Origin of the sequence: Streptomyces fulvorobeus (assembly GCF_013167895.1) — a bacterium.
GTDB classification, from domain to species: domain Bacteria; phylum Actinomycetota; class Actinomycetes; order Streptomycetales; family Streptomycetaceae; genus Streptomyces; species Streptomyces fulvorobeus.
Genome location: NZ_BLWC01000001.1, coordinates 517,626 through 574,391, shown reverse-complemented (window position 1 = coordinate 574,391; position 56,766 = coordinate 517,626). Strand labels below are relative to the sequence as shown.

The 56,766-nt window shown below is 71.9% G+C and carries 48 protein-coding genes and 9 pseudogenes (2 of these 57 running past the window's edge); 28 read left to right on the top strand and 29 right to left on the bottom strand.

From position 1 onward, the window contains the following. The 3 genes from Sfulv_RS02400 to Sfulv_RS02390 form a co-directional block, all read left to right on the top strand. Positions 1–609, top strand: the 3' portion of a protein-coding gene (locus Sfulv_RS02400) for an NADH:flavin oxidoreductase/NADH oxidase (RefSeq protein WP_173310820.1). The gene continues 501 nt to the left of window position 1, outside the view; only the last 609 of its 1,110 coding nucleotides appear in the window; its start codon lies off the left edge, out of view; the stop codon is at positions 607–609. 47 nt (positions 610–656) lie between these two features. Continuing rightward, positions 657–1,397, top strand: coding sequence for a class I SAM-dependent methyltransferase (locus Sfulv_RS02395; RefSeq protein WP_173310818.1), 741 nt, complete (start codon positions 657–659; stop codon positions 1,395–1,397). 88 nt (positions 1,398–1,485) lie between these two features. After that, positions 1,486–1,872 carry an ArsR/SmtB family transcription factor gene (locus tag Sfulv_RS02390; RefSeq protein WP_173310816.1) on the top strand — a complete coding sequence of 129 codons (387 nt, stop codon included), beginning with the start codon at positions 1,486–1,488 and terminating at the stop codon, positions 1,870–1,872. A 224-nt stretch (positions 1,873–2,096) separates the two neighbouring features. Here the strand turns inward: Sfulv_RS02390 and Sfulv_RS02385 are convergent, their stop codons facing one another. Next, on the bottom strand, positions 2,097–2,783 hold the full coding sequence (locus tag Sfulv_RS02385) for a DUF305 domain-containing protein (RefSeq protein WP_173310814.1): 687 nt from the start codon (positions 2,781–2,783) through the stop codon (positions 2,097–2,099). Between the two features lie 159 nt (positions 2,784–2,942). Between Sfulv_RS02385 and Sfulv_RS02380 the strand changes: the two are divergent. Further along, positions 2,943–4,431: pseudogene (locus tag Sfulv_RS02380) on the top strand (LVIVD repeat-containing protein). Between the two features lie 125 nt (positions 4,432–4,556). Here the strand turns inward: Sfulv_RS02380 and Sfulv_RS02375 are convergent. The 5 genes and pseudogenes from Sfulv_RS02375 to Sfulv_RS02355 form a co-directional block, all read right to left on the bottom strand. Then, positions 4,557–5,054, bottom strand: coding sequence for a GNAT family N-acetyltransferase (locus tag Sfulv_RS02375; protein ID WP_173310812.1), 498 nt, complete (start codon positions 5,052–5,054; stop codon positions 4,557–4,559). A gap of 50 nt (positions 5,055–5,104) precedes the next feature. Beyond that, a complete protein-coding gene (locus tag Sfulv_RS02370) occupies positions 5,105–5,284 on the bottom strand; it encodes a hypothetical protein (RefSeq protein WP_173310810.1) in 180 nt (59 codons plus the stop codon). 82 nt (positions 5,285–5,366) lie between these two features. Further along, positions 5,367–6,017 (bottom strand): phosphatase PAP2 family protein, encoded by a 651-nt coding sequence (locus Sfulv_RS02365; RefSeq protein ID WP_371874623.1) that lies wholly within the window; start codon positions 6,015–6,017, stop codon positions 5,367–5,369. Positions 6,018–6,146: 129 nt separating this feature from the next. Beyond that, the gene (locus Sfulv_RS02360) at positions 6,147–7,082 is read right to left on the bottom strand and encodes a M56 family metallopeptidase (RefSeq protein ID WP_173310808.1); all 936 of its coding nucleotides are present in this window, start codon (positions 7,080–7,082) and stop codon (positions 6,147–6,149) included. Between the two features lie 85 nt (positions 7,083–7,167). Continuing rightward, positions 7,168–7,751 (bottom strand): annotated as a pseudogene (locus Sfulv_RS02355) (DUF5134 domain-containing protein). Between the two features lie 179 nt (positions 7,752–7,930). On the opposite strand from Sfulv_RS02355, the gene Sfulv_RS02350 reads away from it, so the two are divergent. After that, entirely contained in the window at positions 7,931–8,536 is a 606-nt protein-coding gene (locus Sfulv_RS02350) for a GNAT family N-acetyltransferase (protein WP_173310805.1), read from the top strand. On the opposite strand, the gene Sfulv_RS02345 is transcribed toward Sfulv_RS02350, so the two are convergent. After that, positions 8,497–9,147, bottom strand: a complete 651-nt coding sequence (locus tag Sfulv_RS02345) for a glycerophosphodiester phosphodiesterase (RefSeq protein WP_173317530.1) — start codon at positions 9,145–9,147, stop codon at positions 8,497–8,499. The two genes, Sfulv_RS02350 and Sfulv_RS02345, sit on opposite strands and share 40 nt — an antisense overlap. Positions 9,148–9,460: 313 nt before the next feature. On the opposite strand from Sfulv_RS02345, the gene Sfulv_RS02340 reads away from it, so the two are divergent. From Sfulv_RS02340 to Sfulv_RS02325, 4 genes are read left to right on the top strand one after another with little or no spacing between them, the layout of a single operon-like run. Further along, positions 9,461–10,858: a DUF6421 family protein gene (locus Sfulv_RS02340; RefSeq protein WP_173310803.1), complete on the top strand. Its 1,398-nt coding sequence runs from the start codon at positions 9,461–9,463 to the stop codon at positions 10,856–10,858. A 26-nt stretch (positions 10,859–10,884) separates the two neighbouring features. Then, positions 10,885–11,652 (top strand): SDR family NAD(P)-dependent oxidoreductase, encoded by a 768-nt coding sequence (locus tag Sfulv_RS02335; RefSeq protein WP_173310801.1) that lies wholly within the window; start codon positions 10,885–10,887, stop codon positions 11,650–11,652. After that, positions 11,631–12,710, top strand: a complete 1,080-nt coding sequence (locus Sfulv_RS02330) for a threonine aldolase family protein (protein ID WP_173310799.1) — start codon at positions 11,631–11,633, stop codon at positions 12,708–12,710. The genes Sfulv_RS02335 and Sfulv_RS02330 overlap by 22 nt, the downstream gene beginning before the upstream one ends. A gap of 20 nt (positions 12,711–12,730) precedes the next feature. Then, positions 12,731–12,856 (top strand): hypothetical protein, encoded by a 126-nt coding sequence (locus Sfulv_RS02325; protein ID WP_256668795.1) that lies wholly within the window; start codon positions 12,731–12,733, stop codon positions 12,854–12,856. Between the two features lie 11 nt (positions 12,857–12,867). Here the strand turns inward: Sfulv_RS02325 and Sfulv_RS02320 are convergent, their stop codons facing one another. Then, positions 12,868–13,590, bottom strand: coding sequence for a lysophospholipid acyltransferase family protein (locus Sfulv_RS02320; RefSeq protein ID WP_173310797.1), 723 nt, complete (start codon positions 13,588–13,590; stop codon positions 12,868–12,870). 218 nt (positions 13,591–13,808) lie between these two features. Here Sfulv_RS02320 and Sfulv_RS02315 point away from each other — a divergent pair, with 218 nt between their 5' ends. From Sfulv_RS02315 to Sfulv_RS02295, 5 genes and pseudogenes are all read left to right on the top strand, one after another. After that, the gene (locus tag Sfulv_RS02315) at positions 13,809–14,135 is read left to right on the top strand and encodes a TlpA family protein disulfide reductase (RefSeq protein ID WP_173310795.1); all 327 of its coding nucleotides are present in this window, start codon (positions 13,809–13,811) and stop codon (positions 14,133–14,135) included. A gap of 220 nt (positions 14,136–14,355) precedes the next feature. Then, the gene (locus Sfulv_RS02310; RefSeq protein WP_256669221.1) at positions 14,356–14,838 is read left to right on the top strand and encodes a flavin reductase family protein; all 483 of its coding nucleotides are present in this window, start codon (positions 14,356–14,358) and stop codon (positions 14,836–14,838) included. 198 nt (positions 14,839–15,036) lie between these two features. Further along, positions 15,037–15,822, top strand: a complete 786-nt coding sequence (locus Sfulv_RS02305) for an electron transfer flavoprotein subunit beta/FixA family protein (protein ID WP_173310791.1) — start codon at positions 15,037–15,039, stop codon at positions 15,820–15,822. Between the two features lie 112 nt (positions 15,823–15,934). Continuing rightward, a pseudogene (locus Sfulv_RS02300) lies at positions 15,935–16,902 on the top strand (electron transfer flavoprotein subunit alpha/FixB family protein). 163 nt (positions 16,903–17,065) lie between these two features. Beyond that, a complete protein-coding gene (locus tag Sfulv_RS02295) occupies positions 17,066–18,364 on the top strand; it encodes a DUF6986 family protein (RefSeq protein WP_173310789.1) in 1,299 nt (432 codons plus the stop codon). 49 nt (positions 18,365–18,413) lie between these two features. Here the strand turns inward: Sfulv_RS02295 and Sfulv_RS02290 are convergent, their stop codons facing one another. Beyond that, entirely contained in the window at positions 18,414–19,442 is a 1,029-nt protein-coding gene (locus Sfulv_RS02290; protein WP_173310787.1) for a LacI family DNA-binding transcriptional regulator, read from the bottom strand. A 187-nt stretch (positions 19,443–19,629) separates the two neighbouring features. Here Sfulv_RS02290 and Sfulv_RS02285 point away from each other — a divergent pair, with 187 nt between their 5' ends. Next, positions 19,630–20,604, top strand: coding sequence for an ROK family protein (locus tag Sfulv_RS02285; protein WP_173310785.1), 975 nt, complete (start codon positions 19,630–19,632; stop codon positions 20,602–20,604). 76 nt (positions 20,605–20,680) lie between these two features. Here Sfulv_RS02285 and Sfulv_RS02280 read toward each other — a convergent pair whose 3' ends face one another. Further along, positions 20,681–20,857 (bottom strand): DUF8839 family protein, encoded by a 177-nt coding sequence (locus Sfulv_RS02280; protein WP_173310783.1) that lies wholly within the window; start codon positions 20,855–20,857, stop codon positions 20,681–20,683. Positions 20,858–21,077: 220 nt separating this feature from the next. Here Sfulv_RS02280 and Sfulv_RS02275 point away from each other — a divergent pair. Beyond that, positions 21,078–22,113, top strand: a pseudogene (locus Sfulv_RS02275) (NUDIX domain-containing protein). On the opposite strand, the pseudogene Sfulv_RS02270 reads toward Sfulv_RS02275, so the two are convergent. Beyond that, a pseudogene (locus Sfulv_RS02270) lies at positions 22,082–22,839 on the bottom strand (MBL fold metallo-hydrolase). The pseudogenes Sfulv_RS02275 and Sfulv_RS02270 overlap by 32 nt on opposite strands. A 154-nt stretch (positions 22,840–22,993) precedes the next feature. Continuing rightward, entirely contained in the window at positions 22,994–24,358 is a 1,365-nt protein-coding gene (locus Sfulv_RS02265; protein WP_173310781.1) for a dipeptidase, read from the bottom strand. A 195-nt stretch (positions 24,359–24,553) separates the two neighbouring features. Between Sfulv_RS02265 and Sfulv_RS02260 the strand changes: the two genes are divergently transcribed. Beyond that, positions 24,554–25,780, top strand: a complete 1,227-nt coding sequence (locus tag Sfulv_RS02260; RefSeq protein ID WP_173317528.1) for a geranylgeranyl reductase family protein — start codon at positions 24,554–24,556, stop codon at positions 25,778–25,780. A 71-nt stretch (positions 25,781–25,851) separates the two neighbouring features. On the opposite strand, the gene Sfulv_RS02255 is transcribed toward Sfulv_RS02260, so the two are convergent. From Sfulv_RS02255 to Sfulv_RS02245, 3 genes are all read right to left on the bottom strand, one after another. Continuing rightward, the gene (locus tag Sfulv_RS02255; RefSeq protein ID WP_173310779.1) at positions 25,852–26,148 is read right to left on the bottom strand and encodes a DUF6332 family protein; all 297 of its coding nucleotides are present in this window, start codon (positions 26,146–26,148) and stop codon (positions 25,852–25,854) included. Between the two features lie 81 nt (positions 26,149–26,229). Next, positions 26,230–26,985, bottom strand: coding sequence for a maleylpyruvate isomerase family mycothiol-dependent enzyme (locus Sfulv_RS02250; protein WP_173310777.1), 756 nt, complete (start codon positions 26,983–26,985; stop codon positions 26,230–26,232). 45 nt (positions 26,986–27,030) lie between these two features. Then, complete coding sequence (locus Sfulv_RS02245; protein ID WP_173310775.1) at positions 27,031–28,257, bottom strand: MFS transporter; 1,227 nt, start codon at positions 28,255–28,257, stop codon at positions 27,031–27,033. Positions 28,258–28,378: 121 nt separating this feature from the next. Between Sfulv_RS02245 and Sfulv_RS02240 the strand changes: the two genes are divergently transcribed. Beyond that, the gene (locus Sfulv_RS02240) at positions 28,379–29,593 is read left to right on the top strand and encodes an ROK family protein (RefSeq protein ID WP_173310773.1); all 1,215 of its coding nucleotides are present in this window, start codon (positions 28,379–28,381) and stop codon (positions 29,591–29,593) included. 56 nt (positions 29,594–29,649) lie between these two features. On the opposite strand, the gene Sfulv_RS02235 is transcribed toward Sfulv_RS02240, so the two are convergent. Continuing rightward, positions 29,650–30,162: an ATP-binding protein gene (locus tag Sfulv_RS02235; protein WP_173310771.1), complete on the bottom strand. Its 513-nt coding sequence runs from the start codon at positions 30,160–30,162 to the stop codon at positions 29,650–29,652. Between the two features lie 190 nt (positions 30,163–30,352). Beyond that, on the bottom strand, positions 30,353–30,676 hold the full coding sequence (locus Sfulv_RS02230; protein ID WP_173310769.1) for a hypothetical protein: 324 nt from the start codon (positions 30,674–30,676) through the stop codon (positions 30,353–30,355). 184 nt (positions 30,677–30,860) lie between these two features. Here Sfulv_RS02230 and cds1 point away from each other — a divergent pair, with 184 nt between their 5' ends. Continuing rightward, a complete protein-coding gene (cds1, locus tag Sfulv_RS02225) occupies positions 30,861–31,994 on the top strand; it encodes an L-cysteine desulfhydrase Cds1 (protein ID WP_173310767.1) in 1,134 nt (377 codons plus the stop codon). Between the two features lie 46 nt (positions 31,995–32,040). Here the strand turns inward: cds1 and Sfulv_RS02220 are convergent. The 3 genes and pseudogenes from Sfulv_RS02220 to Sfulv_RS02210 all read right to left on the bottom strand — a co-directional run bounded on the left by Sfulv_RS02220 (position 32,041) and on the right by Sfulv_RS02210 (position 35,513). After that, positions 32,041–34,073 (bottom strand): annotated as a pseudogene (locus Sfulv_RS02220) (hypothetical protein). Positions 34,074–34,128: 55 nt separating this feature from the next. Further along, positions 34,129–34,605: an SRPBCC family protein gene (locus Sfulv_RS02215; RefSeq protein WP_173310765.1), complete on the bottom strand. Its 477-nt coding sequence runs from the start codon at positions 34,603–34,605 to the stop codon at positions 34,129–34,131. 71 nt (positions 34,606–34,676) lie between these two features. Beyond that, on the bottom strand, positions 34,677–35,513 hold the full coding sequence (locus Sfulv_RS02210; RefSeq protein ID WP_173310763.1) for a DeoR/GlpR family DNA-binding transcription regulator: 837 nt from the start codon (positions 35,511–35,513) through the stop codon (positions 34,677–34,679). A 222-nt stretch (positions 35,514–35,735) separates the two neighbouring features. Between Sfulv_RS02210 and Sfulv_RS02205 the strand changes: the two genes are divergently transcribed. Then, entirely contained in the window at positions 35,736–38,126 is a 2,391-nt protein-coding gene (locus Sfulv_RS02205) for a hypothetical protein (RefSeq protein WP_173310761.1), read from the top strand. On the opposite strand, the gene Sfulv_RS02200 is transcribed toward Sfulv_RS02205, so the two are convergent. The 3 genes and pseudogenes from Sfulv_RS02200 to Sfulv_RS02190 all read right to left on the bottom strand — a co-directional run. Further along, positions 38,096–40,534, bottom strand: a complete 2,439-nt coding sequence (locus Sfulv_RS02200) for a right-handed parallel beta-helix repeat-containing protein (protein ID WP_173310759.1) — start codon at positions 40,532–40,534, stop codon at positions 38,096–38,098. The genes Sfulv_RS02205 and Sfulv_RS02200 overlap by 31 nt on opposite strands. Positions 40,535–40,829: 295 nt before the next feature. Beyond that, complete coding sequence (locus Sfulv_RS02195; protein WP_173310757.1) at positions 40,830–41,678, bottom strand: MOSC domain-containing protein; 849 nt, start codon at positions 41,676–41,678, stop codon at positions 40,830–40,832. Positions 41,679–41,698: 20 nt separating this feature from the next. Then, a pseudogene (locus tag Sfulv_RS02190) lies at positions 41,699–42,151 on the bottom strand (DUF6643 family protein); the annotation flags it as partial. Between the two features lie 267 nt (positions 42,152–42,418). Here Sfulv_RS02190 and Sfulv_RS02185 point away from each other — a divergent pair. Next, entirely contained in the window at positions 42,419–43,714 is a 1,296-nt protein-coding gene (locus tag Sfulv_RS02185) for a TerD family protein (protein WP_173310755.1), read from the top strand. A 15-nt stretch (positions 43,715–43,729) separates the two neighbouring features. On the opposite strand, the pseudogene Sfulv_RS02180 reads toward Sfulv_RS02185, so the two are convergent. Continuing rightward, positions 43,730–44,910: pseudogene (locus Sfulv_RS02180) on the bottom strand (glycosyltransferase). 58 nt (positions 44,911–44,968) lie between these two features. Between Sfulv_RS02180 and Sfulv_RS02175 the strand changes: the two are divergent. The 4 genes from Sfulv_RS02175 (at position 44,969) to Sfulv_RS02160 (ending at position 48,850) form a co-directional block, all read left to right on the top strand. Beyond that, positions 44,969–45,754: a glutamate racemase gene (locus tag Sfulv_RS02175; protein WP_173310753.1), complete on the top strand. Its 786-nt coding sequence runs from the start codon at positions 44,969–44,971 to the stop codon at positions 45,752–45,754. A 70-nt stretch (positions 45,755–45,824) separates the two neighbouring features. Then, positions 45,825–46,391 carry a hypothetical protein gene (locus tag Sfulv_RS02170; RefSeq protein WP_173310751.1) on the top strand — a complete coding sequence of 189 codons (567 nt, stop codon included), beginning with the start codon at positions 45,825–45,827 and terminating at the stop codon, positions 46,389–46,391. Positions 46,392–46,723: 332 nt separating this feature from the next. Then, a complete protein-coding gene (gene lnt / locus Sfulv_RS02165) occupies positions 46,724–48,367 on the top strand; it encodes an apolipoprotein N-acyltransferase (protein WP_173310749.1) in 1,644 nt (547 codons plus the stop codon). A gap of 9 nt (positions 48,368–48,376) precedes the next feature. Beyond that, positions 48,377–48,850 carry an NUDIX hydrolase gene (locus Sfulv_RS02160; protein ID WP_173310747.1) on the top strand — a complete coding sequence of 158 codons (474 nt, stop codon included), beginning with the start codon at positions 48,377–48,379 and terminating at the stop codon, positions 48,848–48,850. A 71-nt stretch (positions 48,851–48,921) separates the two neighbouring features. On the opposite strand, the gene Sfulv_RS02155 is transcribed toward Sfulv_RS02160, so the two are convergent. Then, the gene (locus Sfulv_RS02155; protein ID WP_173310745.1) at positions 48,922–50,310 is read right to left on the bottom strand and encodes an MFS transporter; all 1,389 of its coding nucleotides are present in this window, start codon (positions 50,308–50,310) and stop codon (positions 48,922–48,924) included. A 216-nt stretch (positions 50,311–50,526) separates the two neighbouring features. Between Sfulv_RS02155 and Sfulv_RS02150 the strand changes: the two genes are divergently transcribed. Next, positions 50,527–51,519 carry an aldo/keto reductase gene (locus tag Sfulv_RS02150; RefSeq protein WP_173317526.1) on the top strand — a complete coding sequence of 331 codons (993 nt, stop codon included), beginning with the start codon at positions 50,527–50,529 and terminating at the stop codon, positions 51,517–51,519. Positions 51,520–51,601: 82 nt separating this feature from the next. Beyond that, on the top strand, positions 51,602–51,796 hold the full coding sequence (locus tag Sfulv_RS02145) for a hypothetical protein (protein ID WP_173310743.1): 195 nt from the start codon (positions 51,602–51,604) through the stop codon (positions 51,794–51,796). A 103-nt stretch (positions 51,797–51,899) separates the two neighbouring features. On the opposite strand, the pseudogene Sfulv_RS30060 reads toward Sfulv_RS02145, so the two are convergent. From Sfulv_RS30060 to Sfulv_RS02130, 3 genes and pseudogenes are all read right to left on the bottom strand, one after another. Continuing rightward, a pseudogene (locus tag Sfulv_RS30060) lies at positions 51,900–52,097 on the bottom strand (IS5/IS1182 family transposase); the annotation flags it as partial. Between the two features lie 76 nt (positions 52,098–52,173). After that, positions 52,174–52,731: a TetR/AcrR family transcriptional regulator gene (locus Sfulv_RS02135; RefSeq protein WP_173310742.1), complete on the bottom strand. Its 558-nt coding sequence runs from the start codon at positions 52,729–52,731 to the stop codon at positions 52,174–52,176. A gap of 23 nt (positions 52,732–52,754) precedes the next feature. Continuing rightward, positions 52,755–53,333: a sugar O-acetyltransferase gene (locus tag Sfulv_RS02130; protein ID WP_173310740.1), complete on the bottom strand. Its 579-nt coding sequence runs from the start codon at positions 53,331–53,333 to the stop codon at positions 52,755–52,757. A gap of 86 nt (positions 53,334–53,419) precedes the next feature. On the opposite strand from Sfulv_RS02130, the gene Sfulv_RS02125 reads away from it, so the two are divergent. Then, positions 53,420–54,628, top strand: a complete 1,209-nt coding sequence (locus tag Sfulv_RS02125) for an MFS transporter (protein ID WP_173310738.1) — start codon at positions 53,420–53,422, stop codon at positions 54,626–54,628. Between the two features lie 288 nt (positions 54,629–54,916). Here Sfulv_RS02125 and Sfulv_RS02120 read toward each other — a convergent pair whose 3' ends face one another. Continuing rightward, positions 54,917–56,766, bottom strand: the 3' portion of a protein-coding gene (locus tag Sfulv_RS02120) for a pullulanase X25 domain-containing protein (protein WP_173310736.1). It continues 730 nt past the right edge of the window; 1,850 of the gene's 2,580 nt are visible here — the last part of the coding sequence; its start codon lies off the right edge, out of view; it ends in the stop codon at positions 54,917–54,919.

The following is a 56,766-nucleotide window of genomic DNA, read 5'->3' as shown; positions in this document are numbered from 1 at the left end:
GACGCCGCCCGGCGGGCGCTGGCGGCGGGCTTCGAGGTCGCGGAGATCCACGGTGCGCACGGTTATCTGATCGGCCAGTTCCTCTCCCCGCACAGCAACCGGCGCACCGACGCCTACGGCGGCTCCTTCGAGAACCGCATCCGCTTCGCCCTGCAGGTCGTCGACGCGGTGCGCGCCGTGTGGCCCGACGAGCTCCCGCTGTTCTTCCGCATCTCCGCCACCGACTGGCTCACGGAGAACGCGGACGACGAGCGGGACGGCTGGACGGCCGACGAGACGGTCCGCCTGGCCCATGAGCTGCGGGCGCACGGAGTCGACCTGCTCGACGTCTCGACGGGCGGGTTGGCGCCCCGGGCGAGCATCCCCGTCGGCCCCGGCTACCAGGTGCCGTTCGCCGAGCGTGTCCGCACCGAGGTGGGCCTGCCGGTGGCGGCGGTCGGCCTGATCACCGACCCGGTGCAGGCCGAGAAGATCGTCACCGACCAGCGGGCGGACGCCGTGCTGCTCGGCAGGGAGCTGCTGCGCAACCCCTACTTCGCACGCGACGCCGCACGCGAACTGGGCGGCGCGACGGTGCCGGTGCCCGAGCAGTACGGCTGGGCGGTCTGACCCGGCGCCCCGCCGGGCCGGGGCCTCTGTGGGTACGCTGGTCCGCGATGTCCACCCCACAGGGCCCCACCCTCCGCGAACTGGCCGTTCAGGCGCTCTCGTCCATCGAGCGCGGATACGACCTGCTCGCCCCCAAGTTCGACCTGACGCCCTACCGGACCCCGGACAGGGTGCTCGACGCGGTCACGCGGGCGCTCCGGCCGCTGGGACCGTTCGACTCGGGACTCGACGTCTGCTGCGGCACGGGGGCGGGCGTGAGCGTCCTGCGGCAGGTGTGCGGCGAGCGGGTCACGGGTGTCGACTTCAGCGCGGGCATGCTGGCCGTGGGACGGTCCGCCCTGGCCGGCCAGGACGGGCCGGCAGCCGGGCCAGCGGTGGGCTGGGTCCGCGCCGACGCACTCGCCCTGCCCTTCGCGCGCGCCTTCGACGTGGCCCTCAGCCTCGGTGCGTTCGGCCACTTCCTGCCCCGGGAGCGGCCTGCCCTCTTCGCGCAGGTGTACGCCTCGCTGCGGCCGGGCGGCCGGTTCGTCTTCCCGGTGGGAGCTCCGCCCCCGGTCGGCTCGAAGGCGTACTGGTCCTTCCTGGGCTTCGACGGGGCCATGCGGGTGCGCAACGCGCTGTGGCGGCCCACGTTCGTCATGTACTACCGGACCTTCCCGCTCCGCGACGTGCTCGACGACCTGGCCGGGGCCGGGTTCACCGCGGGGCTGCTGCCGCTGCCGGAGCTGGGCAGCCGCCCCGACGGAAGCCCCCGGGCCCGGCTGGTGGTGGCCGGGCGGGAGAGCTGAGGACCGTTCGGGGAACGGCCTGCCTCCCGTACCCCGAAATACGACGGCTCTCGTACAATGAGGCCCCCTGGACGAAGTGGAGCCCACCGTGACCCCCGCAAGCGCCACCACCGACCCCGCCGCCGGCCCACGCGCGCTTGCCCATCCCGCCCTCGCGGAGATCCGGATCGAAGGCGTCCTGCACGCCCTCGCCGATCCGGTACGGCTGCGTATCGTGCGGCAACTGGCGGACACCACGGACCACCTCGCCTGCTCCACCTTCGACCTGCCGGTCTCCAAGTCCACCACCACGCACCACTTCCGGGTGCTGCGTGAGAGCGGTGTCATCCACCAGACGTACCGGGGCACCGCCAAGGTGAGCGGCCTGCGGACGGAGGACCTGGACGCGCTCTTCCCAGGGCTGCTCGCCACCGTGCTGGCGGCCTCGGACCGCCAGGCGGAACGCCTCGCGGCGGGCCTGCCCACACCGGGCTGACGGCCGCGGGCCCTCTCGGGGTCCGCCGTCCCCGGCGGCTTACCGTCCCGGTCGGGGATCTTCACTTGCCCGCGCCCAAGGGACCGCCCGAGCGCCGCCTCGGCTCGCTCGATCGCCGGCGAGCCGTCCCAGGCGACCGGGGCTGTCTCCAGCATCCCGCCGCCGCGCGGATCGCGGGAGCGGAGCGGGACCGGCTTGCGCCGCCGGGCCCGGCCCCGCGTCCGTCACCTCAGGAGGTCGCGCATGCGGTCGATCTCCACCGTCTGCTGCGCGACGACATCGGTCGCCATCTCCTCCACGGGCACGTTGTTGCCCTCGGAGAGCACCTCGGTCGCCATGGTGACCGCCCCCTGGTGGTGGGTGATCATCAGCTTCAGGAAGCGCTCGTCGAAGTCCCGGCCGCGGGCGGCGCGCAGCTCGTCGAGTTGGGCCTCCGTCGCCATGCCGGGCATCCGCGAGTGGTCGTGGGACCGCTTGCGCTTGTCCCCACCGTTGTTTTTCAGCCAACCTTCCATCGCGGCGATTTCAGGCTTCTGGCCTGATGCGATGCGATCCGCGAACCGCTTGACGGTGGAGGAGCCGGCGCGGTCGGCGACGAGACCTGTCATCACCAGCGCCTGTGAATGGTGCTGGATCATCATCCGCGCGTAGCGGAAGTCGGCGGAGTTGGGGGCCGGCGGCACGGCCTCCTCGCGGGCTTCGTCGGCGGAGAGCTGCCGGGCCGGCTCACCCGGTTTTCCGGGCGCCACGATCGAAGGGCCCTTGTCCGCACCGGAGTTGGCCTTCTCGTCCCCGCCGCCGGAGTCGCAGGCTCCGAGGGCGAACACCGCGGCGGTGACCGCCGTCGCAAGAGCGGCTGCGCGCTTGCGTCTGGTCTGATGGCGAATCAACAAGGCGACCTCCTGTGCCATACGGGTTTGCTGCACACCGTCCTCACACGCTTCCACAGGACGATGATCAAAAACTTTCATTACGTCTCTGTTGCCATCTGTTGATGTGCACATGGAAGGGACGATACTGCCGGGGTCCGTGAACCCGTTCACCCATGAACGGATACTAGGGAGGACACAGTGACTTCGTTGCACACCACCCGCGTGCGGCGCAGACGTCTGGGTGTGGCAGCAGCCGCGGCCGGGCTCTTCGCCACACTGCTGACCGCCGGAACCGCCGTCGCGACGCCCGATCCCGGTGATGCTCCTACCACCCGCAAGGGGGTCTCCGCCGGCCAGGAGGCCGAGGCCGAGGCTGCGATACGCAGCGGCGAGATACCCGGCGTGGACGAGATCGTCCACAGCCCGAACATCAAGCACCTCGCCAACGTGCCGAAGGACGCCCTCCAGGGCACCAACTCCGACCTGGCGTTCCAGGGGAAGTACGCGTTCTCCGGCAACTACGACGGCTTCGTGATCTACGACATCAGCAAGCCGTCGTCCCCGAAGACCGTCGCGCAGGTGCTCTGCCCCGGCGGGCAGAACGACATCACGGTCTCCGGTGACCTGCTCTTCCTGTCCACCGACTCCTCGCGCAGCGACGACTCGTGTGCGAGCACCTCTCAGCCCGCCACGGAGAAGTCCTCCTGGGAGGGCATGAAGATCTTCGACATCAGCGACAAGAAGAACCCGCAGTACGTCGCCGCTGTCGAGACCGCGTGCGGTTCGCACACCCACACGCTCGTCCCGAGCGTTCGAACGTGTACGTGTACGTCTCCTCGTACTCGCCGAACGCGGCGTTCCCCGACTGCCAGCCGCCGCATGACGGGATCTCCGTCATCAAGGTGCCGCGCAACGCCCCGAGAAGGCCCGGATCGTGAACTTCCCGGTGCTCTTCCCGGACGGCGGGAACCCGGGCGGGACGACCAACCCGGGCGTCTTCGAGACGACCGGCTGCCACGACATCACCGTGCTGCCCTCGAAGGACCTCGCCGCCGGAGCCTGCATGGGTGACGGTCTGCTGTTCTCCATCGAGAACCCGGAGAAGCCGAAGATCATCCACCGTGTCCAGGACAACGTGAACTTCGCGTTCTGGCACTCGGCGACCTTCAACCAGGATGCCGACAAGGTCGTCTTCACCGACGAGCTCGGCGGCGGCGGCGCGGCGACCTGCAACGAGGCCATCGGGCCCAAGCGCGGCGCCGACGGCATCTACGACATCGTGGGCCGCGGCGACCACCGCAAGCTGGTCTTCCGCAGCTACTTCAAGATCGACCGCCACCAGGCCGACGCCGAGGTCTGCGTCGCCCACAACGGTTCGATCATCCCGGTCAAGGGCCGCGACCTGATGGTCCAGGCGTGGTACCAGGGCGGCATCTCGGTGTGGGACTTCACCAACTCCGCGGCGCCGAAGGAGATCGCCTTCTTCGAGCGCGGCCCGGTCACCCTGGACAGGGTCACCACGGCCGGTCCGTGGTCCGCGTACTACTACAACGGTCACATCTACAGCAACGACATCGCCAAGGGCTTCGATGTGCTGAGGATCGACGACCGGCGGACCGACCCGGCGAAGAAGGTGCGGATGTCCGAGCTCAACGTGCAGACGCAGCCGGACTACTTCGACCGCTAGGCCGTCGGCTCACCGCCTGACCGACGACCACCCGGGGACGCCACCGTTCCCGCGAGCCGGCCGGACCCGCACGGGTCCGGCCGGCTCGGCGTACGCCTGCCCGAGGTCCGGCGGGGACCACCGGATCAGGCGCGTTCCATGCGGACGAGGCCGTCCCGCGCGTCCCAGGAGCCGACCACTCCGAAGCCGAGCCGTTCGTAGAGCGCGATGGCTTCCGGGCGCCAGTTCCAGACGGAGAGCGCCACCGGAGTCGCGCCGGTCTGCGCCGCGTGGTCCAGCGCGCAGCCGACCAGTGCGGAAGCCACCCCGGCGCCCCGCACCGCGGGCTCCACCCACAGGCGTTTGATCTCGGTCCGCCCGCCCACCGGAGCGGTCACCACAAGGCAGCCGACCGACGCGCCCTCGCTCCTGGCGATCACGACGACATCGTCGGCGAAGGCGCTGCTCGGCGAGAGGATCTCCGCGCGGTAGCGCGCGGGCAGCGCCTCGACCCGGTCGACGGCCCGGCCCTTCCCGGCCTCCGTGCACAGGTGGTACGCGGTCAGCAGCGGGGGGAGCCCATCGGCGGGGGAGAGGTCCCGGCCGGACAGACGGTGGATGAGCACTGCGGGGCGGTCGGTCATGCCGGGAGCATCGCACAGCCCGCCGGGTGCGTTCGGAGCTTTCGCCTCCGTCAGGCTGCGGAACGCACGCTCGTCCCCGCGGCCGTGGCCCACTCCACCAGCAGTCGCTGGTACTCGGCCTCGTCCTCAGGGGACAGGTAGCCGCCCGAGCTCTGCCACAGGTCGCGAATCGCCGCATTGACGACGGAGGCGGAACGCACGGAACCGGACGGGGTCGAAGAGGTGGACATGGGCACAAGGCTACGACCCCCGTCCGACAATCCGACACATTGTGCGACGGGGATATCCCTCACATCTCCACGCCGGCCCGGTTTATGGCTGGTTTCCATTGCTCCCCCGGGGTGCGGCGACCACCCCTCGCTCCCGGTCCTCGGCGCCCGTACGGGTCTGGAACACCGGGTAGCCGACGATCGCGAACGTGGCCACCGCCGCGCCCAGCAGTGTGCCGCCCACCACATCCGTCATCCAGTGGACGCCGAGATAGATCCGTGTGAAGCCGACGCCGACGACCGAGACGACGGCGGCCGTCAGTGCCGCCCGCCACCAGAGCGGCGTGATTCCGTTCAGCCGCAGCAGCCACAGCATGAGGGCGCAGGTCACCACCGTGGTCATCACGTGACCGGACGGGAAGGCGGCGTAGTGCGCGGAGTCCACCGGGTCCGGCCACTGGGGCCTGTCCCGGCCGATGGCGGCTTTGAGCCCCTGCTGCACGAGGGCGGAGAGCACGCTCGTGACGGCCACCCAGGCGGCGAGCGACCGGGCGCCGCGCCACCACAGGGCGAGGACCGTCACCGCGATCAGGGCCCGCATCGTCCAGGGGTCCCACACCCAGTCCGTCAGCACGCGGTTGAGGTGTACGAGTCCCGGTTCCGTCACGGCACTGCGGTGCAGGGTGTCGGCGATGGTGCGGTCCACCGACATGAGCGGCGACCAGCTCGCCGCGACGAGAGCCACGAGCACCACCGCCAGGGCCGTGCAGACGGTGCCCGCCCGTACGAGGCGAGGGTCGGCGCGGTGGTCGTGGGCGGGGGAGAGGTGTGGGGGTTCATCAGGCGCATGGGGGTGATACTCGCCGACGTACGCCGCGACCGGCTATCCCAGTGCGCGGATTCCGGGCGCGAAAGCCACCAGCAGCGGGACGGCGGGCAGCAGGGTGGCCGCCGCGGTCAGTCGCAGCTTGCGGCCGGCGGTGAGCCGCTCCGTGGGCGCCAGCAAGCGGTTCACCCGGAGCGGGACCTGGGCGTCCGGTGAAGGACACGGGCCGAACACGCCCCGGTCCTCGTTGAGCCCGACCAGGGCCAGCGCGGTCGTGAGCCGGCCGAAACGGCGTGATGCCACGTCGTCGGCGGCGAGTTCGACGAGCCGGTGCATCTCCCCACGGAACGCGGCGAAGACCGGTACCCGCGGAAAACCCGAGGCCAGCGCGCCCGAGCAGTGCAGCAGCCAGTCGTGCCTGGCCCGCGCGTGCCCCTGCTCGTGCGCCAGCAGAGCGTCGAGCTGGCGGCCCTTCAGGCGGCCGAGAGCGGCCGTGGTGACGACGAGCCGGGGTGCGGCGCCGGGCAGCCACCAGGCGTCGGGGCGCTCACCCTCCAGCACCACCAACCGCCCGCCACGGGGCTCCTCGCCGGGCATCAGCGGCGCGCGGACCAGCAGTTCCTCGCGGCGCCGCGCACGACGCGACCGCGCCCTGCGGACCTCCCGTACGAGCATGGCCAGCGTCCACGCGCCGCCCAGGGCCAGCAGTACGGCGATCACCGCCGACCAGGGGCCGTACGCCACGAGGGCGTACGCCTCGACCACCGCGTGCGGCGCGGGAGCGAACACCTGCCCGCGAACGGCCTGCCAGGCGGCGGAGGCGCTGAACATCATGGAGAGGCCGAACGACAGCAGCACCCCGGCCACGACGCACTGCCACACCCACAGGGCCACCACCGGCTCGCGCTCCGGCCACCGCGCCCGTGCCATCAGGCCCGGTGTCACGAGGGCGGCCAGCGCACCGAGCAGCAGCAGCACGAGGGAGACCAACATGTGGTCAGCCTATGAGCGCCGTGTGCTCCCTGGTGCGGCTCCGCCCGGCAAGTGACGTACGCCACGGCTTCTCGGGCCTCCTGTCTCACAGGGTGAGCAGCATCGCGAACATGGCTATGCCCATCGTCAGCCGGCAGGCGAGCGCCAGCTCGGGCCGCGCTCCGCCGCCCCCGTCACCACCGTCGACCGCGACGCCCGCGGCGACGGGCACCGGGATCAGCCGGCCCGCCGAGGCCAGGACGTAGAGGGCGTAGTACGCCAGGAGCAGCCCGGTCAGCAGAGGGACCCCGCCGGGCGGCGGCGCACCGTGCCCGGCGTGGCCGCCCGCCCCGCGCCCGGTGCCATGGCCACCGCCATGTAGACCATCGCCAGCGAGCCGACGAGATGATGCGCGTGGTGCGGGAGGTGGTGGCCCCCGCCCCGTATGAACCACAGGGCACGCAGCGCCGCACCGCCGAACAGCACCGTGTACACGGCCCACGCCCAGCCCGGCGGTCTGACCAGTGCGGCGGGCAGCGCCATCGCGGCCATACCGAAGCCCATCGCCGCTTCCGCGCGGCCCGCTCTGCGTACCTCCCCTGTCTCGCCGCGCGTACGCGCCAGGCAGGAGGCGCCCGCCACCGCGCACAACACCATCAGCAGCCAGCCGGACAGCGCAGGTCCGTGCACGGCGCACCTCCCCCTCAGGCGTACGACACCGGTGTCGTCCCATCGATGCCCGGGTTCCGCCCACCCGTACCCGGCGCATTGGGGTGAGAAGGGAGCGCGGACGGGCCTGCGGGGGGCGCTCCCGGCCGGGTTAGTCTCGTGCGGCACCCCCGGCAGCACAGAGAACGGAGAGCCTCACCATGGACACGGCGCCGCCCCGGGACTCCGGACCGCTCACCTTCCGCGACGCGACCGAGGACGACGTGGCCGCCCTCGTGCGGCTCGTCGAATCCGCCTACCGCGGCGACTCCAGCCGGGCCGGGTGGACCACCGAGGCGGACATCCTCCAGGGGCAGCGGACGGACACGGAAGGCGTCCGGGAGATCATGGCGGCGGAGTCGGGCCGCCTGCTGGTGGTCGAGCGCGACGGGACGCCGGTCGCCTGCTGCCAGCTCGAACACCGCGGCGACGCGGCGTACTTCGGGATGTTCGCCGTGCGTCCGGAGCTTCAGGGCGCGGGCCTCGGCAAGGTGGTCATCGCCGAGGCCGAGCGCGCGGTCGTGGAGAGCTGGGGTGTCCGCGAGATGCACATGACGGTGATAACCGCCCGCGCGGAGCTGATCGCCTGGTACGAGCGCCGCGGCTACCGCCGTACGGGACAGCTGACCCCCTTCCCGTACGGCGACGAGCGCTTCGGTGTTCCGCAACGTGCCGACCTGGCGTTCGAGCTGCTGGTCAAGGAGTTGCGCGCCCCCCTGACGCCGGGCTACGCGGTGAAGCGGCCCGCGCGGCGGATCTCCGGGTAGTCAGTCGTCGCTCCGTCGAGGCCGAGCGCGCGTACGAGACGCAGATGGTCCTGTGTGTTCACCACCCAGCCGATCACCTTCAGGCCCTCGGCGTGCGCCTCCTCGACGGTTTCCAGCGTGAGGCGGCGGATGTTCAGCGCGAGCGCCGCCGCGCCCACGGCCCTCGCCCGGGCCACGACGTCGCCGCCCCAGCGGCTGGCGATGAGCACCGTCCGTACGCCCGGGACCAGCCGCGCGATCTCGGCGACCGCCTCGTCGTGGAACGACGACACCTCGACCCGGCCGACGAGGCCGCGCCTGGACATCACCTCGGCGAGGGCACGTGCCGCCGCGGCGTCCTTGATCTCCGCCTGGAGCGGCGCGGCGACCGCGTCGAGCACCTCCTCGAAGACCGGCACCCGCTCGCCCTGCCCGGCATCGAGCTCCCGCAGTTCGGCCAGGGTCTTCCCGGCGATCGGCCCCGTGCCGTCGGTCGTGCGGTCCACCAGGGCGTCGTGCATGACAGCGAGCGCGCCGTCCTTGCTCAGATGGAGGTCGAGTTCGATGGCGTCCATGCCGGCCTGTTCCGCGTGGACGAAGGAGCGCAGGGTGTTCTCCGGTTCGACACCCATGACCCCGCGATGGCCGATGGTGAGAAAAGTCAAGGCGTTCTCGCTTCCGTGGACGACTCCCGCGTGCGGTTCCTACCCAGCGTGCCGCTCCCACCCACGCGGCACCCGGCGCCACGACGGTGTGAAGCCGTACCCTGGAGCTCACGTCAGGCCCGGAAAAGGCCGACGGAACGGGCGTCTTTAGGGCAGAGCACGGGAAAAATAGCGGTGACCACCGGGGGTCGGCAGGACGATTTGCTGAACTCCACTTGTCTGAAGTGACTGCGCACGGATACGGTTGCTTCACGCGAGGTTCTCCCGTGGAGGAAGTGTTATGACGGAAATTCTTTTGCACGACGTCACCGACGGCGCCATAGCGACCGCCCCCCGGGTGATCGAGCACTCTGCCTGGCCCGCGCTCAAGAACGCCGTGGAGGACATCCGTCCCTGGCAGTCGAAGGACGGTTCCATCGACTTCGGCGCCGAGCACGCGCCCTCGCCCGCGACGGCCGCCGAGGCGATCGACCGTGTGGTCACCGCGATCGACGAGCTCTCCCCGCTGCTCCCGCACGACGCCGCGTACCACCGCGCCCTCGTCGCGGACCTGCGCCGCTGGGCCGCGGAAGGGTTCGGTGTCCCCGACTTCCTCGACTCGCTGCTGGCCTTCCAGCCGGCCAAGAGCCGCGCCGACGGCCTCCAGCACCTGGTCGTCTTCGCGATGTACACGCAGAACGGCAACCCGGACCGCAACCTCGAAGCGGTCGTGCTGCGGATGGTCTGGCCCCAGTGGCTCGCCGAGCTCGAAGCGACGCGTTACGACAACCCGCTCTTCTGCGGCATCACCTTCGAGGACTTCACCTCGGGTTACGACACCAACTCCGCGGTCCTCTTCCCGGAGACCATCGCCGTGCGCGAGGCCCCCGAGCGCTTCAGCTGGGGCGGCATCTTCTGCGACCGCGAGGCCGCGCGCTTCCGCCGGGTCACCGAGGCGTCGGTCGACCTCCTGGGCGTCGAGCTGCCCGACGACGTACGCGAGATGATCGGCGACCAGGCCCGCTGCGAGCAGGCGTTCGTCCTCTGGGACATGGTCCACGACCGCACCCACAGCCACGGCGACCTGCCGTTCGACCCCTTCATGATCAAGCAGCGCCAGCCGTTCTGGATGTACGGCCTTGAGGAGCTGCGGTGCGACCTCACCGCCTTCAAGGAGGCCGTGAAACTCGAGGCCGAGGGCAACACCCACGGCCGCGACGTGCAGTTCGCCGTGCTCTTCGACCGGATGTTCCGCTTCCCCGTCACGGGCGAGCGCGTCCGCAACTACGACGGCCTCGGCGGCCAGCTCCTCTTCGCCTACCTGCACAAGCACGATGTGCTGCGCTGGACCGACAACACGCTGAAGATCGACTGGGACCGGGCCCCACAGGTCACCAACCAGCTCTGCGGCGAGATCGAGAAGCTGTACCGGGACGGCATCGACCGCCCCAAGCTCGTCCACTGGTTCGCCGCGTACGACCTGGTGTCGGCCTACCTCTCCCCGCACCCCGGCTCCCGCTGGGCCAAGGGACCCGACGCGCTGGACCTCACCCAGCCGCCGCGCAAGCTCGTGGACGACGTCCTCCCGGACGAGTTTCCCCTGAGCATGTTCTACGAGGCACTCTCCAAGAAGCTCAAGCACGTGATCGCCTCCACCAAGGGGATCACCGCGGCCGACGCCGGGCAGGCAGCCGCGTGAGCGCTCGTCCTGAGGAGGCGGAGTCCATGACAGGAACGACCGGAAACGGCGGCGGTAGCGCGCTCGAAGGCGCGGTCATCGCGGTCGCGGGGGCGGCCGGACCGGCCGGCCGGGCCACCCTGCTGAGGCTTGCCGAGGCCGGCGCCACCGTCGTCGCCTCGGACGCCGATCCCGAGCGGCTGGCCGAGGCCGTCGACGCGGCCCGCTACGCCCACGGCGGCGCGACCGTCACCGGCGACACCGTCGACCTGCTCGACCTGGCGGCGGCCAGGGAGTGGGCGGACAGGACGGAGAAGGAGTTCGGACGGATCGACGGTCTGGTGCACCTCGTCGGAGGCTGGCGCGGCGGCCGTACCTTCGCCGAGACCGACCTCGCCGACTGGGATCTGCTGGAGAAACTGCTGATCCGCACGGTCCAGTCCACCTCGCTCGCCTTCGAGCAGGGGCTCGGTCGCAGCGACCGGGGCCGCTACCTGCTCATCAGCGCGGCCGGAGCGAGCGCGCCCACCGCGGGCAACGCCGCCTACTCCGCCTCCAAGGCGGCGGCCGAGGCGTGGACCCTCGCGCTCGCCGACGCCTTCCGCAAGGCGGGGGGTGACGAAGGCCCGAAGACCGCGGCTGCGATCCTGGTCGTCAAGGCGCTGGTGCACGACGCGATGCGCGCCGAGCGCCCGAACGCGAAGTTCGCGGGCTTCACCGACGTCAAGGAGCTGGCCGAGGCCATCGCCGGCGTCTGGGACATGCCCGCCGGAGAAGTGAACGGAAAACGCCTGTGGCTGACCCCGCAACCGTAAAGACCGACGCGCGTCGTCATCACGATCCGCGGGTACGCGGCTTCGCCAGTGACAACTACGCCGGCGCCCACCCCGAGATCCTCGCCGCCCTCGCCCTCGCCAACGGCGGCCACCAGGTCGCCTACGGCGGGGACGACTACACCGAGCACCTCCAGCGCCTGGTGCACAGCCACTTCGGTTCCAGTTCGGAAGCCTTCCCGGTCTTCAACGGCACCGGTGCCAACGTCCTCGCCCTCCAGGCGCTGACCGACCGCTGGGGTGCCGTCATCTGCGCCGAGTCCGCGCACATCAACGTGGACGAGGGAGGCGCCCCAGAGCGCATGGGCGGCCTCAAGCTGCTCACCGTGCCGACGCCCGACGGCAAGCTGACGCCCGAGCTCATCGACCGCCAGGCGTACGGCTGGGACGACGAGCACCGGGCGATGCCGCAGGTCGTGTCGATCACCCAGAACACCGAGCTGGGTACCGTCTACACCCCCGACGAGATCCGCGCCATCTGCGACCACGCCCACGGGCACGGCATGAAGGTGCACCTCGACGGCGCCCGGATAGCCAACGCCGCCGCCTCGCTGGACGTGCCCATGCGCGCGTTCACCAACGCGGTCGGCGTCGACGTCCTGTCCTTCGGCGGCACGAAGAACGGCGCGATCTTCGGCGAGGCGGTCATCGTCCTCGACCCGGACGCGGTCAGGGCGATGAAGCACCTGCGCAAGCTGTCGATGCAGCTCGCCTCGAAGATGCGCTTCGTGTCGGTCCAGCTGGAGGCGCTGCTGTCGCGTGACCTCTGGCTGCGCAACGCCCGCCACGCCAACGCCATGGCCCAGCGGCTCGCCGAAGGGGTCCGCGGGGTGGACGGCGTGGAGATCCTGCACCCGGTGCAGGCGAACGCGGTGTTCGCGCGCCTGCCGCACGCGGTGAGCGAGCGGCTGCAGAAGCGCTTCCGCTTCTACTTCTGGGACGAGCCTGCCGGAGACGTCCGCTGGATGTGCTCCTTCGACACTGCGGAGGAAGACGTCGACGCCTTCGTGCAGGCCCTCAAGGAGGAGATGGCGAAGTAGTCCCCGCTTCGAGGCACACGGTGGCCGGCGTCCTCGCCTCCCACCGGAATGCGGTCGGCGAGCTCGGCGCCGTGGGCGCCGAGCTCGCCGGATCGCTGGAGAAACTGAGCCCCGGCGCGCGGATCACCGTTCACACCGCCGGCTGACGCCCTGGGGGTCAGCCCTGCTCGCGCACCTCGGCGGGCGTCGGAGCCGTGCCACCTAGGTGGGCCGGGACCCACCACGTGTCACTCGCGTCCTTCGGGCGTACGGGATACGCGCGCTGCGCCGCCTCCAGGAGCTCCTGCACCCGGTCCCGCAGCCGCCGCGTGATCGCACCCGCGTACTGGTCTGTAGGGGCCTCCATCGGCTCGCCCACCCGGATGGTCACCGGGATGTGGCTGCGGCCGAAGTTGCGGGGCCGCCCCTTCGTCCAGATGCGCTGCGTACCCCACAGCGCCATCGGGATCAGCGGTACGCCGGCTTCCTGGGCCAGACGCGCCGCACCCGACTTGAAGCTCTTCAGGGTGAACGACTGCGAGATCGTCGCTTCGGGGAACACCCCGACGATCTCACCGGACCGCAGCGACGCGAGGGCGTGCGCGTACGCGTCCTCGCCCTGGTCGCGGTCGACGGGGATGTGCTTCATTCCCCGCATCAGCGGTCCGGAGACCTTGTGCCGGAAGACCGATTCCTTCGCCATGAAGCGCACGAGCCGCTTCTGCGGCAGCGCGCCCAGGCCGGTGAAGATGAAGTCCAGGTAGCTGATGTGGTTGCTGACCAGAACCGCACCGCCGGTCTTCGGGATGTGCTCCGAACCCTGAGTGTCGATCTTCAGGTCGAGCGCCTTGAACAGGGTGCGAGCGGCGCCGATGACCGGCCGATAGACGAGTTCTGCCATCTGGAGAAGACCCTTCTTTCAATGCCTGGGGAGTTTCTCCCGGCGGAAGTTACGCAGCCGTAGGTATTCGGCATTGGGCCGATCGTGCCCCATGCGCGACGCCGTGGCCAGCCCCGGAGGGTACGGAGCGCGAGATTCTCATCACGTGGTACCTCCGGGAATGTCTCACCGCCGCCCGGTGCTGACCCTTTGCGATGAACTCTGACAGGAGAGCGACAGTGGACGGGCAGACACGTGCCGACAGCCTCGACGCGTCCCAACTCGGCGTGGAACTGGGGGAGCGGGCCACTCTCGTACAGTTCTCCAGCGCCTTCTGCCAGCCCTGCCGCGCCACACGCAGAACCCTCGCCGAGGTCGCCGGCATGGTGGAGGGCGTCACCCACGTCGAAATCGACGCCGAGGCCCATCTCGCCCTGGTGCGCCGGCTGGACATCACCAGGACCCCGACCGTCCTGGTCCTCGACGCGGCCGGCCGGATCGTCCGCCGCGCGGCGGGACAACCGCGTACGGCCGATGTCGTCGCGGCGCTCGGCCAGGCGATGTGACCGACCGTGACGCATCTCCCACATAGCGGAACCTGCTTGACTGCCCCCTCCACGCATCGTCAGTCTGACGTTATGCCGCCTGAACTCCTTTGCCACGGCCCGGCCCGCACCGTCCTGGTCCGCGACACGAGTGCGCGCCGTCCCGGTGTCTGAGCGCCCGCGGTCCGCTGCGCATCCTCAGCGGGAGGACAGTTCCACGACGGCTTCGTCCGGGCTCCCCATCTCCCGGACGGCCTCTCCCGATCTCCTGCGTTCCGTCTTCCGGCAGCACGCCGCGGGCGTGGCCGTGATCACCGCGGCCGTCGGGTCCCCGGTGGGGTTCACCGCCACCTCCCTCAACTCGGTCGCCGCCGAGCCGCCGCTGATCTCCTTCGGCGTGGGGACCTCGTCCTCCAGCTGGCCGGTCATCGCGGAGGCCGGCCACATCGGTGTCCACATACTCGGGGAACACCAGCGTGAGCTGGCCGCCACCTTCGCGCGGAGCGGCGCCGACCGCTTCGGTCCGTCCACCGACTGGCGCAGCGGGCCCGAAGGCGTTCCGGTGCTCGGCGGAGTGCTCGCCTGGCTGGTGTGCCGTGTGGTGGCCCGGGTCCCGGCGGGCGACCACCGCATCGTCATCGCTCAGGCCGTGGCCGGAGACCCGGCAGGAGGCGGTCGGCCGCTCCTCTACCACCAGGGCCGCTTCACAGCCCTCCGTGACTGACCCCGCCCAGGCGCGACAAGGCTCGGCGGCGTCGGACAGATCACAGTCCAAGCGCTTGCTTATGTATCGGCCACTCGGTGTACTGCTTAGTAATATTTGGGTCGGAGCGTCGGTCGCCACGACCGGAAACCGCCCCACCAGGCGCCTATGCTGCGAGCGACAAGGCAGCCCGGAAATGACGAGGCAATAGGAGTCGGCGTGAGTTTGAGGATTGTTGTGTGTGTGAAGTTTGTGCCGGATGCGTCGGGTGATCGGGGGTTTGCTGATGATCTGACGGTGGACCGTGAGGGTGTGGATGGTCTGTTGTCGGAGTTGGATGAGTATGCGGTGGAGCAGGCGTTGCAGATTGCGGGTGGGGTGGAGGGTTGTGAGGTCACGGTGGTGACGGTGGGGCCTGGGGATGCGAAGGATGCGTTGCGCAAGGCGTTGTCGATGGGTGCGGACAAGGCGGTGCATGTGGAGGATGAGGCGTTGCACGGCAGTGATGTGATGGGGACGTCGCTGGTGCTGGCGCGGGTGGTGGAGCGGGCGGGGTTTGATCTGGTGATCGCGGGGATGGCGTCGACGGACGGGACGATGGGGGTGCTTCCGGCGGTTCTGGCGGAGCGTCTGGGTGTGCCGCAGGTGACGTTGCTCTCGCGGGTGAAGGTGGAGGGCGGTGTGGTGTCGGGGCGGCGTGACGGTGACAGTGCCTCGGAGGAGGTGGAGGCGTCGCTGCCGGCGGTGGTCTCGGTGACCGACCAGTCGGGTGAGGCCCGTTACCCCTCGTTCAAGGGGATCATGGCGGCGAAGAAGAAGCCCGTGGACTCGCTGGATCTTCGGGATCTGGAGCTGGACGCCGCTGAGGTGGGTCTGGCGGGTGCGTGGACGGCCGTGGACTCCGCGGTCAAGCGGCCGGCCCGCACGGCGGGCACGGTCGTCAAGGACGAGGGTGAGGGCGGCAGGCAGCTCGCGGAATACCTCGCCACCCAGAAGTTCATCTAACCCCCCAAACGGCCGCCCCGGCTGTCCCGGTTGTCCGGCGTCTGGGTCGTTGGCCCCGTCTTCCCCGTGTGCCCCGTCTGTTCCCCTTCTCTTTTGGCTGGAGATCTTTGTCATGGCTGAAGTTGTTGTCTACGTCGATCATGTCGGCGGTGCTGTCCGTAAGCCCACGCTTGAGCTGCTGACGCTGGCCCGGCGTCTGGGTGACCCGGTGGCGGTGGCGCTGGGTGAGGGGGCGGCGGAGACCGCGGGGGTGCTGGCCGAGCACGGTGCGGTCAGGGTCCTGACCGCGCAGGCCCCGGAGTTCGCCGACTACCTGGTGGTGCCCAAGGTCGATGCCCTGCACGCCGCCTGCCAGTCCCTGGCCCAGCCCCCGGCCGCGGTGCTGGTGCCCTCCTCGGCCGAGGGCAAGGAGATCGCCGCGCGCCTCGCGGTGCGCACCGGGTCGGGGATCATCACCGACGCCATCGACATCGAAGCCGGTGACCTGGGCCCCGTCGCGACCCAGGCCGCGTTCGCCGCCTCCTACACCACCAAGTCCCGTATCACCCACGGCATCCCCGTGATCACGGTCAAGGCGAACTCCGCCCCCGTCCAGCCGGCCCCGGCCCCGGGCACGGTGGAAACCCTCACCGTCACCTTCACCCCCGCCGCGACCGGCACCCGCATCGTCTCGCGCACCCCCCGCCAGTCCACCGGACGCCCCGAGCTGACCGAAGCCGCGATCGTCGTCTCGGGGGGACGCGGCGTCAACGGCGCGGAGAACTTCGCCGTCATCGAAGCCCTCGCCGACTCCCTCGGCGCAGCCGTGGGAGCCTCCCGGGCCGCCGTCGACGCCGGCTGGTACCCCCACACCAACCAGGTCGGCCAGACCGGCAAATCCGTCTCCCCCAGCTCTACATCGCCTCCGGCATCTCCGGCGCCATCCAGCACCGCGCAGGCATGCAGACCTCCAAAACCATCATCGCCGTCAACAAAGACCCCGAAGCCCCCATCTTCGACCTCGCCGACTACGGCATCATCGGCGACCTCCACACCGTCCTGCCCCAACTCACCCAAGAAGTACACACCCGCAAAAACTGAAACAAGGGCAGTTCCGAAGGCCCGGGGCCGCGTGGTGATCTCACCGCGCGGCCCCGGCCGCTTCCGGGCGACCATTGACGCAGGTCACGACCGCCTACTAACTTCACTATGTGGATTACTGATTCCGGGAAGCGGAAACAGTGAATGCTTGGAGGGTGTGGGAATGGGTCAGCAGGAGAAGGTGGCGACGAGCCTCGCCGGTGAGGTCAGCGAGAGCATCAGTGCCTCCCTGACATCGGTGGACGCGGAACTCGCCCGCCGCTACCCGGGGGACCCCGGTACCCGCCAGCCCGTCCACACCGTGTACGTCCCCGGGGACGCCTTCACCGCGGGCACCGTCCGGTCCTGGGGCGACCAGGCGCTGGAGGCACTCGACAAGCACGCCCCCGACGCCGCGGCCCTGGCGGGCGTGCTCGGCCTCCCCGCCGATCTCGCGGGTCCGGTCCACGACCGCGTACGCGCCAAGCTGGAGCGGGAGCCGGTCGAGGACCTGCGCATCGACTTCGAGGACGGGTACGGCCCCCGCTCCGACGCGGAGGAGGACGAGGCGGCCGCCCGGGCCGCGCGGCTGATCTCCGAGGCGTACCGCGACGGCACCGCGGCCCCGTACATGGGCATCCGCATGAAGTGCATGGAAGCCGGCGTGCGCGACCGCGGCATCCGTACGACCGACGTCTTCCTCACCGGGCTGATGCAGGCGGGCGGCCTCCCGGACGGACTCGTCCTGACGCTGCCGAAGGTCACGTACCCCGAGCAGGTCACCGCCTTCGTCCAGCTGCTCGAAGCCTTCGAGGCCGCGCACGGGCTCCCGGCCGGACGGCTCGGCTTCGAGATCCAGATCGAGACCAGCCAGTCGATCGTCGCCGCTGACGGCACCGCCGCCGTCGCCCGCATGATCGACGCCGCCCGGGGCCGCGCGACCGGACTGCACTACGGCACCTTCGACTACAGCGCCTGCGTCGGCGTCAGCGCCGCGTACCAGGCGAGCGACCACCCGGCAGCCGACCACGCCAAGGCCGTCATGCAGGTCGCCGCCGCGGGCACGGGCGTGCGGGTCTCCGACGGTTCCACGAACGTGCTGCCGGTCGGCCCCACCCGCCAGGTCCACGAAGCCTGGCGCCTCCACCACGGCCTCACCCGCCGCGCCCTGGCCCGCGCGTACTACCAGGGCTGGGACATGCACCCGGGCCACCTGCCGACCCGTTACGCGGCCGTCTACGCCTTCTACCGCGAGGGACTGGAACCAGCGGCCGCCCGCCTCGCCGCCTACGTGGCCAAGGCCGGCGGTGACGTCATGGACGAGCCCGCCACGGCGAAGGCCCTCAGCGGCTACCTGCTGCGCGGCATCGACTGCGGGGCCCTCGACATCGCCGAGGTGGCCCGCCTCACCGGCCTCACCCGTGCCGACCTCGACGCGTTCTCCTCGCCCCGCCGGGGCGGCCTGACGGTCACGGCTCCGTAGGGAGCCTCGCCCGCCGCCCGCCCGGCACGGGGTGGGCGGCTGCGTACCGTCAGACAGGCCGGAGTTCGCCGGAGCCGCGGGGCACGAGTGTGGTCGGCAGTTCGACGCGGGCCGGGGCGTGGTCGGCACCTTCGAGACGGCGGAAGAGGTGCTCGGCCGCCGTGCGGCCCACGGCGGCCGCGTCCTGGGAGATGACGGTGATGCCGAGCAGGTCGGCCAGTTCGATGTCGTCGAAGCCCACGAGCGCGACGGGGCGTTCGCGGCCGGCGAGAACGCGTACCGCCGTCACCGTCACACGGTTGTTCCCCGCGAAGAGAGCGGTGACCGGCTCCGGTCCCGCGAGCATCGCCTCGGCCGCGGCCCGGACCCTGGCGGGTTCGGTCGTCCCGAGCGAGACCCAGCCGTCGCGGACGGTGATGCCGGCGTCCGCCATCGCCGCGTGGTAGCCGCGCAGCCGCTCGGTCGCCGTGTGGATGCGCGGCTGGTCACCGATGAAGCCGATCCTGCGGTGGCCGTGCGCGATCAGATGGGCGACGCCTTCGCGCGCGCCGCCGAAGCTGTCGGAGAGGACGATGTCGGCGTCGATGCGCCCGGCCGGGCGGTCCACGAAGACGGTGGCGATGCCCGCCTTTATCTCGGGCTCCAGATAGCGGTGGTCGTCGCCCGCGGGGATCACGATCAGGCCGTCCACCCGGCGGGCGCAGAGCGCCAGTACCAGCTCCTGCTCGCGCTCGGGGTCCTCGGCGCTCGAACCGTTGATCAGGAGCGCGCCGTGGGCGCGGGCGACCTCCTCGACCGCGCGGCTCAACGGCCCGTAGAACGGGTCGGCCAGATCCTCCAGGACGAGTCCGATGGAGGCGGTACGGCCCTTGCGCAGGACGCGCGCGCTGTCGTTGCGGCGAAAGCCGAGGGCGTCGATCGCCTCCTGGACACGGCGTTCGGTGTCGGGCGTGACGCCGGCCTCGCTGTTCACCACCCGGGACACCGTCTTCAGGCCCACTCCGGCGCGGGCTGCCACGTCTTTCATGGTCGGCCGGTTGCCGTAGCGGCTCGCGGGGTGACGGGCGGTCTCGGCCACGGTGCGCTGTCCTGTCCTCGGGTACGGGTCGCCGTCCGGCGGCCCGCGCGGGCGGTGCCGGGGAGCGGCCGGAGGCTGTGGCGACGAGCATAGGCCCTGGACAACGTTGTCAGCTGAGTGGAGACCGTGCAGACTGTGGGCTGAACCCGCAGGTCCGCCCACCTCACCCTCCGGAGATCCCACACCGATGGATACCGACCTCGTCGCCGCGCTCGACATCGGCGGCACCAAGATCGCCGGCGCCTTGGTGGACTGCGAAGGCGCTCTCCTCGTACGGGCGCAGCGGCCCACACCCGCCCGTGACGGTGCCGAAGCGGTGATGAGGGCCGTCGCGGACGTCCTGGCCGAGCTGCGGGCGTCCTCGTCCTGGGGCCGGGCCCGGACCGTCGGGATCGGCAGCGCGGGCCCCGTGGACGCGTCGGCCGGCACGGTCAGCCCGGTCAACGTCCCGGCCTGGCGCGGCTTCCCCCTCGTCGACCGGGTGGCCGCGGCGACCGGCGGGCTGCCCGTCGTGCTGGTCGGTGACGGGGTCGCGATGACGGCGGCCGAGCACTGGCTCGGCGCCGCCCGGGGATACGACAACGCGCTCTGCCTCGTCGTCTCCACGGGTGTCGGCGGTGGTCTGGTCCTGGGAGGGAAACTGCATCCGGGCCCCACGGGGAACGCCGGTCACATCGGGCACATCTGCGTGGACCTCGACGGCGATGTGTGCCCGTGCGGCGCGCGAGGCTGCGTCGAGCGCATCGCCAGCGGGCCGAACATCGCGCGCCGCGCCCTGGACGCCGGCTGGATTCCCGGACCGGACGGCGACTCCACCGCCGCGGCCGTCGCCGCCTCGGCCCGCGCCGGGGACCCGATGGCCATCGCCTCATACGCCAGGGCCGCGCAGGCGCTCGCCGCCGGGATCGCCGCCACGGCGACGCTGGCCGAGATCGACATCGCGGTGATCGGCGGGGGAGTGGCCGGAGCGGGCGAGGTCCTCTTCGAGCCGCTGCGGCGCTCCTTGCGCGACTACGCCACGCTCTCCTTCGTCCGCCACCTCACCGTGGCGCCCGCGGTCATGGGCACCGACGCGGGGCTGGTGGGCGCGGCGGCCGCGGCGTGGGCGTCACAGGAGAAGGGCGCGGGAGCGCCGACACCTCAGGCCGCGGCTCTGCGGTAGCGGCCGCACGCGGTCTTCCCCAGGGCCCGGTTCGTCAGGCAGGCCCCCCCTTGTCAGTGGCCTGCCGGGCGTCAGGTCAGCGGCCCCGGTCGCCGGCCTGCTGCGGCACGACCACCAGGAAGACGTCCTGCTCCAGGTCCATCACCACCTCGGCCGCCATGCCCTCACCGCGCCGGGCCTCGGCGAACTCCTCCGCGGGCCGGCTGCCCCGCGGTCCGCCTGCGGGAAACTGCTCAAGCACTGTCCGGCGCACGGCGCGGCTCCCTCGTGGTTCTTGTCGCGACGCAGGCTCCAACGACGTCCGGCCCTTCTCGTTACGGCTGCTTCCTCCGGGCCCCGGCGTCGGGGCTCCCCTGGCGGGACGCCCTCCGACGGACCCGCCGGCCGGGCCACCGCGGCGGTGTCGCCCTGACGGGGTTTCCCCGGCAGGGTGTTGCGGGCAAGCCACAGAGGGCTACGGAAGAGGGGGTACCGTGATCGTCTGGATCAACGGGGCGTTCGGCGCGGGCAAGACGAGCGCCGCGTACGGACTGATCGATCTGCTCCCGGACAGCAGCGTGTACGACCCCGAGCTGACCGCTGAGGCGCTGGCCCGTCTGCTGCCGCAGAAGAAGCTCGCCGAGGTGACCGACTTCCAGGAGCTGCCGATCTGGCGGCGGCTGGTGGTGGACACGGCCGCCGCGCTCCTCGCCGAGCTCCCGGGCGTGCTGGTGGTGCCGATGACCCTGTTGCGGCAGGAGTACCGCGACGAGATCTTCGGGGACTGGCCGCCCGGCGCATTCCTGTGTGCCATGTGCTGCTCGCCCCAGAGGAAACGATCCTGCGGTCACGTATCGCCGGGCGTGGGCCGTCCGCCGACGACCTCGATTCCGGCGAGCGCGCACAGGCACGGGCCGTGGAGCACATCGAGCCCTATCGGGCGGCCCTCGGCTGGATCACCGCCGACGCCCACACGATCGACACCAGCGCCCTCACCCCGTACGAGACGGCCGAGCGGATAGCCGAAGCGGTACGCGGCGGGGCGGCCGGGGTGTGCGAGATCGTCCAGACCCCGGAGCCCACCGCGGAGACGGTCGCCGCCGGGGTCCTGTTCTTCGACGAGGAGGACCGGGTCCTGCTCGTGGACCCGACGTACAAGCCGGGCTGGGAGTTTCCCGGCGGTGTCGTGGAACCGGGCGAGGCGCCCGCGCAGGCCGGAATCCGTGAGGTCGCCGAGGAGCTGGGGCTGCACCTGACCACCGTGCCGCGACTCCTGCTCGTCGACTGGGAGGCGCCCCGGCCCCCGGCTGCGGCGGACTGCGCTTCCTCTTCGACGGTGGGCTGCTGAGCCAGGAGGCGGCCGGAAAGCTGGTCCTGCCGGACGCGGAGCTGCGCGGCTGGCGTTTCGTCACCGAGGAGGAGGCAGCGTCACTGCTGCCGCCTCTGCGTCACGAACGGCTGCGGTGGGCGCTGCGGGCCCGGGAGCGCTCGACGGTGCTCAATCTGCAAGCGGGCGTGCCGGTGGGCTGACGGGCGCCGCGCCGCCCGGGCGGTCAGGCCCGGACTCCTCCTGGGCCCGCTCGGCCGCTGCGCGCAGGAGCGCCGCCGCGTCGGTGGTGAGCGGGTCGCCGTGACCGAAGCAGGCGGTGGACGGCGCGAGCGCGGCCAGCCGCCCGAACGAGGCCACGGCCTGCGCGGGGTCGATGTTCATGACCCCCAGGATCACGCGGTCCACGGCGGCCACGCAGTCACCGGTGAACAGCACCTCGTGGCGCGGCAGGTGGATTCCGATCGAGCCGGGGGTGTGTCCGGGGGAGTGGACGACCCGGGCCCCGCCGCCGAACGGCAGCTCGTCGCCGTCCTCCAGTTCGTGGTCGACCCGGGTGGGCGGAGCCGCGGGAACGGTCAGCCCGTGCTCGTGCAGCGGGCGCTCCCAGTCCAGGAGTACGGGATCGGGCACCGGCTCGTCACCCCGGATCATGGGGCGTCGAGCCGGTGCGCCAGGATGTCGGCGCCGTACCTGTCGGCGAGCTCCTGAGCGGCGCCGTAGTGGTCGCGGTGGCCGTGGGTGATGACGATCCGGTTGATGCCCGCCGGGTCGAGGCCGAGCCCGCGTACCGCGTTCTCGACGGCGGGCGCCGCCCCGATGTCACCGGCGTCGATCAGCGTGAGGTCCGTGCCGTCCTGCCAGAGGTACGCCTGGCCGATGCGGAAGCGGAACATGTGCAGGCTGGGGAGTACTTCGACGAGATCCATGGGGCGAACGTAGGCGTGGGCGCGGTGCAGCCGCACGCGATTCTGCTCGTGGCGACTTCGCCGAGAGCCTGACCGGCGGCCGCGCCCCCGTGGTCGGGCTCTCGGCGAGGATCTGCCCCGGCACAGACCGGTCTCGAACCGGACCTGCTCCCTCTCAGCCCTTCTTGAGCTCCGCGTAGTTCCGCAGGAACAGTGCCTCGGCGACCGAGAGCCGTTCCAGCTCCTCGGGCGACACGCTCTCGTTCACCGCGTGGATCTGGGCCTCGGGCTCGCTCAGGCCGATCAGCAGGATCTCCGCGTCCGGATAGAGGCCCGCGAGGGTGTTGCACAGCGGGATGGAGCCGCCCATGCCGGAGGACTGCATCTCCTCACCCGGGTACGCCAGCCGCATGGCGTCCGCCATCGAGGTGTACGCGGGGCTGCTGATGTCGGCGCGGAACGGCTGTCCCTGGCCGACCTGCTCCACGGCGACCCGCGCCCCCCACGGGGCGTGCGACTCCAGATGCGCGGTGAGCAGCTTCGTCGCCTCGGCGGCATCCTGGCCCGGCGGAACCCGCAGGCTGATCTGGGCCCTGGCGCTCGCCTGGAGCGAGGGGGTGGCGCCCACGACGGGCGGGCAGTCGATGCCGATGACGGTGACGGCGGGCCGTGCCCAGATGCGGTCGGCGACGGTGCCCGTACCGATCAGCTCGACACCGTCGAGCACCTTCGCGTCCTTGCGGAACTCCGCCTCCGGGTACTGCAGGCCGTCCCACGGCGCGCCGGTGGTCAGACCGTCGACCGTGGTGGTGCCGTCCGGGGCGCGCAGCGAAGCCAGCAGCTCGATCATCGCGGCCAGGGCGTCGGGAGCCGCGCCGCCGAACTGGCCCGAGTGCAGATTCCCTTCCAGGGTGTCCAGCCGCACCCGGAGCATCGTCATCCCGCGCAGCGTCGAGGTGACCGTGGGAACACCGACCCGGAAGTTGCCGGTGTCACCGATGACGATCGTGTCGGCGCCGAGCAGCTCGGGGTGCGCCTCCGCGTACCGCTCCAGACCGCCGGTGCCCTGCTCCTCCGAGCCCTCGACGATCACCTTGACCGAGACCGGGACGCCGCCGTGCGCCTTGAGGGCGCGCAGCGCGAGCAGGTGCATGATGAAGCCGCCCTTGCAGTCGGCGGCGCCGCGCCCGAACCACCTGCCGTCGCGCTCGGTCAGCTCGAACGGCGGGGAGAGCCACGCGGACTCGTCGAGCGGCGGCTGAACGTCGTAGTGCGCGTAGAGCAGGACGGTCGGAGCACCTGCGGGGCCGGGCAGGAAACCGTAGACGGACTGGGAACCGTCAGGCGTGTCGAGCAGGGCGACGTCCTGGAAGTCCTCGGCGCTCAGCGCGTCGGCGACCCAGCGGGCGGCCCCCTCGCACTCACTCCGCGGGAACTGCGCGGGGTCCGCCACCGACCGGAACGCCACCAGCTCGGACAGCTCCCGCCGGGCGCGGGGCATCAGCGAGGCGACGGTCTCGGAAATCGGACGGGCGGTCATGGGCACGCTCCTCGTGGGTGCGACGTTGTGTGTACGGCGCGGTGGTGTGCGCGCCTCGTGGGTGACACCGTGGGTGCGGCGTCGGACGTACGACAAAGCATGGCTGATCCTCCCACAGGGAGGTCCGGCCGCACCGCGCCGTAGGATGCCGTGAGCAGCTGGGGCCACTGGTCGGATCAGGAGCAGAAGCACATCGTGAGCAGCGAGAACGCAGACGCCGGACGTGAGCACGAAGAGCAGTCGGTACCGGAGTCGGTATGGGACGTGGTCGTAGTCGGCGCGGGCCCGGCCGGAGCCTCCGCGGCGTACGCGGCGGCCGTGGCGGGCCGGCGGGTGCTGCTGCTGGAGAAGGCGGAACTGCCCCGTTACAAGACGTGCGGCGGCGGAATCATCGGATTTTCGCGCGACTCGCTGCCTCCGGGCTTCGAACTGCCCCTGCGGGACCGTGTCCACGCGGTCACCTTCTCCCTCAACGGGAAGTTCGCCCGCACCCGCCGTTCCCGGCGCATGCTCTTCGGGCTGATCAACAGGCCCGAGTTCGACGCGGGCCTGGTGGAGCACGCGCAGAAGGCGGGCGCCGAGCTGCGCACGGGGGTCGCGGTGGTGCGCGTCGAGCAGCACGGGTCCGCCGTGCCGGACCGCCGTACGGTCGCCGTGGTGCTGACCGGGGGCGAGACCGTGCTCGCCCGGGCGGTCGTGGGCGCCGACGGCAGTGCGGGCCGGATAGGAGCACATGTCGGCGTCAAGCTCGACCAGGTGGATCTCGGCCTGGAGGCGGAGATCCCCGTCCCGGAGACGGTCGCGGAGGACTGGGCGGGGCGGGTGCTCATCGACTGGGGCCCGATGCCCGGGAGTTACGGGTGGGTCTTCCCCAAGGGCGACACGCTGACGGTCGGGGTGATCTCGGCACGCGGCGACGGCGCGGGGACCAAGCGGTATCTGGAGGACTTCATCGCCCGGCTGGGTCTCGCCGGCTTCGAGCCGACGATCTCCTCCGGCCACCTCACCCGCTGCCGCAGCGACGACTCGCCGCTCTCTCGGGGGCGGGTGCTGGTGTGCGGTGACGCGGCGGGACTGCTGGAGCCGTGGACCCGGGAGGGTATCTCCTTCGCCCTGCGCTCCGGTCGCCTCGCGGGTGAGTGGGCGGTGCGGGTCGCGGAGGCGCACGACGCGGTGGACGCGCGGCGCCAGGCCCTCAACTACGCCTTCGCCATCAAGGCCGGTCTCGGCGTGGAGATGAGCGTCGGCCGTCGCATGCTCAAGCTGTTCGAGCGCCGCCCCGGAGTGCTGCACGCGGTGCTGACGGGATTCCGGCCCGCCTGGACGGCGTTCGCCGGAGTGACCCGGGGGACCACCTCGCTCGCCGAGCTGGTCCGCACCCACCCGCTCGCGCAGCGGGCCCTGTCCGCGATGGACCGGTAGGGCCTCTTGGCCGACCGGTCCGAGGAGGCGTGCGGCGCGTTCCAGGGAGCGGGCCGGCTCGTCGTGCCCGCCTACGGGCCGGGGCCCGGGCGGCCCGGCCGGGGCGAGGGCTCCGAGGGGAGTTCACGCGCCCCGGAGCGGTTCGGGAACCGCCACAGGACGTGGACGAGGCGGGCGGTGAAGGCGAGTGCCGCGACCGCGCCGCCGATCATGCCGAGGACGCGCTCGACGGCGACCGGCAGATCGAGGACGAGAGCCGGGGAGACGACGCCGAGGAATCCGGCCGCCGCCACGAAGCAGGCGCTCACCAGGGCGTAGCCGGTCTCGACGGTGATGGCGTCGCGCTCCTCCTGGCTGCGTCGTCCCATGCCCCGAAGTGTCACAGGGGGTGGGGGCCGGGGCAACAGGGCCTTCGCGCCCACCCGCCGTCTCGGGGCGGCCGTCCTCCGTCATGACCAGGTGACCCCCGAGTTCTCCGCCCAGAGCCGGGCCGGTCGCGTGTCGCCGCTGAGGGTGACGGCCGACAGCGGAAGCCGGTTCCAGAGCGCGAGGTACAACTGCTCGGCCGTACCGCCCAACTCGCAGTCGACAGGCTCCGGTTCCGCGTGCTCCCCGTCGCGTACGGCCTGCGGCGGCTCCGCCGACAGACGTACCGTCCACGCCGCGTCCGCGTCCGTGGCCCGTACCCGCAGCGTGCAGGGTGTGCCGGTCCGCACCCGGCTCTTCGGCCGGGCGTGGAAACAGGTGAGCAGTTCGTCGATGCCGTCCAGCGCGAGAGCTGTCCCGACCGGGGAGAGCGGCCCGCCGAGCGCCGATTCGGCGTCCACCCGGTGCACCGTGGTCTCGTGGGCCTGACGTCGCGCCCAGAACGCGAGCGGTGAGGGCGCGGGCATGAACGACCAGCAGTCCAGGCCGGCGGGCGCGGCCGTCAGCGCCTCGACGAGCAGCCGGTGCCCCTCACGGAACCAGTCGGTCAACTCCACGTCGTCCAGGTCGGGTTCACCCCCATCGGGGTGGTACGCCGTGTGGCCTTCGGCCACGAACGCGGTGGCCCAGCGGTGCACCATGCCGGTGTGGCGCAGCAGATGGCGCACCTGCCAGTCGGGGCAGGCCGGTACCGGGGCGTCCGGTCCCGCCTCCTCGGCCGCGGCCGCCAGTGAAAGGCCCGCGTCGGACAGGGAGGTGATGTGCTCGGCGATCTCCATGCCGGGATTCTGCCAGCGGCGGGTGCCGTACGGCCCGGCACTTTCTCAGGCGTGGGTGGTGGCGTTGCGTGCGCCGTATCCGAGCACGGCGGCGGCCGCTGCCAGCAGGGCCACCGTCGTCAGCGCGACCGGCAGGGAGAACCAGTCGGCCAGGAAGCCGATGGCCGGCGGGCCCAGCAGCATTCCGCCGTAGCCGAGCGTCGACGCGGCGGCGACCCCGCTGGGACCGGCGAGCTCGCCCGCCCGGCCGACCGCGACGGGGAAGATGTTGGCCAGCCCGAGACCGGTGACGGCGAAACCGGCGAGGGCGAGCCAGGTGGTGGGCGCGAGCGCCCCGAGCAGCATGCCCGCCGCGGCCGTAGCGCCGCCCAGGGTCAGTGTCCGGGTCTGGCCGAGCCGTTCCAGCATGGCCGTGCCGCTGAGCCGGCCGATCGTCATGGTCAGGGCGAACAGGGAGTATCCGGCGGCGGCGAGACCGGGTGCGGCCTTGAGATCCTGCGCCAGATGCAGGGCGCCCCAGTCGGCCAGCGCGCCTTCGCCGTACGCGGTGCACAGGGCGATCACGCCGAAGAGGAGGACGATACGGCGGGCCCGCCCGCGCAGCCGCCGCGGGGGAGCGGCTGCGGGCCGACCGGCGGGGGCGGCCGGCGAGGAGGCTTCCTTGTGGCGCAGCAGCACCGGCCCGGCGACCGCGGTCACCGCGAGCCCTGTGCAGGTGAGCACCGTCAGATGGGTGGCCGCGGAGAGGCTTCCCGCGACCAGTCCGCCTATCCCGGCGCCGATCATGCCGCCGAGGCTGAAGGCGGCGTGGAAGCTCGGCATCACCGGGCGGCCGAGGGTGGCCACCACGTCGACGGCGGCGCTGTTCATGGCGACGTTCGCACCGCCGTACGCGACACCGAACACCAGCAGTACCAGCCCGAGAGTGAGCGGCGAGTGGGTCTGCGCGGGCAGCGCGACGCTCAGGGAGAGCAGGACGGCGCAGGCCAGGGTGGTCCCGTGGCTTCCGTAGCGGCGGCAGAGCGCGCCCGTGAGCATCATGGTGATCACGGCCCCGGCGGAGACCCCCAGGAGGGCGAGCCCGAGGGTGGAGGCGGTGGCGCCGGTCTGGTGCTTGATGGCCGGGATGCGGACCACCCAGCCGGCGAAGAGGAAACCGTCGAGGGTGAAGAACACGGTGAGGGCGGTACGGAGTCGGGCCGCCGAAGGTGGGGCGGTGTCTCCGCCAGATCCCCCCGGTAGGGCCGTCCGCAGTTTGTTTAGTTGCGGCACAAACTCAGCATAGGGGTGCCGCGACGACCGGCGCAAGACGGCCGCCCGGTACGGGCCCCGGCGGCCACCGCACGGCACCTGAGCGTCGGCGAGCGCTCCGGACCATGGGAGACTCGCCCCCATGAACGGCAAGGCGACCACCACCCGGACGAAGTTGGAGCGGGGCCGCAGCGCGCTCGGACCCGCGCTGGAACTGGTCCACACCGGGCGCGCGCCCACACGCGCCGTCCTGACCTCCGAACTCGGCGTCACCCGCGCCACCGCGGGCGCTGTCGCCGCCGAGCTGGAGGCGCTCGGGCTCATCCGCGTCGACTCGAGCCCGGGCTCGGCCGCCGGCTCGCAGGGCCGCCCCTCGCACCGGCTCGCCGTCAGCGGGACCGGCCCGGTGGCCCTCGCCGCCCAGGTCCACGCCGACGGATTCCGTGCCGCGCTCGTGGGACTCGGCGGCCGCATCGTCGCCACCGCACCCGGCTGCGTCGCCGTCATGGCCGACCCCGCCCAGGTGCTCGGAGAGGTCGTCGCCGCCGGCGCCCAACTGCTGCGCGACACCGGGCTGCGCTGCGTGGGCGCCGGCCTCGCGGTGCCCTCCGCAGTCGCCGAACCGGAGGGCACGGCCCTCAATCCGCTGCACATCGCCTGGCCCGCCGGGGCCCCCGTCCGCGAGATCTTCGCCGAGTGCGTCCGCGAGACGGGCATCACCGGCCCCGCGTTCACGGGGAACGACGTCAACCTGGCCGCCCTCGCCGAACACCGGCACGGCGCGGGGCGCGGCGCCCAGCACCTGCTGTGCGTCGCCACGGGGCACCGCGGTGTGGGCGGCGCCCTGGTCCTCGACGGACGTCTGCACAGCGGGAGTTCCGGGCTCGCGCTGGAGGTCGGGCACCTCACGGTGAACGCGGACGGGCGGCCCTGCCACTGCGGCGGACGCGGCTGCCTGGACGTGGAGACCGACCCGCTCGCCTTCCTCACCACCGCCCGCCGGGAGCCGGGGCCTGAGGAGTCGCTGCTCAAACAGGCCGGTGATCTGCTGCGTACGGAGTACGACGACGCCGCCGTACGCAACGCGGCCGAGGAACTGATCGACCGGCTCGGCCTGGGCCTCGCCGGACTGGTCAACATCCTCAACCCGGACCGCATCGTCCTCGGCGGACTCCACCGGGACCTCCTCGACGCCGACCCGGAGCGGCTCCGCGCGGTGGTCGCGGACCGCAGCCTGTGGGGGCGCAGCGGCAGTGTGCCGATCCTGCCGTGCACCCTGGCGCACAACAGCCTGGTGGGCGCGGCGGAACTGGCCTGGCAGCCGGTGCTCGACGACCCGCTCGCCGCGCTCACCTGACAGGGCCTACGCTTCCCGGACAGCGACCCTCCGCGCCGCCCCTAGGCGCCCCCTGGTCAGCCGACGACGGCCGACCGGGCAGGCGTCTGCGCGGCCGTCCCGAGGTTCGCGGAGGCGAACGGGCCGTCGGTGGTCGACCCGTACACCGCGAGCGGTGGCAGTGTCGACGTACCGCACGGAGCGGGCAGGGTGAACCAGACGGCCTTGCCCGTGCCGTCGGCGGGCCGCACACCCCAGCTCTCGCTGACCGCGGCGATCAGTGCCAGACCGCGCCCCGAAGTGGCGTCCGCGCCGGGAGCGCCCACCGTCGGCAGGCGCGGGTCGTGGTCGTGGACGGAGACCGTCAGACGGTCGAGCAGCAACTCGATCTCCACGGTGCATGACTTGTCCGGCTGGGCGTGCCGGTGGACGTTGGTCAGCAGCTCGGTGACGCCCAGCGCCGCATGGTCGATCAGAGGATCGAGATGCCAGTAGCGCAGTTGCGCCGAGATGATTCTGCGGACCTGACCGATCCGCGGCGGCAGGGCCTGGAGCTCCACCGCGCAGTGCCTGCTTGGCTCGCTGATCACGGCTGCGACTCCCCGAAATAGGTCCGGAAGAAGACGAAGGGACGGATAGCAGATGGCTGGCCGCTGTCTCTGGTCTGCGGGTCGCGCTCCGGCGGGGACTGGATCACCGTGTCACCGCCGGTGCACCATCAGTGACGTGGGTCCAGCGTGACGCAGGCGGTGGCGCTCCGCAACTCGCGGTGGCCCAGCGTCACCGCCGACCGCCCCCGGCCCCCGCGCTGCGCAGCACGTCGAGCAGCCGGCGGGCCGGGGCGGCCCCGTCGTGGCGGCGGTTGCGCTGCCCCATGGTGAGCCGGTAGCGCACCCCGTTGAGCCGGGCGATGGCCGAGCCGGCCGCCGGGAACCATCCCCTGCCCACGCTGACCGCGCCCACGGGGGCGCTGTCGATCTCCCGTCCGTTGCTCGTCAGCAGGGCCACCCGGCCGTCCTTGACGACCACGGAACCGGCCCTGGTGAGCGAGCGCGCCCACCGCTCGATCCTGACCCCGCTCGCACTGAACTCCGCTTCCCGCACGGTGAATCGCCCCCTGTTCGGCTGTGCTCTCCAGTGCAGTGTGCCTCTGCCGGGCCCTCGGCACCAGTCGCCCGCCCTGCCGGGACGCCAAGGCAGGGCTATGGACCATCAAAGTCAACGTTTGTGCAGGTAGGGGGAATATCGTGGAGGCCGGCGAGTATCGGGCACACGAGGAGAAGCGCGTATGGAGACCAGTGGGCACAGACGTGACGGTGGGGCTGCGGCGACCGTGGACGTCGACCGCAGCGACTCGGAGCACCGGGCCTGGCTGAAGGAAGCGGTACGCAAGGTCCAGGCGGACGCCAACCGTTCGGCCGACACCCACCTCCTGCGCTTCCCGCTGCCCGAGCAGTGGGGGATCGACCTCTACCTCAAGGACGAGTCGACGCACCCCACCGGCAGCCTCAAGCACCGGCTGGCCCGCTCGCTCTTCCTGTACGGGCTCTGCAACGGCTGGATCCGCCGGGGCAAGCCCGTCATCGAGGCGTCGAGCGGCTCGACGGCCGTCTCGGAGGCGTACTTCGCCAAGCTGATCGGTGTGCCGTTCATCGCGGTGATGCCGCGGACCACGAGCCCCGAGAAGTGCCGGCTGATCGAGTTCCACGGCGGACAGTGCCACTTCGTCGACGACTCCCGGAGGATGTACGAGGAGTCCGCGAAGCTCGCCGCGGAGACCGGCGGCCACTACATGGACCAGTTCACCTACGCGGAGCGGGCCACGGACTGGCGCGGCAACAACAACATCGCCGAGTCCATCTACCAGCAGTTGCGCCTGGAGCGGTATCCGGAGCCGGCCTGGATCGTCGCCACGGCGGGGACGGGCGGCACCTCGGCGACGATCGCCCGTTACGTCCACTACATGCAGCACGACACCCGCATCTGCGTGCCCGACCCCGAGAACTCCTGCTTCTTCGACGGCTGGACCCACCACGATCCGCTGGCCACCAGTGACTGCGGTTCGCGCATCGAGGGCATCGGCAGGCCCCGGATGGAGCCGAGCTTCCTGCCCGGCGCCATCGACCGGATGATGAAGGTGCCCGACGCGGCCAGCATCGCCGCGGTACGCGCGCTGGAGCGCGCCATCGGCCGCAAGGCGGGCGGTTCCACGGGTACGGGGCTGTGGAGCGCCTTCAAGCTGGTGGCCGAGATGGTGGAGCGGGGCAGCACCGGCAGCGTCGTGACACTGATCTGCGATCCGGGCGACCGCTACCTCGACAAGTACTACTCCGACAGCTGGCTCAGCGGACAGGGCCTCGACATCGCGCCGTACGCGGGGACGATCGACCACTTCCTGGCCACCGGCAACTGGCCGGCGTAGCCGCCCGGCCGCGCCCCTCAGACATCTGCCGTGGTGCGCACTCCGCTCACCGCACCGCGGTCAGCGTCCCGCCCGTGCGCAGCCTGCCCGTCAGTTCGACCGAGGCGTCCCGCGGAGCCCGTACCGCCAGCGTGGTCCCGTCCACCGCGCCACTCGCCTCACCGGTCGCCTCGATGCGGCTCACCGCCCGGCTGCCCGCCGCCAGGACGTACCACCGGCCCGACGGCGCCTTCCAGCGCGTACCCGCCAGGATGTGCTGACCGAACCGGCTGCACAGCGCCGTGTCGTCGCGGTCGGCGACCACCGTGGCGGGGGCGGTGCGGGAGGGGCCGGGCTGGACGAACTGGACCAGCACCCGGCCCGGCCCCCGCCAGGTGTCCGCCCTGGTGCACAGCCAGCCCGCCGATGCCCCGCCCTCGGGCAGGGTCTGCCGGGCGAACTCCCAGTTGTTGACCGCGCGGACACCGCTGCCGCGCACCGCCCGCAGGGAGCACGCCGTACGCGCCCAGCTCAGCAGCGCGGGCGGACTGGTCGCCTCGCGCGGCTGACGCGCCCGCGACCCCCCGGCCGGCCGGGGGGTGTAGGTGAGATGCGCCGGTGCCAGATCGCCGAGGTCGGTCAGGAGGAAGGCGTGCTTCTCGACGACGCGCTCCGAGGAGCTCAGCTGGATCGCCGGCCACGCGTCGCAGGCGCCGCCGGGCGCGGGGCGCGGCACGGCGGCCGTCACCCCGTCCGGAGCCACGTCCAGGTCACGGGCCGGGACGTCCGGTGCGAGGAGGTCACGGGTGGCGCTGCGTGCGATCCAGGGAGCCAGCAGGAACCGAGCGCCGTCACCGGTGCGGCTGATCACCACAGCGGCGCCCGTCGTCACCCCGGCGTCATCGGTCCGCGCGAAGTCCAGGGCGGACACACCGCCCCCGGCCAGCGGTTCCGCGTACCGCACCAGACGTACGCCCCCGTCGTGCAGGAGCACCACCGCGGCGCCGTCCACCTCACCCGCGTACAGCAGCCTGGGCGGCTGCGCCGGTGGCACGGCGACCGTGCCCGCGGTGGTGGAGACCGTCGTGGTGCGCGGCGTCCGCCCCCAGACATCCAGGGCGCGGCCCAGCAGTTCCCGGTCGTCGGTACGGCCGCCCCGGGCGGGCCAGGCGGTGAAGTCGAGGCGCGAGGTGTCCGCCCACTCCTGGGCGTCCGACCGCAGCAGCCCGGCCGGTTCGAGCGCCGGGACGACCGCTGAGCGACCCCCGGGCCCGGCGTCCGCGACGCCGGATGAGCCGTCCCCCGCCACGGCCACGAGTGCGCCCGCGGCCACGCACAGGGCCGCGGCGGCCGCCACGGCGCGCAGCCGGTTCCGGCGCCGCAGCAGATCGCTGGGCCGCGTCTGTACCGTGCAGGGATCGAACTCGCCCGAGCGGAGCAGCAGTTCGGCCCCGGCCCGGTCGTCCCCCGCCAGCCGTCCCGCCGCGCGCACCGCGAGCGCCGGATCGGCGCAGCCCGCCTGTCCGAGCAGCGCGCGGACCTCCGCGTCGGACAGGGACTCCAGCGTCCGCAGGGCGAACGCGGCACGCACCGCGCCCGGCACCTGCGAGAGCGCCCGGTCCAGTGTGAGCTCCTCCACACCTCCCGCGCGGGGAAGAGCCGCAGACCCCAGACGACCGGGACCGCCGGGCGCAGTGCGGCCGGAGCCGGGAACCGGCCGGGCCACCAGCGGGGCCGCCGCTCGTACGCCAGCGCGGTGCGGAGCACCCGTAGCCGGACCCAGACGTACGCGGGAGCCTCGGGGCGCCGGTCGGTTCCCTCGGCGGATATGGCGGCCCGACTCTGCTCGGGGACGCGCGGGAGAACGGGGGCGGGAGGGCGCTCGGGGCTCGTTCGCGGACCGGGCAGCGCCCGTTGGACCGCCCCGTGCGCGGCCAGGACGCGCCGGTGGCGGCCGAGCGACGGCGGGAGGACGAGGTAGGCGAGCCGGACGAGACGCGGATAGTGCTCGACGAGCGCGGCCTCGGCCTGTTGCACCCCGGAAGTCGCGCTGTCGCCGCCGGAGAGCTGCCGCGGTCGCTGCGGGTGGTGGATCGGCATGTAATCGGTGCCTTCTGAGCCGTAGGCGGAAACCGTCACACCGACAACGACTTGATCATGTGACGGTCACATCGCCGGCCTGGGAACCGCGGCGCCCCGTCCCGCCGAGCAGCCTGTCGAGCACCCGGGCGAAGGCCCGGCGGCCCGCGGAGGCGACCACCGGATCGGCCCACCGGGGCAGGAAGCGGACGCGCACCTCCTCCACCCACACCACGTGCGAACCGGAGTCCGTCGGGTAGACGTCGATCGCCGCCCGCCCCAGCACCACCGAACCGCGCTTCTCCAGCCGGCACAAGCCCGCCCGGCCGGCCGCCGGCGGGGTCCACCTGACCACTTCCATCGGGTCGTCGAACGCCAGCGGACCCAGGCCCGTCCGGGCCACGAAAACGGTGCCGATCCGGGTGGGCAGCCCGGTGGGCACGGTCACCGAGGTGAGGGGGACGAGCGCGCCGTGCCGCTCCCAGTCGGTCACCCGGCGCCATGCGTCGGCGGCGGGAAGGGAGGTGAAACGCTCGATCCGGAAGACGGCCACACCACGATCCTAGGACGTCCCGGGCCCGCCGCCAGCTGAGCGGAACCCCGGACAGATATCCGGGCGGCCCTCTAGAGGGCGGCGTCTGCGGAGCCGCCCGCCACCACCAGGCCGGGCAGGTGCTCCTCGATCTCCGCCCGCGCTGCGGACGGCAGCCCCGCGTCGGTGACGAAGGTGTCCACCTCGTCCAGCGTCGCGAAGGAACTCAGTCCCACCGTGCCCCACTTGGTGTGGTCGGCCACCACGACGACCCGCCGCGCGGCCCGCACGAAGCGCCGGTTCGTCTCGGCCTCCGCCAGATTCGGCGTCGAGAGCCCGGCCTCCACCGAGATGCCGTGCACCCCGAGGAACAGCACATCGAAGTGGAGGGAGGCGATCGCCTGATCTGCGACGGGACCGACGAGGGAGTCCGAAGGTGTCCGCACCCCACCGGTCAGCACGACCGTGGCGGCTCCCGTACGGGCGCCGCCGTTGGCGGCCGGACGCTGCGCGCTGTGGAACACGTCGGCGACCCGCACCGAGTTCGTCACGACCGTCAGCTCGGGCACCTCCAGGAGCTGCTGCGCCAGTGCGTACGTGGTCGTACCGCCGGAGAGCGCGATCGCGCTGCCGGGCAGGGCCATGGCGGCGGCGGCCCGCGCGATGTCCTCCTTGGCGCTCAGCTCCAGCGCCGACTTGGCCTCGAAACCGGGCTCGTGCGTGCTCGTCCCGACCAGGGGGACAGCGCCGCCGTGCACCTTCTCGATGACACCCTGGCGGGCGAGCGCGTCCAGATCCCGACGGATCGTCATGTCGGAGACGTTCAGCCTCCGGGTCAGCTCGTTGACCCGGACCCCGCCACGCTTGCGCACCTCGTCGAGGATCAGCGCACGCCGTTGCTCCGCGAGCAGGTTCTGATTCTCGCTCAAGGCCGGGTCCGGTCCTTCCGTCTGGTCGTGGGGTCCCGCAGCCGGCTGCGGGACGTGTTCATCCTGCCACGCACCGCCTCCGGCCGTGTCACGGGGGAGATTCGGCGAGAACGGTGCCACGGGCGGCCCGCGTCCGCGATTCTGGTGACCGCGCACCGCCCCGGGTCCACCGTCGTCCCCGCCGCCCCCACGGGCCGGCGGTCCAGAGAGCGAGTCACCGAAGTGCCCCCTGCCGCACAGCCCCCGCACAGCCCCGGCGCCGCGCTGGAGCTCCTGGTCCACGGCGTGGGCGGAGCCACCCCCCAGGAGATGCTGGGCGATCCCCGCACGACCCGCGTCACCGGTGACGCCACCGCCGCCATCTACCGGCGTACGGAGGACCTGGCCGCCGAGCACGATCCGGCACGGCACGGCGACGAACCGGTCGCCGAGGCGTACTGCTGGGCCAACCTCACGTCGGGCAACGGCTCCCGCGCCCTCTGGCTGCTCCTGCTCCCCTTCATGGTCGTCAACCTCGCCCACTGGATGCGGCCCGGCGCGCCCGGCCGCAGCCGGGCGGTCCGCCTCTACGGACTGCTCGTCCGTCTCCTCGCGCTCAGCCTCACCGTGCTCCTCACCGCGGCGGCCTGCGAAGTCGCCCTCGACCTGGCGGCCTGGCAGTGCGCGGGGGAGCCGCGGTGCTCCGGACAGCGTTCCTGGCTGGGGTTCCTCTCGACGGAGCAGGGCGGCTGGTGGTCGCAGCCCGGCCGCCGGCTCGTCGTGGCCGCGCTCGTGCCCACCACACTCGTGACGCTGCTCTGGTACCTGTCCAACAGGACCTGGAGCGCGTACGAGTCCCAGCGTCCGCTCGCCGGCGCCGAACCGGAGCAGCCGGGGACGGAGACGGGCGAGGCGCAGGCGGGACCGGCTTCCTCGGACGTTTTCGTCCCGCCCGCCTCCCGGCCCGCGCTGGGCAGGCCCGGCTTCTGGTACGGGCGCCGGCTCGTCGCCCGGCTGCGGGCCGCGCACACCGCTGCCGGACTGCTCACCGTCACCGCCGCCGTGGGGGGCGCCGCCGCCCGCCACGACCGGGCCGCCGACAGCCCCGTACCGGCCGTCCTGGGAGCCCTGCTGGAAGCGACCGTCGTCCTGTGCGGCCTCTTCGTGGTCCTGGTGGTCTGCCGCCGGGGCCGCAGCGAACGCCGCCTGGACAACAGCCTCGACCGCGCCGTCATCACCTACCTGCCCGGCGCCGCGGTGGTCCTGCTCCTCCTCAGCGCGGTGTACGCCGCCTGGTCGCGCCCCGGCTGGGTCTCCGAGGGCGCGCTGCCGGGAGAGACCACCTTCAGGCTGCTCACCATCGGCCAGGGAGCCCTGGTCACGGCTCTCGCCGCCGTCGCCCTCATCCTCTACGCCCGCAACCCCGAACCCCGCACCACGCTCTACGGCCTCGGCGGCCCCGCGGTGGCGTTGCTCGCCTGCGCGCTCGGCGGCGTCATGACCGGCGGGGTCGCCCAGCGCGTCGCCGACTGGCTCGACGGCTCCGGAACCCCGGGGATGGGCCGCGGGTCCCTCATCGAGGGCCCGCCCGTCCTGCTCAGCTGGCAGGCATCCGTCATCCCGGTCCTCCTGCTCCTCCTGCTCGTCCCCGTCCTCACGCTGGTCGTCCGCACCGCCCGCAGAGCCCGCCGCCTGGGCCCCGCCGTCGAGGCGGAGTACGCCGAGAAGGAACCCGACCCCGCACGGACCCGGCGGATCGCCATGATCCGGGCCACCGCCGCGCTCACCGACTCCGCCCCCCGGCTCCTGGGCGCGCTCTCGGGCGCCACCCTGCTGCTCGGTGCCGGAGCGGTCGCCGGTTCCATGGCCACCACCCAGGTGCCGGGTCTGGCCATGGACGGTGCCGCACCCGCCGTCGAATCGCTCGCCGAAGCCGCGCAGTCGACGGGCTCCTGGATGGTCGGCGTCGGCTTCATACTGTTCGTCACCTGGGGCCGGCGCGCCTATCGCGACGTCTCCGCCAGGCGCACGATCGGCATTCTCTGGGACGTCGGTACGTTCTGGCCGCGCGCCGCCCACCCCTTCGCCCCGCCCTGCTACGCGGAGCGGGCCGTCCCCGACCTGTCGTCCCGGATGGCGGCCTGGACCGGACGCACCCGAGGCCGGCTCGTCATCTCCGGGCACTCCCAGGGCAGCGTCCTGGCCGCAGCCGCGGTCTGGCAGCTCCCCGCCGCCGCCCGCCACCAGGTCGCGCTGCTCACCTACGGTTCGCCGATCGAGCGGCTGTACGGGCGCTGGTTCCCGGCCTACTTCGGCACCGTGCCCCTGGCCGGGCTGCACCACTCCGTGCACTGCTGGCGCAACCTGTGGCGCGCGACCGACCCGATAGGCGGTCCGGTGCGCATCGAGGAGGGCGGGCGGCACGAGGTGGACCGGGGGCCGCTCAAGGACCCGCTGGTCTACGGCCGTACCACCGAGTTCCCTTTGCCCGAACCGATCCTCGGCCACTCCGACTACCAGGCCGACCCCGCCTTCGCCCAGGAACGCGCCGTGCTGCTCGAACGGCTCGGCCCGGTCCTGCCCCACCAGGCGGACGGGGAGGTTCAGGGCAGTTCGGGCAGGTCCTCCGGGTAGAGCAGGGTGAGGTCGTCCGTGCTCGTCTCGGCGAACTGGGCGACCCTTCCCGCGTGCCGTTCCACCATCGACTCGAAGGTCTGGCGGGCGGTGCGTCCGTTACCGAAGGCGGGGCCCTTGGGCAGCTCGCCGAAGTACTTCAGCAGCGCTTCGCCGGTACCGTCCGCCAGGCTGTACTCGTGCTCGTCGGCCTGCTGCCCGACGATGCGCAGCAGCTCCTCGGGCATGTAGTCGCTGAAGGTGATGGTCCGTGAGAAGCGCGACGCCACACCCGGGTTGACGGAGAGGAACCGTTCCATCTCGTGCGTGTACCCGGCGACGATCACCACCACCGCCTCCCGGTGGTCCTCCATGAGCTTCACCAGCGTGTCGATCGCCTCGCGGCCGAAGTCCCGGCCGGAGTCCTCAGGTGACAGGGCGTACGCCTCGTCCACGAACAGGACCCCGCCGCGCGCCCGGTCGAACGCTTCCTGGGTACGGATGGCGGTGGAGCCGATGTGCTCGCCGACGAGGTCCACCCGGGACACCTCGACGAGGTGACCGCGCTCCAGCACCCCGAGCGAGGCCAGGATCTCCCCGTACAGCCGGGCCACCGTCGTCTTGCCTGTCCCGGGGGAGCCGGTGAAGACGAGGTGGCGGCGCACCGAGGCCGCCTTGAGCCCGGCCTCCTTGCGGCGCCTGCCCACCTCGATCATGTCGGTGAGGGCCCGCACTTCGCGCTTGACGCTTTCGAGGCCCACCAGGGCGTCCAGTTCGCCCAGGACGGCCCCCGAGTCGCGTACCGGTTCGGCGGGGGCTGCGGGGGAGGGTTCGGCGGTGCGCACGCGCTGGTCCGGCATCACGCTGAGCAGCCCCGGCGTCGACTGGGCCGCCGTCAGGACCGCGGGCGCCGGGGTCCCGGCGCCGAGCAGCCCGCTCTCGTCGCTCGTGCAGTCCTCCACGACGGGACCCGACCCGTGCCCGTCGCCCTGGGACGCGCCGCCCTCCGCGAACTCGTAACCACCGCGGGCGCAGCGCTCCGTACGGCAGCGGCTCAGCGTGGTGCGGCAGCCGTCCATGACGTGGAAGCCGTAGCCCTCACTCCCGGTGACCCGGCAGCCGGTGAAGGTGCCGCGCCCTTCGGCGGAGACGTAGAAACCGGCCTCGGCCGGCGAGATGACCGTGCACCGCTCGATGGTGGGGTCGGCGCCCTTGGTGACGATGACACCGGTCTGCGCGGCGTCGATGGTGCAGTTGTTGAGTGTGCCGCCGCTGCCGTGGTCTCGGAACCAGGCGCCCGTGGACGCCTCCCGGATACGGCAGTCGTCCAGCTGGGCGGTGGCCCCGTCACTCACGGACACGGCGGTGTTGCGGATCTGCGAGAGGTCGCTGTCCACCACGTCGGCGCGTGAGCCCCGGTCGAGGACGAAGAGGGCGTCCGGCACGTCGTGGACGCGGCACGAATCGAGTATCACGGTCGCGCCGTCGCTGACCCAGACGGCCGGATAGTCGCCCGTGCTGTCGTGGATCTCGCACTGGTTGGCGTCCACCCGGGTGCCCGGGTCCCAGACGGAGAGCCCGTTGCGGCCGAACCTGCGCACGGTGGAACGGGTCAGGGTGAGCACCGACCGGGACCGCAGATCGACCGCGTTCTCCGGGATGTCGTGGATGTCGCAGTCGGCGAGTGTGAGGACCGCGTCGGTGTCCAGCGTGATGCCGTCGCCCGAGGTGCGGTGCACGGTGCAGTCGGTGAGGTGCGCGGTGCCGCGCGCCGTGATCTGGACCCCGCTGCCCTTGATCTCGTACACCTCGCAGCCCACGGCCTCCAGGGAGCTGCCCTCGCCGGTCACGCTCAGCCCGGCGCCGGAGGCGTGGTGGACCCGGCAGCGTTCGAGGCGGGGGTGTGCGCCGTCACGTACGGAGACCCCGGACTGCCCGGCGGAGACGATCTCGCACTCCTCGAACACACCGCCCGCCCCGTCGAGCACGGCGATGCCGGTGCCGGCCGGGTTGTCGACGGTGCAGCGGCGCACGGAGGGCCTGGCTCCGCCCCGCACCTCGATCCCGGCGGCCGAGCGGGTCACGATCCGCAGATCCGAGAGTTCCGGCGTGCCCTCCTCCACGAGCAGACCGGGAGCCGCGGAGTCCTGCCCCTCCACGTGGAGGTCCTGGATGACGGCCGACGCCCGCACGGTGAGGGGTACGCCGTCGACCGGCGCGATCCGCACGGAACCCACGGACCCCTCGGCGCCGCGCAGCGTCACCGCGCGGTGGACCACGAGATTCTCCCGGTACGTGCCGGGGGCGATGGTGAGCACGTCGCCGTCGGCCGCGGCCTCCAGGGCGGCGGTGAGGGAGGCGTATTCACCCGTGCGGCGCCGCCATCGCGATGTGCCGGTGTGCGTCACCTGGACCGTGCCCTGTGCCATGGTGCTGCTCTGCCCCCACCTCGTGCCGTGTGCGCTGCCTCGTGCCTGTCCGCGTCCTGTGCGATGTCCGGCGCGGCCGGCCTCCGGCAGCGCTGGGTCCGGGTCCGCCTGCCGAGGAGTCGGGCGGGCCGGTCCACCGTAGCGCGCGCGGCGGACGGGAGTTGACGAGCCGGCTGCTCATCAGGCCCACGGAGCCCGCGAACCGGGGCCGGGAAGCCTGTTTCGTCAGGGGCCTGTGCCGGTCCTGCCCCGGTCGGGACCGGTAACCGCCCGGGGGAGTTCGCCGGCCGCCCGGTCAGTCCAGGACGCGGACCGGGTCCCCGACCCTGATCACTCCGGCGGTGTCGGGGATGAGATGCCGGCCGAAGACCAGGTTGTTCCCGGCCCTGCGGTGGCGGGCGAGCGTCCGCAGCGGCTCCTTGCCGCGCTCGGCCGTCGTCTGGTCGGTGGTGGTGATGGTGCAGCGCCCGCACGAGTTCACCACCCGGAACGGGACGTCCCCGATGGTGATCCGCCGCCAGTCGTCCTCCGCCCAGGCGGGGGAGCCCGCCACGACGACGTTCGGCCGGAACCTGTCCATCGGCAGCGGCCCCTCGTCCGGGTACTGGCCCTGGGCGATGAGCGCGTTCAGGGCGTCGAGCGAGGACACGCCGGCGAGCAGCAACGGAAACTCGTCGGCGAGGCTGACGGTCTCGCCCGGGCGCGCGTGCGCCGGATCGAGGAGCCGGCTGTGCTCGGGCGGGATGGGCCTGCGGTGGGCGGGCGCGTCGAGATGGACGAGCCGGACCTCAGCGCCGAGGTACGCACCGAGCCACGCGTGGGCGTCCCCCGACGCCTCCACGACCTCGATCTCCTGCTTGAACAGATCCACGGTGACCGTACGGCCAGGCGCCGGGGCCTCGACGGCCAGCGGCCCGCTGCCCGGCGCCGACAGTTCGATCCCCCCGTCCGGCAGCGGCCGGGCGGATATCAGCGCCATGCGGGCGCGCTGCCGCTGCGTGACGGCTCTGCCCGCCGCGTCGACGACCATCCAGCGCCGGTCGCCTTCGAGTCCCCATGGCTCGACCGCGACCTCGCTCCGCGCGTACGGGGCCAGTGACTTGACCGGATGGACGTGGACGGCCTGGAGCACGGGAAGATCCATGCGGTCATCCTGCCAGCCGGTCAGTACCCCCGGCCCTGGTACGGGCGGTTGTACGGGTCCTCGTAAGGGGAGGGCGCCGGCGCGGGACGGGGCGAAGCCGGACGCATCGACTCGTAACCCGTGCCGGGCGCGGGGCGCTGCGGCTGGGGCTGCTGCTGGTAGCCGCGCGCCATGCCGGGCTGCTGCGGGATGTACGGCGCCGGAGCGTGCTGCAGTGCGGGCTGCATCGGCGCCTGCTGGTACTGCTGCTGGGCGGGCTGCTGGTACCCGTACGACGGCTGGGAGGCAGCCGGAGGAAGGGCGGGCAGCGCCGACGGCAGGGCCGGCAGATAGCTGTTGCCGGTGTCGTACGCGGCAGGCACTCTGATCGGCGCGATCTGAGGGGTGCCCCGTTCCGCGACCAGGGAGTCGTAGATCGGGGTGTCGGGGAACGACGGTGCGGCGTAGTAGCCGCCACCGTAGGTGGAGCGGGGGAGGTCATGACACCCAAGTTAAGCCCACGATGTGCTGATTGGGGAGCCCGATAAGAGGGTTGCTTTGGGGGTTGTGGGTGAACAGCGATCCCCAATGCGAGCGAACTTGGGAAAAAAGGGCACCCAAGGGCCCCGTGATCGTGTAAAGGGCGAGTTCACGAGGGGTTACCGACGGAACGCCCGGCCGGTCCCGTCGCGGCTGTGTGCTCCGCGCCACACCGGGGATTAAGTTGTCCCCGGAAAGGCTTTCGGGCGGCCGGACTCCTCATGGAGGCGAGCATGACCATGCTAAAAGGAACCAACGTTCCGGTGCCGGCTCAGGCCGTGCGGGTCGAATTGGGCTGGCGCGCGGCCCCGGGAGGACCGGACGTGGACGCCTCGGCGCTCCTGCTCTCCTCGGGAAAGGTGCGCGACGACGCCGACTTCGTCTTTTACAACCAGCCGGCCCACGCGTCGGGAGCCGTACGCCACGAGGGCAAGGTGACCGACCAGGACCGGGTCACGGACACCCTCACGGTCGACTTCTCCCGTATCGAGCCCGCCGTCGACCGCATCGTCGTCGCGGCCTCGGCGGACGGCGGGAACTTCGGCCGGGTGACCGGGCTGTACGTACGGGTCGTGGACGCGCGCAGCGGGGCGGAGACGGCCCGTTTCGAGAGCGCCGACGCCACCGTGGAGACCGCGTTCATCCTCGGTGAGCTCTACCTGCGCCAGGGGGCCTGGAAGTTCCGGGCCGTCGGCCAGGGGTACAGCACCGGCCTGGAGGGCCTCGCCACGGACTTCGGTATCTCCGTCGACGAACCGCAACAGGCACAGCGGCCCCGCAGCCCCCGCCCGACCTCGAGTCCGCCCGCGCCCCGGCCGGTCACCCCGCCCGCGGCTCAAGCCGTGCCTCAGCCGGTGCCTCAGCCCGTGACGCAGCCTGTCAGGCTGACGAAGATCACCCTGACCAAGGAAGCGCCTTCCGTCTCCCTGTCCAAACAGGGCGGCACCTCCGGCGCCCTTCACGTGAATCTCAACTGGGAAGTGCGCAAACAGTTCAAGAGCTGGGGCGCCAAACTCGGCCGGGCCATCGCGATGCACGCCGACCTCGATCTCGATCTCTGCGCGCTCTACGAACTGACCGACGGCAGCAAGGGAGTTGTCCAGTCGCTGGGGAACTCCTTCGGCTCCCTCAGCGGGCCGCCCTATATCCATCTCGACGGCGACGACCGGACAGGCGCCCTGTCCACCGGAGAGAACCTCACGGTCAACCTCGACCACAAGGACCGGCTGCGCCGCCTTCTGATCTTCGTCACCGTCTACGAGGGCGCCCGGAGTTTCGCCGATCTGCACGCCACGGTCACCCTGCGGCCGCAGCACGGCGCCGCCATCGACTTCTCCCTCGACGAGTGCACCGTGCCCTCCACCGTCTGCGCGCTCGCGTTGATCACCAACACCGGGGGAGACCTCACCGTGCAGCGCGAGGCCCGCTATCTCGTCCCGCAGCGCGGAGTGAGCCCGCAGCGCACGATCGACGCCGCCTACGGCTGGGGCATGAACTGGACCCCGGGCCGCAAGTGAGCCCCGCCGCCCGCCTCACCGGTCCGGTGCGGCCTCGGGCCGGGCGTACGTACGCCCCTTCCAGGCCGCCCCGCGCCCGCGGCGGTGCTGCACGGCCGAGTCGACCGTCATCAGCAGATAGAGCAGCGCCGTGACCGGCAGCAGGGGCGCGAGCAACAGCGACTGCCGGTAGTACGCCAGCATCGGCATGTACGTCCCCGCCATCACCAGCCACGCCGCCCCTCCCGCCCAGGCGGCCACCGCGCCGCCCGTCAGCAGCCCGGTGACGAACGTGACGGGCGGGCCGAGATAGACGAGCGCCAGCCCGGGAACCGTCGCGGCGAGCAGCAGCGGGCTGTGCCGCAACTGGGTGTACGCGCTCCGCGACACCATCCGCCACAGATCTCCCAGCCGGGGTACGGGCGCACACTGTCCACCCGCTCCGCCAGTCCCAGCCAGATCCGGCCCCCGCTCCGCCGCACCGCACGCGCCAGCGACACGTCGTCGATCACCGCCTGCCGGATGGACTCCGGGATGCGCGCCCGCTCGGCTGCCTCGGTGCGCAGCAGCACACAGCCGCCCGCCGCTGCGGCGGTCCCCGAGCCCGGCCGGTTCACCCGGCGGAACGGATAGAGCTGCCCGAAGAAGTAGACGAACGCCGGGACGATCAGCCGCTCCCAGCCGCTGGCCACCCGCAGCCGGGCCATCTGCGAGACCAGGTCGAACCCGTCCGCCGTCCCCGTGGTCGCGGCGGCCACCAGCTCCCGCAGGCTGTCAGGCTCGTGCGCGATGTCGGCGTCCGTGAGCAGCAGGAACTCCGGCCCGCCGGCCCTGGCCAGGCCGATCCCGTGCCGCACGGCCCACAGCTTGCCGGTCCAGCCCGCCGCGGGCTCGCCGGGCGAGGACACCGTGAGCGGCAGCCCGCCGTACCGTACGGACAGCCTGCGCGCGAGATCACCCGTGCCGTCCGTGCTGCCGTCGTCCACCAGGAAGATCTCCGCCTCCCCGGGATAGTCCTGCGCCAGCAGTGACGGCAGGCTCACGGGGAGCATCCCGGCCTCGTCGCGGGCCGGGACGACCACGGCCACCGACGGCCAGCGCGCGGGGTCCGTGCGCCGGGGAAGCCGCTGGTCGGTGCGCCAGAAGAACCCCTGCCCCAGCAGCAGCCACACCCACACGACCAGCGAACCCACGGCGATCCAGGCAACGGCGCTCATCCGCCGAAGTGTGCCCCACTTCCGGAGGGCCGCAAGGGGTGTCGACTATGGTGACCGGGTGAAGATCGCCCTGATGGACTCCGGAATCGGCCTGCTCCCGACGGCGGCGGCGGTGCGCCGGCTGCGGCCGGACGCCGATCTGGTGCTCTCCAGCGACCCGGACGGCATGCCCTGGGGACCCCGTACGGCGCAGGACGTGACCGCACGCGCGCTCGCCGTGGCCCGCGCCGCGGCCCGGCACCGGCCGGACGCACTGATCATCGCCTGCAACACCGCCTCCGTGCACGCCCTGCCCGCGCTCCGCGCCGCACTGGAGCCGGGGCTGCCGGTCATCGGCACCGTGCCCGCGATCAAGCCGGCGGCGGCGGACGGCGGTCCCGTCGCCATCTGGGCCACTCCGGCCACCACCGGCAGCCCGTACCAGCGCGCGCTGATCCGTGACTTCGCCGGCTCCGTCGCCGTCACCGAGGTGCCCTGCCCCGGCCTCGCCGACGCCGTCCAGCACGCCGACGAGGCCGCCATCGACCGGGCCGTCGCGGCGGCGGCGGCCCTCACCCCATCGGACGTACGGGCCGTCGTCCTCGGCTGCACCCACTACGAACTGGTCGCCGAGCGCATCCGCGCCGCCGTCCAGCGGGCCGGGCGGCCCCCCGTCACGCTGCACGGATCAGCCGGTGCCGTCGCCGCCCAGGCGCTGCGCCGCGTCGGTGGCGGCGCCCCCCTGTCGGCCGAACGGGCGGGCACCCTCGCCGTCATCCTCAGCGGGCGCCCCGCCGAGCTGCCGGAGGCCGCCCTGGCCTACGCGCAAGGGCGCCTGCTGAAGGCGCTCAGCCCCGTGCGCTGACCGCCCGGCCGGTTCCCGACCGGGCGCACGGCCCGTCCCCGGCACGCGGAATCTGCGTACGCTGCTCGACATGAGGGACCACACCGGAAATGGCAGCCACGGTTCGAGCGAGGCCCCGTCCACGGTCTGGCACGGGCGCGCGACCAACCGGGCCCAGTGGCTGCTCGCGGTGGCGGGCGCCGGGTGCGTGGCCCTCGGCATCCAGCTCGCCGTCGACTCGGCCTGGACGTCGGGAATCGTCCCCCTGCTGATGTCCGTCATCGGCTGCATCGCCGCTGGACTGCTCATCCTCTTCGGCACCCTCGCCTTCGTCCACGTGGTCGTCAGGGTGGACGGTGACGCCCTCGAAGTTCGCTGCGGACACATGGGCGTGCCCCGTCGGCGCATCCTGCTCACGCATGTCGTGGGCGCGGAGTACGCGCCCGAGGTCACCCCGCGCCAGTGGGGCGGCTGGGGCTACCGCTGGCGCCCCCAGCAGGGCACGGCCGTGGTGGTGCGCAGGGGTGAGGGCGTGGTGCTGAGGCTGGGCGACGGGAGGAGCTTCACGGTCACGGTGGACGACGCGGAGGCGGCGGTACGGTTCATCCGCGACCGCCTGCACCTGCCGACGACGGGGCCCCGGACGACGGGGGCCTGAGCCTCCGGTATCGCCGCCCGCCCCTTCGTTGACCCGGCCGGCGGCCCGGGTCCTCGCCGAGCGGGCGCCGCCGGGGCCGGTCCGGCGAGCGGACCCGCCCGGCCGTCACCGAAGCGAGGCTCAGGGCGTTCCCGACGGTAGGGCTCAGCTCGCCGAAACGGTCCGGGCCCACACCGCCCAGCCGCAGGTCGTCCCTCGCCCTTGTCAGGGCGTCCTGCCGGAGGAGCACCCGGTGCGGCGAGGTTCCACCCGGCTCCACCGGCGCCGTCCAGGGCTCCACCCCGCCGTCCCGGCCTACGGTGACCGCGGACCGCCGCCGTAGACTCCGCCAGGTGAGCGCCACCATCACCTCCGTAGACGGACCGCCGCCCGCCCCCGCCTCCGGCGGCCGAAGGCTGTGGCCGCGGCTCGTCCGCCCGGCCGCTGCCGCGCTCTCCGGTGCGCTGCTGTACGCGAGTTTCCCGCCGCGCCCCCTGTGGTGGCTGGTGCTGCCTGGTTTCGCCCTCCTTGGCTGGGTCCTTCTCGGACGTCGGCTGCGGGCCGCGTTCGGCCTCGGCCTCCTGGCGGGACTCGGCTTCATGCTGCCGCTGCTGCACTGGACCGGCGAGGAGGTCGGCCCGGTGCCCTGGCTCGCGCTGGCCGCCGCGGAGGCGCTCTTCATCGCGGTGGGCTGCGTCGGGATCAGTGCCGTCACCCGTCTTCCGTACTGGCCCGTCTGGGCCGCGGCCGTCTGGACGCTCGACGAAGCGCTCCGGGCCCGTGTGCCGTTCGGCGGCTTCCCGTGGGGGAAGATCGCTTTCGGCCAGGCGGACAGCGTGTTCCTCCCGCTCGCGGCACTGGGCGGCACCCCGCTGCTCTCCTTCGCGGTGGTGCTGTGCGGCTTCGGACTCCTCGAAACGGTGCGCCAGATCCGTAGGGGACGCGTCACCGGCACCGTCCGCCGGGCCGCGGCCACCGCCGCGGCGGCGACCGTCGTCGTACCCGTGGCGGCGGCGTTCGCCACGCTGCCCCTGGTCGACGCCTCGGCACAGGACGGCACCGCCACGGTCGCCGCGATCCAGGGCAACGTGCCCCGCCTCGGCCTCGACTTCAACGCCCAGCGCCGAGCGGTCCTGGACAACCACGCCCGCCGCACGGAACAGCTCGCCCGTGAGGTGGCGGCCGGCAAGGTCCCCCGGCCCGACTTCGTGCTGTGGCCGGAGAACTCCTCCGACCTCGACCCCTACCGCAACCCCGACGCCCGCGTCGTGATCGACGACGCGGTCAGGGCGATCGGCGTCCCGACCGTCATCGGCGCCGTCCTCTCCCCGGAGACGGGCCCCCTGCGCAACACCCTCATCAAGTGGGACCCGGCGGACGGCCCCGTCGCCACCTACGACAAGCGTCACATCCAGCCGTTCGGCGAGTACATGCCCATGCGCTCCTTCGTCCGCCTCTTCAGCAAGGACGTCGACCGGGTGCAGCGGGACTTCGGACCCGGCAGGAAGGTCGGCGTGTTCGACCTGGCGGGTACGAAGGTGGGGCTCGTCACCTGTTACGAGGCGGCGTTCGACGACGCGGTACGCGACACCGTCACGAACGGCGGGCAGCTCATCGCCGTACCGAGCAACAACGCCACCTTCGGCCGCAGCGAGATGACGTACCAGCAGCTCGCGATGAGCCAGGTACGGGCCGTCGAGCACGGGCGTTCCGTCGTCGTGCCGGTCACCAGCGGCGTCAGCGCCGTGATCCGGCCGGACGGGACGATCGTGGAGAAGACGGAGATGTTCACCCCGGCGGCCCTGGTCGACGAGGTGCCGCTGCGGTCCTCGCTGACCCCGGCGACCCGGATGGGTCCGCTGCCCGAGGGAGTTCTCGCCCTGCTGGCCGTGGCGGGCCTCGGCTGGGTCACGGTGCGCGGCGTACGCGCCCGCAGGCTGCGCGGCTCCACCGCCCCCGGGCCCCAGGCCCCTCAATCCGGTGGCACTGCCACGTAGGCTCGGCGCATGGCCACTCCCGACTTCATCCGAGACATCCGCGCGACCGCGGGCCACCAGCTCCTCCTCCTGCCCGGGGTCACCGCGATCGTCTTCGACGACGAGGGCAGGGTGCTCCTCGGACGGCGCTCCGACACCGGCAGGTGGTCCGTCATCGGCGGTATCAGCGAGCCGGGGGAGGAGCCCGCGGCGACCGCCGAACGCGAGGTGTATGAGGAGACGGCCGTGCACTGCGTGGCGGAGCGGGTGGTGCTGACCCAGGCGCTCAAGCCGGTGCAGTACGCCAACGGCGACCGGTGCCAGTACCTCGACATCACGTTCCGCTGCCGGGCGACCGGCGGGGAGGCACGGGTCAACGACGACGAGTCGCTCGAGGTCGGCTGGTTCTTTGTCGACGCGCTGCCGCCGATGAACGAGTTCAGTCTCTTCCGGATCAAGCAGTCCCTCACCGAAGGACCGACCTGGTTCCAGCGCACCACGTGAGAGGCCGCCCACCACCGTCGAGGTGGTGAGCGGCCTCGCGTTATCACGAACGGGCGCGGTGGGGGAGTCCGTCAGACGCCGCGGGCGTCGGCGGTCACCGCGGCCTGCGGAGCCGGTGTCCCGCCGGGCTCCGCCCCGACCTCCGACAGATCCCGGTTGCGGGTCTCCTTGGCGCAGACGATCGCCACCATGGTGAGCAGCGCGGCCGCGATGACGTACAGGGCGATGGGCGTCGCCGTGCCGTAGTGGTCGAGCAGCGCGGTGGCGATCAGCGGCGCCGGAGCACCGGCCGCGACCGACGAGAACTGGGAACCGATGGAAGCGCCCGAGTACCGCATGCGCGTCGCGAACATCTCGGAGAAGAAGGCCGCCTGCGGGGCGTACATCGCACCGTGGAAGACGAGCCCCACCGTGATGGCGAGCAGCAGGTTCCCGAAGCTCCCGGTGTCGATCAGGGCGAAGAACGGGAACATCCACAACCCCACGCCGACCGCACCGACGAGATAGACCGGCCTGCGCCCGATCCGGTCGGACAGCGCGCCCCACAACGGAATCACCACGAAGTGCACGGCGGAGGCGACCAGTACGGCGTTGAGCGCCGTCTGCCTGCTCATGTCCGCCGCCACCGTCGCGTACACCAGGATGAACGCCGTGATCACGTAGTAGCTGATGTTCTCCGCCATCCGCGCGCCCATGGCGATCAGCACGTCCCGCCAGTGGTGGCGGAACACGGCGACCAGAGGCATCTTCTCGGCCTTCGCGCTGGTGGCCTCGCGCGCTGACGCCTGGGCCAGAGCGGCCTTGAACACAGGTGATTCATCGACAGAGAGACGAATCCACAGGCCGAGGAGCACCAGCACACCCGAGAGCAGGAAGGGAATGCGCCAGCCCCAGGCCAGGAACGCCGACTCCGACATCAGCGCCGTCAGCGCGGAGAGCACCCCGGTCGCCAGCAACTGGCCCGCCGGAGCCCCGGTCTGCGGCCAGGAGGCCCAGAAGCCACGCCGCTTGGCGTCGCCGTGCTCCGACACGAGCAGCACGGCCCCGCCCCACTCGCCTCCGAGGGCGAAGCCCTGCACCAGGCGCAGGACGGTGAGCAGAGCCGGTGCGGCGGAGCCGATGGCGGCGTGCGTCGGCAGCAGCCCGATGCAGAACGTCGCGCCACCCATCAGCAGCAGACTCAGCACCAGCAGCTTCTTGCGCCCGAGCCGGTCGCCGTAGTGCCCGAACACCAGAGCACCCAGGGGCCGGGCGGCGAAGCCGACCGCGTACGTGAGGAAGGAGAGCAGAGTACCGACGAGCGGGTCGGAGTCGGGGAAGAACAGCTTGTTGAAGACCAGCGCGGCCGCCGATCCGTACAGGAAGAAGTCGTACCACTCGATGGTGGTGCCGACGAGACTCGCGGCGACGATCCGCCGCAGCTTCGTGGCGGGCGGGGGAGCGGTTGCTGGGGCGGCCATGGGTACCACTTCCGGACGTTCGGCGGGGACGTTGCTGTGTCGCCATACCGTAGGAAGGGGCAGGTCAGGGGCGTATGTGGCGGGACACCATAGTTCTGGTGGCGCGTGTGCGGGCGGGCGCTACGGGGAGGTGGTGCGGAGCGGACTCCGCTGACCGAAGACAACCAAAGGCATAGGGGCACCGCCCCGCCGGACGCCGACAGGATCAGTCCTATGATGATTCCCATGGAACAGCGGGTTTGTGGCAGGACGGGCCGAAGCGTTTCCGTCGTGGGACTGGGCACCTGGCAGCTCGGCGCGGACTGGGGCGACGTGCGCGAGGAGGACGCGATCGCTGTCCTCGACGCCGCGGTCGAGGCGGGCGTCACCTTCTTCGACACGGCAGACGTCTACGGTGACGGGCGCAGCGAACAGCTCATCGGCCGTTATCTGAAGGAACGTCCCGACGCCGACGTCCTCGTGGCCACCAAGATGGGCCGTCGTGCCGACCAGGTCCCCGAGAGCTACGTGCTGGACAACTTCAGGGCCTGGGCCGACCGGTCCCGCGCGAACCTCGGCACCGACGTCCTGGATCTGGTGCAGTTGCACTGCCCGCCGACCTCCGTGTACTCCTCGGACGAGGTGTTCGACGCGCTGGACACCCTCGTCGCGGAGGAGCGGATCGCCGCCTACGGCGTCAGCGTCGAGACATGCGCAGAGGCGCTCACCGCCATCGCACGGCCGGGAACTGCGAGTGTGCAGATCATCCTCAACGCCTTCCGGACGAAGCCCCTCGAGGCCGTCCTTCCGGCCGCCGCCGAGGCGGGGGTCGCCGTCATCGCCCGCGTTCCGCTCGCCTCCGGCCTGCTGGCGGGCAGGTACACCTCGGAGACCGTCTTCGCCGCCGACGACCACCGCACGTACAACCGGCACGGCGAGGCGTTCGACCAGGGGGAGACCTTCTCCGGAGTCGACTTCGCGACGGGCGTCGAAGCGGCCGCCGAGTTCAGCGCCCTGGCCGCGGCGGACAGCACACCCGCGCGGACGGCGCTGCGCTGGATCATCCAGCAGCCGGGCGTGACGAGCGTGATCCCAGGAGCCCGTTCCCCCGAGCAGGCCCGCGCGAACGCGGCGGCCGCCGCCGACCCGGCACTCCCGCCGCACGTCCTCGACGCGATCGCCGACCTGTACGACCGGCGCGTCCGCACCCAGGTCCACCACCGCTGGTGACCGGCACGGGAGCCCGCTCGCTCCGGCGAGCGGGCTCCCGCCGCACCCGTCCTCGGGAGCCGGGCGGAGCGGTGCACCGTCCATGACACACGTCGGCTCCACACCGTGCTGCCTGTTCGCCATAGCCGTTCCCGCCATCGCTGATATCAGCGATGGCGGGCGAGATGGCACCATCAATCCGGGAGAGGTCTTCGGCGCGACCGCCGACCTCGACGGTGTCCCGGCCAGCTACCAGGACATGGCCGACAAGAGCCTCAAGGTCCTCGTCAAGCCGTGACCTGCGCTGTAGGGGGCTGTAGGTAGCCGCTGCCCACATCTTCTCTCTTGTCCGGATCGCCACTGCGACACGGAACGCCGACGCCGCCCTGGTAGCCGAAGCAGGTGCGTTCGGCGGTCCAGCGGTGGCGGCCCAGCCGTTGCGAGGGCTCGACTCCCTTGCGGGCGATACGGTGGGTGACGCCGCGTTCGCGTGACCATCGCCGCAGGTGGGCGTAGTCGTAGCCCTTGTCGGCGTGGAGCTTGCCGGGCTTCCGCCGTCGCCGGCCGCGGCGCGAACGGATCGGCGGGACGCCCTTCACCTGCAGCGGTACCGCACGCGGTCCGGCCCCCCGCCTGGTCAGGTGGGGGGCCGGCCAGGGGCCTTGGGCGTGCGCGTCAGGGACGCGCGCCGTGGCTCCGGGTGATGCGGGCGATGGCTTCGACGGTCAGGGCTCGGTCGTGGGGCTCGGTTTCCAGGGCGCGGTGGATCGACAGGCCCTCGATCATCGCGTCGAGCTGGCGGGCTGTTGCCGGGTCGAAGTGCCGCTCCAGGGCGACGCGGCTGCGGCGCATCCACTCCCGGGTCAGCTCGCGGTAGGCGGGCTTGCGGGCGGCGAGCGTGTACAGCTCGTGCGTGAGGACGAGTTCGCGCTGGTTGCCGCTTGACAGGTGGTGGACCAGGTCGGCGACCGCTTCCCGCGCCTCGTCGGTGGTGGAGGCGGCGGCGAGATGTTCCTCGAAGACGGCGACGATGCTGCCGGAGAAGCGTACAAACGCTTCTCGCAGCAGCTCGTCCATCCCGCCGAAGTGATACGTCATCGAGCCGAGCGGCACACCGGCACGGGCGGCGACCTTGCGGTGCGAGGTGCCGGCGACCCCTTCCTCCGCGATCAGGTCGAGCGCGGCGGCGATGATGCGTTCTCGCCGCTCGGGGTCGTTCTGTCCGGTTGCCACGGTGCTTCCTCTGCGTAGAGCTGTCAGATCGAGCGGATCACCCGGGCCGGGTTACCGACCGCGACCACATTGGCGGGTACGTCCTTGGTGACGACGGCTCCGGCACCGATGACGCTGTTGTCCCCGATGGTCACCCCGGCCAGCACGATCGCGCCACCGCCCAGCCAGACATTGTCGCCGATCGTGATCGGCCTGGCCGCTTCCAGCTTGTCCCGGCGCGGCTCCGGCTCCACCGGGTGGGTGGGGGTGAGCAGTTGGACGTTCGGCCCGATCTGGCAGTCGCGGCCGATGGTGATGGGGGCCACGTCCAGGGCGGTGAGGTTGTAGTTGATGAACGTGTCCTCGCCGACCGTGATGTACGAGCCGTAGTCCACGTACAGCGGCGGCCGGATATGCGCACCGGCGCCGAGGCCGCCGAGGAGCTCAGTGACGACGGGCTGCGCGGCGTCGGGGTCCTCGGTGTATGCCGCCAGATACCGGGCGGCGAGGCGCACGGCGCGCCGCTGGGCCTCCACGATGTCGGGGTCGTCGGCGATGTAGAGGTCCCCGGCGAGCATCCGCTCGCGGTTCGTACGGGGGTCTCCTGCGAAGTGGTCCGTCATGAGTACGATCGTACATTCCAAGGGTACGGTCGTACACCTCTCGTTCCCCATCCCGCCTTCGACCCGTCTGCTGAGGTCCCGCTGTCATGGATGCCGTTACGCGCCGCTGGCGTGCCGCTCTGTTCCTCTTCATGCTGGCCGCCGGCACAGGCATGGCCTCGTGGGTGCCCCGCACACCGGCCGTCAGGGACGGCCTCGATGTGTCCACCGGCGCGATGGGACTGGTCCTGTTCGGTCTCTCGACCGGCTCGATGGCCGGGGTCACTGCCTCGGGTCCGCTCGTGCGCCGCTACGGAGGCCGGGTGACGATCAGCGCCGGTGCGACGCTCGTCGTCGCGGGGCTGCTGGTCGTCGCCGCCGGCACGAGCCTGTCACTGGCGGGCGGGGTCGCCTGCGGACTGGCCCTGTTCGGCGGCGGGATGGGGCTGGCGGAGGTCGCGTTCAACATCGAGGGAGCGGCCATCGAGAGCGTCATCGGCCGACCCGTCCTGCCGGTGCTGCACGGCTGCTTCAGCCTGGGAACCGTCTTCGGGGCACTGCTGGGCATGGCGATGACCGCCGCCGAGTTCCCCGTCGGATGGCACCTGACGGCCGTAGCGGCCCTCATCGCCGCCGGCGCCGTGCGGGCGGTCCTGTCCATCCCGCACGGCACGGGGAAGGAGGCCGCCTCCGACAACTCCTCGCGGCAGGGCGGCCTGCGGGGACAACTGCGCGTGTGGCGGGACCGGCGGCTCATCCTCATCGGGGTGATCGTGCTGGCCATGGCCTTCGCGGAGGGTGCCGCCAACGACTGGCTGCCGCTGCTCATGGTGGACGGCTACCACGTCAGCGCCACCGCGGGATCGGTTACCTTCCTGGCTTTCGCCTCCTCGATGACGCTGGGCCGGTTCGCCGGCGGACCCCTCCTGGCACGCTTCGGCCGGGTCCAGGTCGTCCGGATCAGCGCCGTGACCGCAGCCCTGGGCCTGGTGGTGGTGATCGTCTCGCCCAGCCCGCTGATGGCGGGCGCCGCCACGGTCCTGTGGGGGCTGGGCGCGTCACTCGGCTTCCCCGTCACCCTGTCCGCGGCGGGCGACCACCCGCACGACGCGGCGGCGCGGGTCGGCGCGGTCGCCACCGCCGGCTACGTCGCCTTCCTCGTCGGCCCACCCGCACTCGGCCTCCTCGCCGACCACGTCGGACTCCGGCTCACGATGACCGTCGTACTCGCCCTGCTGATCGTCGCTTCCTCACTGGCCGGAGTACTCGACTCCGGCCGGCGCGCCGATGCGGAGGCCAAGCCCGTCTCGGCCTGACCTCGCCGTCTCACATGCCGTGAGGCCAGTTGCCGGCCGTGCACACGAAAGCGCCTTCAGAGAATGGCGGTGAGTATCGTCGAAGGGGGCCTGGAGCCCAGACGGGGATCGGCGGCATCTCGGATACGGCGCAGGTGCCGGATCGGCTCTGTCGTCCATGGGCCGGAGCCGTGCGTGCCACGATGAGGGCATGAGCAGTGAACGTGGACCTGTGGTGGCGTAGGTGGCGGGAACTGCGCCGCGCCCCGCTGCCGGTTCGGCAGCGGGGCGCATGGGTGGTGCGGTGGTTCAGTTCTTCTTGAAGACGGTGACGGCGAGGCTCCCGGCGGTGTTGCCGGTGGCGTCGACCTTGCCGGTGGTGTCGAGGATCTTCCTCCACGAGCCGGCGGGCAGGTTCACTGTGGAGGAGTGGTCGGTGGGGTTGTAGACCACGACGGTGTCGTAGCTGGTGGGGGCGGCGGCGTTGGAGCTGATCGCGGAGGTGACGACCTGGCCGTTGACGGTGGTGCTGACCTGGTTGCTGACCGCATCCCAGGAAGGCAGGCGCAGGGCGGGAGTGGACTTCCGCAGGGCGATGGCGTCCTTGTAGTAGGTGAAGGTCGCGGCGTTGGCGGTCTTCTCGCCCCACTGGATGGCGTTGACGCTGTCGCCGGCCTCGTAGGAGTTCTTGGCCGTTTCGTAGTCGCCGTTGACGACCTTGGAGTGGAGGAACTCGTCGCCTTCGTGGATGAAGGGGATGCCCTGGGAGGTGAGGATCATGCCGGTGCCGAAGCGGTCCATCTGACCGGCGCGCCCGGTGGCGCCTCCGGTGACGCCGGAGTAGGTGATCTTGTCCCAGAGGTTGAGGTCGTCGTGGGCGGAGACGTAGTTGATGCTCTGCTCGGGGTCGTAGGCGAAGGCCGGGTTCCAGGGATCGGACAGCGGGTTGGTGCTCTTCACCGCAAGGGGTGAGCCTCGCATGCCGGTGGCGACGGCGGTGGCGTTGGAGGCGGAGCCGCCCATGTAGCCGAGGTTCTGGTCGCGGGTGCCACCCTTGAGGGCGTCGCGGTAGGCGCCGTTGAAGACTCCGACGTGTCCGCCGGCGAGGGTGGGGACGGTGCCGTAGCGGACCTTCTGGGCTTCGAGGGGGTCGTTGACGCCGCCGCTCCAGGGTTCGCCGTGGATCTGCAGCATGCGGTCGGGGAAGGTGGACTGGAGGTGCTTGGCCCAGTTGTCTACGTTCTTGTACTGGTGGACGCCGAGGAGGTCGAAGCGGAAGCCGTCGATGTTGTAGTTCTTCACCCAGTGTTCGAGGCTGTCGCGGATCATGCGGCTGACCATCGGGTTGCTGTCGTCGATGGAGTTGCCGGTGCCGGAGAGTTCGGTCTGGTGGTAGTACTTGCCGCTGATGTTCTGGAAGACGTCCTTGTTGGCGGTGTGGTTGTAGACGACGTCCATCAGGACGCGTATGCCGTTCCTGTGGTACTCGTTGACCATGTCCTTGAACTCGCGGATGCGGTCCTCGGCTGCGCTGAACTGGGAGAACTGCTCTTCGGGGACGTTGAAGTTCAGGGGGTCGTAGCCCCAGTTCGGTACGGTGCTGTTGAAGTCGAAGGCCGGCAGGAGCTGGACGTGGGTGACGCCGAGTTCCTTGAGGTGGTCGATGCCGGTCTTGGTCCCGTTGTGCGTGGTGCCGCCCTGGACGAGGCCGAGGAACTTGCCGCGCTTGGCGCTGTCCACGCCGGAGCTGGCGTCGATGGTGAAGTTGCGCACGCTCATCTCGTAGACGACCGCGTCCTCGCGCTTCGTCTGGGTGGGGGTGGGGGCCCAGGAGCCGCCGGTGGGCTTGACGGCGCCCGCGTCGATGACGATGCCTTCGGTGGTGCCGGGTTTGACCATCGCGGCGTAGGGGTCGCGGACGGTGTTGTTGCCGACGCGGAACTGGTAGCCCTTGTTCTTCAGGTCTCCGGTGACGACGGCCTGGTACACACCGGTGTAGCCGGACAGGGTCACAGGGGTAAGGGTGTGGCTCGTGCCGTCGACGGTGACGGTGACCTGTGAGCTGTCGGGGGACCAGATGCGGAAGGTCGTTCTGGCCGGGGTGTAGAGGGCGCCGAGGGTGCCGTCCGTGGGGGCGGGCTCTTCGCCGCCGGGCTCGG

Coding starts and splice junctions, on each gene's coding strand:
- Sfulv_RS02395 (WP_173310818.1), top strand. CDS start 657: ATGTCCACCCCACAGGGCCCCACCCTCCGCGAACTGGCCGTTCAGGCG.
- Sfulv_RS02385 (WP_173310814.1), bottom strand. CDS start 2,783: ATGGCACAGGAGGTCGCCTTGTTGATTCGCCATCAGACCAGACGCAAG.
- Sfulv_RS02375 (WP_173310812.1), bottom strand. CDS start 5,054: ATGACCGACCGCCCCGCAGTGCTCATCCACCGTCTGTCCGGCCGGGAC.
- Sfulv_RS02370 (WP_173310810.1), bottom strand. CDS start 5,284: ATGTCCACCTCTTCGACCCCGTCCGGTTCCGTGCGTTCCGCCTCCGTC.
- Sfulv_RS02360 (WP_173310808.1), bottom strand. CDS start 7,082: ATGTTGGTCTCCCTCGTGCTGCTGCTGCTCGGTGCGCTGGCCGCCCTC.
- Sfulv_RS02350 (WP_173310805.1), top strand. CDS start 7,931: ATGGACACGGCGCCGCCCCGGGACTCCGGACCGCTCACCTTCCGCGAC.
- Sfulv_RS02345 (WP_173317530.1), bottom strand. CDS start 9,147: ATGGGTGTCGAACCGGAGAACACCCTGCGCTCCTTCGTCCACGCGGAA.
- Sfulv_RS02340 (WP_173310803.1), top strand. CDS start 9,461: ATGACGGAAATTCTTTTGCACGACGTCACCGACGGCGCCATAGCGACC.
- Sfulv_RS02335 (WP_173310801.1), top strand. CDS start 10,885: ATGACAGGAACGACCGGAAACGGCGGCGGTAGCGCGCTCGAAGGCGCG.
- Sfulv_RS02320 (WP_173310797.1), bottom strand. CDS start 13,590: ATGGCAGAACTCGTCTATCGGCCGGTCATCGGCGCCGCTCGCACCCTG.
- Sfulv_RS02295 (WP_173310789.1), top strand. CDS start 17,066: ATGGGTCAGCAGGAGAAGGTGGCGACGAGCCTCGCCGGTGAGGTCAGC.
- Sfulv_RS02285 (WP_173310785.1), top strand. CDS start 19,630: ATGGATACCGACCTCGTCGCCGCGCTCGACATCGGCGGCACCAAGATC.
- Sfulv_RS02265 (WP_173310781.1), bottom strand. CDS start 24,358: ATGACCGCCCGTCCGATTTCCGAGACCGTCGCCTCGCTGATGCCCCGC.
- Sfulv_RS02255 (WP_173310779.1), bottom strand. CDS start 26,148: ATGGGACGACGCAGCCAGGAGGAGCGCGACGCCATCACCGTCGAGACC.
- Sfulv_RS02250 (WP_173310777.1), bottom strand. CDS start 26,985: ATGGAGATCGCCGAGCACATCACCTCCCTGTCCGACGCGGGCCTTTCA.
- Sfulv_RS02240 (WP_173310773.1), top strand. CDS start 28,379: ATGAACGGCAAGGCGACCACCACCCGGACGAAGTTGGAGCGGGGCCGC.
- cds1 (WP_173310767.1), top strand. CDS start 30,861: ATGGAGACCAGTGGGCACAGACGTGACGGTGGGGCTGCGGCGACCGTG.
- Sfulv_RS02200 (WP_173310759.1), bottom strand. CDS start 40,534: ATGGCACAGGGCACGGTCCAGGTGACGCACACCGGCACATCGCGATGG.
- Sfulv_RS02195 (WP_173310757.1), bottom strand. CDS start 41,678: ATGGATCTTCCCGTGCTCCAGGCCGTCCACGTCCATCCGGTCAAGTCA.
- Sfulv_RS02185 (WP_173310755.1), top strand. CDS start 42,419: ATGGAGGCGAGCATGACCATGCTAAAAGGAACCAACGTTCCGGTGCCG.
- Sfulv_RS02170 (WP_173310751.1), top strand. CDS start 45,825: ATGAGGGACCACACCGGAAATGGCAGCCACGGTTCGAGCGAGGCCCCG.
- Sfulv_RS02160 (WP_173310747.1), top strand. CDS start 48,377: ATGGCCACTCCCGACTTCATCCGAGACATCCGCGCGACCGCGGGCCAC.
- Sfulv_RS02155 (WP_173310745.1), bottom strand. CDS start 50,310: ATGGCCGCCCCAGCAACCGCTCCCCCGCCCGCCACGAAGCTGCGGCGG.
- Sfulv_RS02150 (WP_173317526.1), top strand. CDS start 50,527: ATGATTCCCATGGAACAGCGGGTTTGTGGCAGGACGGGCCGAAGCGTT.
- Sfulv_RS02145 (WP_173310743.1), top strand. CDS start 51,602: ATGACACACGTCGGCTCCACACCGTGCTGCCTGTTCGCCATAGCCGTT.
- Sfulv_RS02130 (WP_173310740.1), bottom strand. CDS start 53,333: ATGACGGACCACTTCGCAGGAGACCCCCGTACGAACCGCGAGCGGATG.
- Sfulv_RS02125 (WP_173310738.1), top strand. CDS start 53,420: ATGGATGCCGTTACGCGCCGCTGGCGTGCCGCTCTGTTCCTCTTCATG.